The following is a 57,671-nucleotide window of genomic DNA, read 5'->3' on the forward strand; positions in this document are numbered from 1 at the left end:
CTGTCGGCCGTGCCGGAGCGGCTGTGGCTGGAGATACGTCAGTACTTGACGCGGGCGCGTGAGCTGGACCCGTTCGTGGGTCGGCGGCTCGCGGAGCGGCTGGCCGACGAGCTGGTGGCGCGGACCGGGACGCCTCCGCCGCCGGGAGTGCCTGCCGACGCGTATCTGGCGGGGGTGGTCGCGGAGCGGCAGGCTCGGGATGCGCGGCGGGCCTTCTCGTCGGTGGAGTCGGCGGCGGGGGCCGGGGCCGAGGTGTCGGCCGGAGGTGTCGCTCCGGTTGTGCCGCATGTCGTGCCGACTGTGGTGCCGGCTGTGGTCGCGGAGGAGAGCCGGGGACGGGGGACCGGGTTCGCTCCGCCCGGCTGACGGTCAGGGGAAGACCGAGGGCGGGGTTTCGAGGTCTTCGAGTTCGATGCCGGGGGCGGACAGGACCACGTCGCCGGCGATGTGGACGGTGTGCCGTTCGCCTGTGTCCAGGGTGCTGACCTGGTACTCGTCGACCGTCAGGGGTCCGTTGTCAGTGGCGTGCGCTTCACTCTTCAGCAGGGCCCAGGACTGGTCGACCGTGAGGGGGGCGAGCACCGGATCCGTGAAGGCGACGAGCCTGAGACGGGTCTCGGGGGAATCGGGGGTGAGCCGCAGGAGTCGCGTGATCGCGACGAGGAACGCCGGGGACGTGCCGGTGAAGGCGTGGGCGCGCACATTGCCTTCGGTGGCGTGGGTTCCGGTGGGGTCGGTGCGGACCCAGGTCACGCCGTCGATGGCCGCGCCGCGGACCTGCCAGCTCGCGGCGTGGAGTTCGAGGCGGATGGGGCGGCCGAGTTCGTCGACGGCCAGGTCGACGGAGCCCTGGTGGTCGCCGGAGGGCGTGACGGTCTGGGAGACGTAGCGCCAGCCGGAGGGGCCGGGGGCGCAGTGGAAGTGCTCTTCACCGAGGGGGGTGTGGTCGTGCGGGTCATGGAGCGAATATCGGCCGCGGGGCATGGGTCAGTCCTCGGGAGGGGGCGCTTCCAGGAGCGGTGGTACGAGACGGGGCAGGCCCCCGGCACGGGGGTGCGGGGGCCTGCCTGATTCCTCTACGGGTGTCCGGGGCGGTTGCGGTTGCGCGTCAGTGCGCGGGCGCCGCCGTCCGGGGCATCAGTAGCGGTAGTGGTCCGGCTTGAACGGGCCCTCGACCGGGACGCCGATGTAGGCGGCCTGCTCGGGGCGGAGGGTCGTCAGCTTGACGCCGAGGGCGTCGAGGTGGAGACGGGCGACCTTCTCGTCCAGGTGCTTCGGCAGCGTGTAGACGTCGGTCGGGTACTCCTCCGGCTTCGTGAAGAGCTCGATCTGGGCCAGGGTCTGGTCCGCGAAGGAGTTCGACATGACGAAGGAGGGGTGGCCGGTCGCGTTGCCGAGGTTCAGCAGGCGGCCCTCGGAGAGGACGATCAGGACCTTGCCATCGGGGTAGGTCCAGGTGTGGACCTGCGGCTTGACCTCGTCCTTGACGACACCCGGGGTCTTGGCGAGGCCGGCCATGTCGATCTCGTTGTCGAAGTGGCCGATGTTGCCGACGATCGCCTGGTGCTTCATCTTGGCCATGTCGGCGGCCATGATGATGTCCTTGTTGCCGGTCGTGGTGATGAAGATGTCGGCGGTCTCGACGACGTCCTCAAGGGTGGCCACCTGGTAGCCGTCCATGGCCGCCTGGAGCGCGCAGATCGGGTCGATCTCGGTGATGATCACGCGGGCGCCCTGGCCGCGCAGCGACTCCGCCGAGCCCTTGCCGACGTCGCCGTAGCCGCAGACGACGGCGGTCTTGCCGCCGATGAGGACGTCGGTGGCGCGGTTGATGCCGTCGATGAGGGAGTGGCGGCAGCCGTACTTGTTGTCGAACTTCGACTTCGTCACCGCGTCGTTCACGTTGATCGCGGGGAAGAGGAGCGCGCCGGCCTGGTGCATCTCGTACAGGCGGTGGACGCCCGTCGTGGTCTCCTCGGTCACGCCGCGGATCTCGGACGCCAGCTGGGTCCACTTCTGCGGGTTCTCGGTGAGGGTGCGGTTGAGGAGACGGAGGATGTAGCCGTACTCCTCGCTGTCCGCGGTGGCAGGGTCCGGGGCGGAGCCGGCCTTCTCGAACTCGACGCCCTTGTGGACGAGGAGGGTGGCGTCACCGCCGTCGTCCAGGATCATGTTCGGGCCGCCGGTGGGCGTGTTCGGCCAGGTGAGGGCCTGCTCCGTGCACCACCAGTACTCCTCCAGGGTCTCGCCCTTCCAGGCGAAGACCGGGACGCCCTGGGGGTTCTCCGGGGTGCCGGTCGGGCCGACGGCGATGGCCGCGGCGGCGTGGTCCTGGGTGGAGAAGATGTTGCAGGAGGCCCAGCGGACCTCGGCACCGAGCGCGACCAGCGTCTCGATGAGGACGGCGGTCTGCACGGTCATGTGCAGGGAGCCGGTGACGCGGGCGCCGGCCAGGGGCTGCTGCTCGGCGTACTCGCGGCGGATCGACATCAGGCCGGGCATCTCGTGCTCGGCGAGGGTGATCTCCTTGCGGCCGAAGACGGCCAGGGAGAGGTCGGCGACCTTGAAGTCCTGATGGGCGGCAGTCGTCATGACTGTGCTGCTCCTCATGTGTTCGGGGTGCGAGGGTCGGTTGAGGCGCCTGGCACCACGGCAGGGCCCTGGGCACACGAATGCCCGGGTGTTCCACGGTGCCGTCGTCGGAGGCCCTCTCTCCCTCGGCCGGTCCTTCCGGACCGCCCGACCGCCATCAGCAGCGACGTCTGGCTGATCTCGAATCTACACCGGAGGGTGCGGCGGGCCACAGTCCGCATGGGGGGTGGTTCGGGGTCGTTCAGGGTCGTACGGGAGGGTTCAGGACGGTTCCCGGCCACTTCCCGGCCTGCGCCGGTCCGTGGTGGCCGGTTCTGGCTGGTGCGCGAAGGCCCCCGGGACCGGGGGGTCGCGGGGGCCTCGTGGTGGTGACGGTGGTGGGGCTCGGTGGCCTCGCCGGGGTGGGCTCAGTGAGCCGAACCGCCCGGCGTCTTGGCCGGGTTCTCGCCGGTCGCCGCTGCGGTCTCGCTGTAGACGTCCGGCTCCAGGTAGATCACCCGGGCGATCGGGACGGCGGCGCGGATGCGCTCCTCGGCGGCGTTGATGGCGTTCGCCACCTCGGTCGCCGTGTCGTCGTGCCGGACGGCGACCTTGGCGGCGACGAGCAGCTCCTCGGGGCCGAGGTGCAGCGTACGCATGTGGATGAGGCGCGTGACGGTGTCTCCGTCGACGACGGCCGCCTCGATCTTCCTGACCTCGTCCACGCCGGCGGACTCGCCGAGGAGGAGCGACTTGGTCTCGGCGGCGAGCACGATCGCGATCACGATGAGCAGGATGCCGATGCAGAGGGTGCCGATGCCGTCCCAGACGCCGTCGCCGGTGCCGAGGGCGAGGCCGACGCCGGCGAGGGCCAGCACCAGACCGACGAGCGCGCCGAGGTCCTCCAGGAGGACGACGGGGAGCTCGGGGGCCTTCGACCGGCGGACGAACTCCTTCCAGGAGAGACCGCCGCGGACCTCGTTCGACTCCTTGATGGCGGTACGGAAGGAGAAGGACTCGGCGATGATCGCGAAGACGAGGACGCCGACCGGCCAGTACCAGGCCTCGATGGGGTGCGGGTCCTTGATCTTCTCGTAGCCCTCGTAGATGGCGAACATGCCACCGACGGAGAAGAGCACGATGGAGACGAGGAAGGCGTAGATGTAGCGCTCGCGGCCGTAGCCGAAGGGGTGCTGCGGGGTCGCCTCGCGCTGGGCCTTCTTGCCGCCGAGGAGCAGCAGCCCCTGGTTGCCGGAGTCGGCGAGCGAGTGGACGCTCTCCGCGAGCATCGAGGACGACCCACTGAAGAGGAACGCCACGAACTTGGCTACGGCGATCGCGAGGTTGGCGGCGAGTGCCGCCACGATCGCCTTGGTTCCGCCTGACGCGCTCATGGGTGTACGTGGTCCCTTCGTCGGTGCTCCGGCTCTGCTGCCGCGGTTCGGCCGGTCATTGTCGCATCAGGCCACGACGGTCGCGCGAAAGACCGTACCCGTACCGGAGAGTTCGGTGCTCTCGCCCGCCGGGACGAAGACGGACTCACCGGGGGCGAGGGTGATCTCGCCCGCCTTCGGGCGGCCCGAGACGGCGAGCAGGATCTGCGGGGCGGGGGTGGTGACGTCGGTCGGGGCGGCGCCCTCCGCCCGTACGAAGCGGGAGAGGCGGAACTCGTCGATCGGGGTGTCGTAGACCTCCTCCCCCGACGGGGACGCCTCGGGACGCAGGACGCCGGCGTCGTTCGGTTCGAAGCGGACGACGCGCAGGAGTTCGGGGACGTCGACGTGCTTGGGGGTGAGGCCGCAGCGCAGCACGTTGTCGGAGTTGGCCATGATCTCGACGCCCATGCCGTCGACGTAGGCGTGCGGGACGCCGGCCCCCAGGTAGAGCGCCTCCCCCGGCTGGAGGACGACGTGGTTGAGGAGCATGGCGGCGATGACGCCGGGGTCGCTCGGGTAGTGGTGGGCGAGGCTCGCGAACGGGGCGTGGGCACCGCCGAGGCGGTCGGCGGCGGCCGCGGCCTCGGCGACGGTGTGGGCCATCTCCGTGGGATCGGCGGTGAGCAGGGCCGTCAGGACCTCGCGGAGAGCGGCCTCTTCGGGGTGGGCGTGGAGCAGGTCCACGTACGGCTTGAGGGAGTCGACGCCCAGCGCGGCGATGAGGTCGGCGGACTCGGCGGGCACGCGGAAGCCGCACAGTCCCTCGAAGGGCGTGAGGGCGCAGATCAGTTCGGGCTTGTGGTTCGCGTCCTTGTAGGTGCGCTGCGGGGCGTCGATGGGGATGCCCGCCGCTTCCTCCGCGGCGAAGCCCGCGCGGGCCTGGGCCAGGTCGGGGTGGACCTGGAGGGAGAGCGGGGCGCCGGCGGCGAGCACCTTGAAGAGGAAGGGGAGGCGGGGGCCGAAGGTGGTGACGGCCCGCTCCCCCAGTTCGCGTACGGGGTCGGCGGCGATGAGCTCGTTGAGCGGGCCGCGGTCGGTGCGGGAGGGGGCGCCGGGGTGGGCGCCCATCCACAGCTCGGCCTGGGGCTCACCGGTCGGGGCGGTGCCGAGGAGCTCCGGGATGGCCGTCGTGGATCCCCAGGCGTAGGGGCGGACGGTGTTGACGAGGCGGTCCATGATGCCTGCCAGCTCCTCGGGGTGGTGACGGATGGTGAGGGGGTCGGGTGACAGGGGATAGGTGACAGGGGGTGGGTGACGGGTGGGTTTCGGGGTGGTGACGGGGTGGGTGTCGCCGTGGTGACGAGGTGGGGGAATGGGTGGGGCGGGAGTGAGGTGGGGGTGCTGTGCGTCAGTGGCTGTGGTCCGGGTGGCCTGGGGTCGCCAGGGCCAGGTAGACCGCGGCGAAGTCGGTCACGGCGAGCAGTTCCGCCAGGGTCTCCAGGTCGCCGCCCTCCTCCGGTTCCAGTTCGCTGATCGCCGTCTCGTGGCTGAGCGCCAGTTCGCGGGCGGCCGGAGCAGCCGTCAGGCCTCCGGCCGGGCGGTCGCGCAACAGGACCACCCTGGCGCGCAGCGCCTGCTGCTCCTCCACCCGGTCCCGGAAGAAGTCGTCCGGGTCGGCCCCGGCCGCGAAATCGCCGGCGAGCAGCACTCCGTGCGCGGGCAGTGCCTCCGGGAGTTCCGCGGCGAGGGCCGGCAGGCCGGCGAGTTCCGCCAGGACCGTGGCGAAGCGGCGCCCCGCCGCGCCCGCCGCGTTGCCCTCGGTCCAGATCAGCGGGAGCGAGTCGGCGAGTTCGGCGGCGAGCGTCTTCGCCGGGTTGCTGTACGTGGCGATGGCCGGGCCGCAGCGCTCCGCCGTCCGGTCGAGGCGGTCGGCGACCTTCTCCAGGGCCTCCGGCGGCGCGTCGATCAGGCCGACCCGGTCGAGGAGGGCAAGGAGCGGGGTGAACAGGGCCCACAGTTCGCCGGGGCTCGCCGCGAGGCTCTCCGCGTACTCGTCGGGCGACTCGTTCGGGGCGGTGGCCAGCGGGACGAACAGTCCGTGCGAGCCGCCCACCGCCTCGGCGAGCGGGGAGGCCTTGGGGGCGACGGCCACGACCGTGATGCCGCGGCGGTACGCCTGCTCGGCGAGGAGCGCGAGGCCGGGTTCCGAGCCGTCGGTGGTGGGCAGCAGGAGCAGGTCCACCGAGCCGGCCCAGCCGGGCAGGGCCCAGCGCAGGGCGCCCGCGGCGGGGGCGACGCCGGTCGCCTGGAGCCGTACGACGGGGGCGGCGGCGCCTGCGAGGGCGCCGATCAGGTCCGCGACGCCGACCGCGGCGGTGCCGGGGCCGGCGACGAGGACGGCGCGGGGGCGGCCCTCCGGGTGGAGGTCCGCGATGCCGGCCTCGCTGGCGTGGCGTGCGGCGGTCCGTACCCGGGCGCCGGCTTCGGCGGCGCCGCGGAGGAGGCCGCGGCGGTCGGCCAGGGCGAGGGCGTCCGGTGCGTCGAGGAGGGTCTCGTCGAGCATGTGGCGGTGCCTCCCGGGTGGGTGCGGGGTGGGGTGGTCGGAGGGTGCGGGGTGGTGCGGCGGGGGGTGCGCTCTGCCTGCGGCAGGGCGTTTTCCGTTCCCGCCCGCACCAACCGCTCGGGTGGGGAGAGGGATGTGCGGGTGCTCCGGTGGGTGCTGCACGCCGTTGACGGCGGGCCCTCCCGGGGAGGAACGGCGCGGGTCGTTGCGGGCGTGCCTCCGTCGGGGCGCTCGTCGGCTGCGGATCGTCCGTGTGACGAACGGGTCGGCCCCCTGCCGTGGGCGGAGGGGGTCGGGGGTGTGAGGTCGGGGGCGTCCAGCGGGCGTCCAGCCGACGCGATGGGGTGCCTCGCGACGCCAGGCGTCACCGCGCTGTGCGCCAGGCCGCCGCTCGGGGCCTCGGAGCGGGTCGGAGCGTGACGTACGACAGCCGGCACCGCGAGGTGGGCCGCGCTCGGCGGCGGCGTCGTGGGGAGATCCGCGCGGGGCGGCGCCGCGCAGCGGTTCCTGGCGGGCGGCGCCGTGGGACGGCTGCCTCTGCCGGGGGCGGCGACCGCCGCACGGTGAACCCCGGCGCGCGACTCCGCGAGGTGACCTGCGGTCGGCGGCACGGCGAGGCGGGCCGCGGTGAGCGGCCTGCCGACGGGGGTCGTGGCGGGCAGCGCCGTCGTGTGGTTCGCGGCCGGCAGGACCGTGCCGTGGCTCGCGCCCGTGGGCGCCACGCCGTCGCTCACACCCGCGGCCGGTCCGTGGTGCGCCTCCGCCGGTGCCGTGCCGTGGTGTGCGGTACGGGGCGGCGTGGCGTTCGGGTCCAGCGGCGGGTGGGGGCTCGGGTTGGGGGGCACCGGGGGTCAGGCCGGGCGGCGGGCCTCGTCGGTGAGGAGGACCGGGATGCCGTCGCGGACGGGGTAGGCGAGGCCGCAGTCGGTGCCCGTGCAGACCAGTTCGGGGGTCTCGTCCGCCGTGCGGTCGTTCAGCGGAGCGTGGCACGCGGGGCAGGCCAGGATCTCCAGGAGGCCGGCTTCGAGCGGCATGGGGTGTCCCTTCGAACAAACGGTGGTGGTGCTGCCCTTCGGGCCAGGTCAGCCTACCGCCGGGGGACGGAGGACGCGGCTCGGCGGCCGGTCCTTCCGTACCCCCGGCGGGGTGGTGTCAGCCGGTCGCGCGGACCAGGTCGAGGACCTCGTCGCGGATCTTGGCCATGGTGGCCTCGTCGCGGGCCTCGACGTTGAGGCGGAGCAGCGGCTCGGTGTTCGAGGCGCGGAGGTTGAACCACCAGTCGGTGCTGGTGACGGTGAGGCCGTCCAGGGTGTCGAGGGTGGTGTCGTCCTGGTCGGCGTACACCGCCCTGACCTTCGCCGTGCTGGCCGTCTGGTCGGCGACCGTGGAGTTGATCTCGCCCGAGGAGGCGTAGCGGTCGTAGGCGGAGACGAGGCCGGAGAGGGGTCCCTCCTGGCCGCCGAGGGCCGCCAGGACGTGGAGCGCGGCGAGCATGCCCGTGTCCGCGTTCCAGAAGTCCTTGAAGTAGTAGTGCGCCGAGTGCTCGCCGCCGAAGATGGCGCCGGTCTTGGCCATCTCCTCCTTGATGAAGGAGTGGCCGACGCGGGTACGGACGGGGGCGCCGCCGTTCTCGCGGACGACCTCCGGCACGGACCAGGAGGTGATCAGGTTGTGGATGATCGTTCCGCCGGGGTTCTTCGCCAGTTCGCGGGCGGCGACGAGGGCCGTGATCGCGGAGGGGGAGACCGGCTCGCCGCGCTCGTCGACGACGAAGCAGCGGTCGGCGTCGCCGTCGAAGGCGAGGCCGAGGTCGGCGCCCTCGGCGAGGACCCGGGCCTGGAGGTCGACGATGTTCTTCGGGTCGAGCGGGTTGGCCTCGTGGTTCGGGAACGTGCCGTCGAGCTCGAAGTACATGGGGACGGTGTCGAGCGGCAGGCCGTCGAAGACCGTGGGGACCGTGTGGCCGCCCATGCCGTTGCCCGCGTCCACGACGACCTTCAGCGAGCGGATGCCCGAGAGGTCGACCAGGCCCTTGAGGTGGGCCGCGTAGTCGTCGAGGGTCTCGCGCTCGGTGACGGTGCCGGGGGTGGCCGCCGCTTCGGGGGCGCCCTGTTCCGACCACTGCTCGACGAGCGTGCGGATGTCCGCGAGACCGGTGTCCTGGCCGACCGGGGCGGCGCCCGCGCGGCACATCTTGATGCCGTTGTACTGGGCCGGGTTGTGGGACGCGGTGAACATCGCGCCCGGCAGGCCGAAGCTGCCCGAGGCGAAGTACAGCTGGTCCGTGGAGCAGAGCCCGATGAGGGTGACGTCGGCCCCGAGGCGGGCGGCGCCACGCGCGAAGGCGGCCGAGAGGCCGGGCGACGAGGGCCGCATGTCGTGGCCCACGACGATCGCGTCCGCGTCCGTCACCCGTACGAAGGCGGCGCCGAAGAGCTCGGCGAGCTCCTCGTCCCACTGGTCCGGTACCACTCCGCGGACGTCGTACGCCTTCACGATCTGCGACAGATCGGCAGTCACGGATCACCCTCCTGAGTTTCGGCACGCGTGTGCGGCGCGTGTAGGAACGCCAAAACTACCCGGAGCGGGTGGGGGCTACGCGGACGGTGGCCGCTTTCGCGTCAGTTGTCGGGGGAACGGAGCACCCTGAGGTGCCCGCGGCGCCCGACCTCCATGGGGTCGCCGCCGCGGCCTCCGCCGCCCTTGCCGCCGGCAGCGCGTTCCTGGGGGCGGGCCGCCTCCCGTACCGCGTTGGCCAGCGCTTCGAGGTCGTCGCCGCTGGGGCGGGCCGGTGCGGAACCGTCGGTGAGCCGCACGACCTCCCAGCCGCGCGGCGCGGTGAGGCGTTCACTGTGCTGGGCGCACAGGTCGTAACAGTGGGGCTCGGCATAAGTGGCGAGCGGGCCGAGGACCGCAGTCGAGTCGGCATAGACGTACGTCAGTGTCGCGACGGCAGGGCGGCCGCACGCGGTGCGCGAACAGCGACGTACAGGGCTCACGACGTTGGACGGTACCGCACTCTTGACCGGGCCGCGACGACTCTCCCTCAGGTCACTCCCCCGTGTCGCGCTGTGACCTCCGCCACCCCCCGGCGTCCGGTGGCGGCGCTGACCTGGGCGGGAGGGGACATGGGGCGACGGGGGCGGGGGGCGATTCGGACAGTCGGGGATACACATCCGGTCAACCACGGCCGGATGGCCGATCGTGACACGTCGTCGAACCGGGCGCGCCGTCGGCTGGAACGCTCAGGTTTCGACACATGGGGTGGGGGCACCGGTGGGGGTGGCGAGGATCCGCCACGGTGCGGAATCACCGATGAGGGTTACGCTGCGTCAGTGATGGACAGTCCTGTGCCGCCGAACATCTCGCAGCCCTCCACGGAGCCCCCGGCGGAGCCTCGGGTCCGCCGCCGCGACCGTCACGGCCGCGGGATGCGCGGGCCGGTCGCCCCGCCGCAGGTGCCGCTCTCCACGAGCCGGGGCGACACCTTCCGCGATCTGGTCCTCGACTCGGTGGAGCGCCTGGAGCGGCACTGGCCGCAGCTGGCCGACATCGAGTTCCTGGTCATGGAGGTGCCGCCGCCCGTGCCGGGCGAGACGGTGCCGCTCGGTGGTTCCGTGCCCGCGGAGAAGGGCGAGCCCGCCCGGGTCGTCGTCTACCGGCGGCCGGTCGAGATCCGTTCCAAGACCCGCGACGAGCGCGCGCTCCTCGTCCACGAGGTGGTCGTGGAGCAGGTCGCGGAGCTCCTCGGGCTCTCCCCCGAGTCGGTCGATCCCCGGTACGGGCAGGACTGACCCGGGTCCGTCCCGCAGGGCCTCGCGGTAACCCGTACGGGGTGGTCTTCCACTCGTACGGGCGGCCCCGCGGGCTCAGTCGTCGAGCACCTTGAGGTCCTGGCGCGCGGAGGGGACCTCGACCGTGCCCCGGTCGTCGACGAGCGTCTGGACCGTGAACATCGGGATGCCGTCGTCCGGTACGGCCAGCGTGCGCGCCGCGTACACCTTGCCGCCCGAGACCGGTTCCACCGTCAGCGCGTAGGTGCCCTTGAGGCCTTGGGGTACCAGGTCGGTGAGGGTCGCGGTCGTCCCCGCCTTCACGGTCACCGTCCTCGACACCGGCGTCCCGCCGCCGGAGCCCGCCGAGGCCGTGACCTTGACCTGGGCGGCGGCGCCCGGCGCGGTGAGGGCGAGCACGGAGACCTTGGCGCGGTTGTCGGCGACCGTCGCGCGGGCGGAGATCGCCGAGGTCGCCGGGATGAAGGCGATCTCGGTGTTCTCGCCCTTGCCGCGGACGACCTGGAGGGCGGCCACGAACGGGGCCGGCTTCTTCGGGTCGCTCGGGGTGAGCAGCAGGGAGCCCACCTGGCCCCGGGTGAGCTGCGGCAGGTCGACGGAGGCCGTCATCCCGGACTTCACGTGGAGGGTGCCCGCGCCGGCCGGGACGATCGTGCCGGTCGTGGTGGCCAGCTGGACCTTCAGGTCGGCGTCGTCGTCGCCGGGGACGAAGGCCACGAGCCGGACGGAGGTGGCGTCGCCGGGGATGCCGGGGAGTACGGCGCTGCTCGCCGGGTCGGCGGCGGCCGCGAGCCAGTCGCTGCCGAGCTTGTCGTCGGCGGCGCCGATCGCCGCGCCGACGCGCCCGCTGCGGGTGGTGACGTGGACGGTGACGTCCCGCTGGGCGGTCTCGCCGGTGAGGGTGGAGAGGAGGACCGGGACCGTGGAGCGGGGCGGGACGGGGATGCCCTCGGTGAACTGGGACTTGAGGGGGCCCTCGGGGCCGTACAGCTCGATGTCGGCGACGGCGGCGGTGTCGTCCGGGTTGGTGAGGTGGACGTAGTCCTGGCGCTCCTTGGCGGTGGAGGCCGCCGGGAACCAGAAGTCGGTGTCGGGGGCGCCGCAGGTGAGGCCGAGGAGGCCGCGCGCGCCGCCGGCCGGGACGACGGTGGTCTGCTGGACGGTCCAGCCGGGGGCCAGGGTGCCGGTGGCCGAGCCGGTGAGGGCGGGCGCGGAGCCGCCGTTCGCCTCGGCGGTGACGGGCTTGCCGGGGGCGGTGACGGTGGCGGGGGCCTGGGGCGGCTTGGCCTTCTTGCCGCCGCCGGAGGAGCCGCCGCGGGTCGCCCCGCTCGCCGCCGGCCTCAGCCGGGCCGTCGGCTTCTCGGCCTGGGCGGCGGCGGTACCGGTGGCGGCCGTCCCCGCGCCCGTCGTGCCGGTGGCGGCGGTCGTGCCTGTCGGGGTGTACGAGGTGTAGAGGGTCTCGGCCACCTCGGACGTGCTCGGTGCCGGGCAGAGCAGGCCGGCGCGCTCCACCGGGAGGCGGGTGGAGGCCTTGGCCGTGGGGGCGGCGGTGCCGTCCGGGGCCGTGAGGGCGGCGAAGCCGGTGACGGCGCCGAGGGCCGTGACGACCGTGATCAGGGAGAGGGTCGTGCGCTTCACTGGTTGCTGCTCCCGTCGGGACGCTGCTCGGTCTCGTGACCCTGGGGGTACTCGTAGCCGTAGCCGTTCGGGTCGTACTGCTGCTGCTCGTACTGCTGCTGCTGTGGGTCGTACTGCTGCTGGTCGTACTGCTGGGCGTAGCCCTGGTCCGCGTACGACTGCTGCTGCGGCTGCTGCTCGTAACCCTGCTGGGGGTACGTGTACGGCTGCTGCTGGTACGGGTCCGCCGCGTACTCCTGGTAGTAGCCCTGGTCCGCGTAGGGCTGGGCCTGTGTCCGGTCCTGGGCCTGGTCCTGGTCGGCCTGGACGGCCTGGGCGTAGGCCGGGTCGTACCCGCCGTCCCATTCCTGGGGCTCGTACGCCTGCTGTTCCGGGATCGGGATCGGATGCGGTGTCTGCTCCGGCTCCGGGGTGTCGGCCTCGGCGGTCTCCGCCTCCGCCTCCGCGGCGGCGCGGAGGCGGCGCGCGCGGCGGCCGTCTCCGTCGGTCGCCTGGGCGGGGATGGCGAGCTCCTCCTCGGGCAGGTCGTCGTCGATCTCTCGGCGGCGGCCCGGCAGGGCGAGGACGAGCAGGACGACGACGGCGCCGACCTGGGCCCAGGTCCACGCGGTGTGGCTGAGCGGCTGGTCGTACGTGAGGTCGAGGCGGCCGCCCTGGGCGGGGAGTTCGAAGCCCTGGGCCCAGCCGTCGACGGTGGTCCTCGTCAGTTCCTTGCCGTCGAGGGTGGCGGTCCAGTTCTCGTCGGCGCGGTCGGCGACCCGCAGGACGCGGCCCGTGGGGCCGGCCGGGATCTCGGTGTGCGCCTCGACGGGGCCGGCGGCGACGGCGACCGGCTTCGCGGCCCCCTCCGCCTCGGCCTGGTCGGCTGCCTTCGCCGCGTCCCCGGTCGTGGCGGCCGGCGGGACGATCATGATCCGGGCGATCTCGCGGTCCACGCGCCAGAGCGCGCTGCCGTCGAGCTGGCTGAGGCGGCTGAGGCCGGGGGTCGCGTCGAGGACGCGGCTCATCTGGCGCGGTGCCCCGTCCCGTACGAGGACGTAGCGGATCGCGTAGCCGCTGAGCTCCTGGGTCTGGTCGGCGCCGGAGCCGGCGACGAGGTGGGCGACGACGTCGTCGAGGCGGGGGTCGGTATCGGCGGCCGCGGAGAGTTCGGCGTCGCCGAGGCGGGCGCCTGAGCCGCGGACCAGGGTGTAGGCGACCTCGCCGGGCGAGCCGCCGCCGAGGACGAGGGTGCGGGCCTGGTCGCGGGTGCCGCTCTCCTCGGCGACGAAGGCCGGGACCTGGACGGGGTCGCGCCGGGTCAGCGGGCCGTCGGCGCCGCCGATCATCCAGCCGATCGCTGCGACGGCGGGGCCGATGGCGCAGGCGAGGGCGATGAGCGCGGCGACGGGCTGGCGCCAGCCGAAGCCGTGGGCGGCGACGCGGGTGCGGCCGCCCTCGGCGCCGATCATGCCGGCGGCGATGAGGGCGGCGCCGTAGACGAGGGTGGCGGGGCCGGCCCAGCCGGTGCCGCCCGCGCCGTTGGAGGCGACGGCGGCGAGGAGGCCGGCGAGGGCGGCGGCCCAGGCGGCCCGGACGGCGAGCAGGCGCTCCTCGCGCAGCAGCCCGGCGAGGGCCGCGAGGACGAGACCGATCAGGAGGAGGCCGCCGGTGGTGCCGGGGCCGCCGGGGCTCGTCCCGAGCAGGTCGAGCGGGGTCGCCGTGCCCGTACGGATGTCGAGGCCGGCCTCGCGCAGGAACGCGGCGGGGTCGGTGAGCAGGGAGAGCGACCAGGGCGCGAGGACGAGGACCGGGGTGCCGACGGCGGCGAGGAAGCGGAGCCCGTACGCGGTGATGTCGGAGCGGCGTACTACGAAGTAGCCGATGCCGCCGAGGCCGAGGAGGACGGCGAGCGGCCACACGATCGGGGTGAACGCCATCGCGAAGGTGAGCAGGAAGGCGTAGGCCCAGGTGGCGCGCCAGCTGCCCCGGTCGGGCCGGTTGAAGCCGTGGGCGGAGACGGCGGCGCGGGCGATCAGCGGGAGCAGGATCGCGAGGACGGCGGTGCCGAGGCGGCCGGTGGCGAGGGCCCCGGTGGCGGCGGGCAGGAAGGCGTACGCGATGGCGCCCCACGCGCGCAGGAGCCGGGACTCGACGATCGAGCGGGCGGCGAAGTAGGCGGTGAAGCCGGCCAGCGGGACCGAGCAGACGAGCAGCAGGGTCAGCGCGGTGGAGGTGGAGCCGAGGAAGAGAGCGGAGAGCGCGGCCAGGACGGCGAGGTAGGGCGGGGCGGTCTGGGTGCCGCCGGTGCCGATGGCGTGCCAGGCGTCGGCGTACCGCGACCAGAGGCCGGAGACGGTGTCGGGGGCGGGCAGCAGGGCGCCGCCGGCCAGCGAGCCGCCGGCGAAGAGGTTGCGGCAGGCGACGAGGGCGATGAGGAGCAGGAGGCCGAAGAGGACCGGTCCGGGCTTGCGGGCGATCTTCTTGAGCCGGGCGAACTGCTCGATCTCCAGGTAGTCGCCGTCGTCGCCGCCGGGTCCCGACTCGACGACGCCGTGGCGGGAGCCGCCGGAGTCGGCCTCGGAGCCGCCGACGTTGGCGGTGAGCTGTTCGACGGCGGCGCGGACGGTGGCGCCGGGCGGCGGGAAGAGCGGGCGGAGCTCGCCCGCGGCGACGGCGGGGTTCTTGCGCCGCTTGCGGGCGGCGAGGATCTTCTCCGGCCGCAGGAGGGTGGCGAGGAGACCCGTGACCTCGTCGACGGCCTGGCCGGGGACCTTGCCCACGAGGGAGGCGAGGGTGCGGATCAGGGTGCTGAGGACGAGCCGTACGAGGACGTACGGGAGGGCGGCGCCGCGGGTGTTGGCGAGGAGCGTGTAGACGGCGCCGGCCTTGTCGACGCGGTGCGGGCTGGCGGCCGTCCGGCCGGCGCAGTCGACGGTGCGGCGCTCGCGGGCCGACGCCTCGGCGTGCCGGAGGACGGCGTCGGGGGCGACGAGGACGCGGTGGCCCGCGGCGTGCGCGCGCCAGCACAGGTCGACGTCGTCGCGCATGAGGGGCAGGCGGCGGTCGAAGCCGCCGAGCTCCTCGAAGACGTCGCGCCGGACGAGCATGCCGGCGGTGGAGACGGAGAGGACGGAGCGGACCTGGTCGTGCTGGCCCTGGTCCTGCTCGCGCCGGTCGAGTCCGGTCCAGCGGCGGCCGCTGTGGGCGATGGAGACGCCGACTTCGAGGAGCTGCTTCCGGTCGTACCAGCCGCGCAGCTTGGGGCCGACGACTGCGGCGTACGCGTCGGAGTCGGCGACGCGGAGGAGTTCGGCGAGGGCGCCGGGCTCGGGGGCGCAGTCGTCGTGGAGGAGCCAGAGCCACTGGACGGGTTCGCCGTGCGGGAGCTCGGGGAGGTCGTAGGCGTCGTCGTTCCAGGTCCGGCTGACGGGGTCCCAGCCGCTGGGGCGCTTCAGGTACGGGAGGTCCTCGGGTCCCAGGACGGGCGCCGTGCGGGCGGCCTCCTCGACGGCGGTGCCGAAGCCGGTACGGCGCGCGAGGTGCAGGACGCGGTCGGCGCCGACGGCCTCGGCGACGAGCCGCGCGGAGTCGTCGGCGCTGCCGGTGTCGGCGGCGACCACGTTCTGCACGGGGCGCTCCTGGGCGAGCAGCCCGGCGAGGGCGTCCGGCAGCCAGCGGGCACCGTCGTGGGTGACGAGCACGGCGGTGACGACGTGTCGCGGAAACTCAGGAGTTGAGGACATCGAGCTACGGGCCCTCCGGCCGGGGTCGCCCGCGGGGGGCGTGGGGTGCGTCTCGGACGGAGGCCCACACTAACGGCTGCGCGCGGGCGGTTCGCCCCTGTGGACGGAGCCCTGTGGACAGCGCCCTGTGGACAGAACACGCAGAACGGTCCGCCGCCTGTGGACAGAGCACAGGGGGCGGACCGTTCGTCATGTCCTGGTGTGCGCGCTCGCGCGGGGGGCCCGGAGGCCGCGGGGCCGAAGGGTCGCGGGCCGGTGGCCGGGGGCCTCGGCGCTGCGGAGTGCGGCTCAGACCGCTGCCTTCTTCAGGCGGCGTCGCTCGCGCTCGGAGAGACCGCCCCAGATGCCGAACCGCTCGTCGTTCTGCAGTGCGTATTCGAGGCACTCGGAGCGGACCTCGCAGGCGAGGCAGACCTTCTTGGCCTCGCGGGTCGAGCCGCCCTTCTCGGGGAAGAAGGACTCGGGATCGGTCTGGGCGCACAGCGCGCGCTCCTGCCAGCCGAGTTCCTCGTCCGCGTCCTCGACCAGCAGTTCCTGGAACAACTCGGTCATGTGCGCCCCTCGTCTGTTCTGTGCGTCCCCGTGATGTTGCCGTTACCGAACCCGGCCGAACGACACGAGTGAAATTACAAGTTCGTGCTCTGTGCGAGTCAAGCCGGGATCTGCTATTGGGCCCCGTATTCACTCTGCGGAACCAAGCCTATGCGGAAAGTGTTCAAATCACCAAAAAACGTGACACATGCCACCACCCCGGCCGCACCGTGCAGACCCTCCACAAGGAAGGACGTCCGAGACTTGGATCTTGTTGCGATCCAGCCATGGAAGCGATCCGGATCACACTGCGATCACGGAGAGTGACGAACGGGCCTAGGGTCCGCCGCATAGGTGCCGCCATGTTTACGGGCACGGTTGAAGCGGCATCTCTCCTGGTCCGCGCCTGAACAAACCTTTCTCCGGGCACTGTAACCGGATGAGGTGAAACATTACCGCCAAATCGGGCATTGGGTTGACAGTCGGGTGCCCTTCCCGCCACCTTTGGTGGCATGCCAGCGACCGCAGCGACCGCCGCGACCCACGCCCGTGGGTTCCGCCGCGCTGTCCAGGCGCGCTGTTGCTGTTGTTGTTCCAGCTGTTGATGCCGTAGAGCTCCAGCTTCTTCCCCCCAGCGTCACCCTGCGTCACTCGCGTCACCTTGTTCCGTGACCCCCACCGCTTCTGTTTCTGCTGAGGAACCTCCCCACCCATGAACATGGACAGCGACCTTCAGATCGCCGGCGACATCCTCGAGGTCCCGCACCTCCTCCAGCCCGAGCGCGCCCACCCCGTCACCGTGGCCGAGTTCGCCGGACTCGCGCGCGCCATCGCCGACGACCGCGCCCAGTGGGCCCCGTACGTCGAGTACGACGCCACCACCCGCTGGTACCACCGGCTGCGCACCGGCCCCGGCTACGAGGTGTGGCTGCTCTCCTGGGTGCCCGGTCAGGGCAGCGGGCTCCACGACCACGGGCTCTCCTCCGGCGTCCTGACCGTCCTGCAGGGCGAACTGACGGAACGTACGGAACGGGGCGCGCGGACGCTCGACGGCGGCGCGCAGCGCGTGTTCGCGCCGGGGTACGTCCACGAGGTCGTCAACGACTCCCTCGAACCGGCCGTCAGCCTGCACGTCTACTTCCCCGGCCTCACCGAGATGCCGATGCACGAGTCGGTCCAGGGTCAGTGCGCCCCGGCCTCCACGGGTGTCGTCCTCGCCTGACAGACTGCTGCGTATGCGCATTGTGGTTCTGGCCGGTGGCATCGGTGGTGCCCGTTTCCTTCGCGGCCTCAAGCAGGCCGCGCCGGACGCGGAGATCACGGTCGTCGGCAACACCGGTGACGACATCCATCTCTTCGGGCTGAAGGTCTGCCCCGACCTGGACACGGTGATGTACACCCTCGGCGGTGGCATCAACGAGGAACAGGGCTGGGGCCGCCTCGACGAGTCCTTCACCGTCAAGGAGGAGCTCGCGGCGTACGGCGTCGGACCCGAGTGGTTCGGCCTCGGCGACCGGGACTTCGCGACCCACATCGTCCGTACGCAGATGCTCGGCGCCGGCTACCCGCTGAGCGCCGTCACCGAGGCGCTCTGCGCCCGCTGGAAGCCGGGCGTGCGGCTGATCCCCATGTCCGACGACCGCGTCGAGACGCATGTGGCGATCGACGTCGACGGCGAGCAGCGGGCCGTGCACTTCCAGGAGTACTGGGTGAAGCTGCGCGCCTCCGTGGACGCGAAGGCCGTCGTACCGGTCGGCGCGGAGGCGGCGAAGCCCGCGCCGGGCGTCCTGGAGGCGATCGCCGAGGCGGACGTCGTCCTCTTCCCGCCGTCCAACCCCGTGGTGAGCGTCGGGACGATCCTGGCCGTGCCCGGGATCCGTGAGGCGATCGTCGCGGCCGCGGCCGCCGGGACGCCGGTCGTGGGCCTCTCCCCCATCGTCGGCGACGCGCCCGTGCGGGGCATGGCCGACAAGGTGCTCGCGGCGGTCGGCGTGGAGTCCACGGCGACCGCGGTGGCCCTGCACTACGGCTCCGAGCTCGTCGGCGGCTGGCTGGTGGACACCGTGGACGCGGGCGCCGTGGCGGACGTCGAGGCGGCGGGCATCCGCTGCCGTGCGGTGCCGCTGATGATGACGGACGTGGAGGCCACGGCCGCGATGGCGCGTGAGGCGCTGGCGCTCGCCGAGGAGGTACGCGGGTGACCGCCGGTCCCCCCTCGTACCGGGTCTGGGCGCTGCCCGGGCTGCCCGAGGTGGCGGCCGGGGACGATCTGGCCAAGCTCATCGCCTCCGCCTCGCCCTCGCCCGAGCTCGTCGACGGGGACGTCCTCCTCGTCACCTCCAAGATCGTGAGCAAGGCCGAGGGGCGGGTGATCGCCGCCGACGACCGCGAGGAGGCGATAGACGCCGAGACGGTACGGGTGGTGGCGCGCCGCGGCCTGCTGCGGATCGTCGAGAACCGGCAGGGGCTCGTCATGGCCGCCGCCGGGGTCGATGCCTCCAACACCCCTTCCGGGACGGTGCTGTTGCTGCCGGAGGACCCCGACGCCTCGGCGCGGCGCATCCGTTCGGGGCTGCGTGAGGCGCTCGGCGTGGACGTGGGCGTCGTCGTCACGGACACCTTCGGGCGGCCCTGGCGCAGTGGCCTCACCGATGTCGCGATCGGCGCGGCCGGGGTGCGGGTCCTCGACGACCTGCGCGGCGGGACCGACGCGTACGGCAATCCGCTGAGCGCGACCGTGGTCGCCACGGCCGACGAACTCGCCGCCGCCGGCGACCTGGTGAAGGGCAAGGCGAGCGGGCTTCCGGTCGCCGTCGTCCGGGGCCTGCCGCACGTGGTGGCCGGGGACGAGGAGCCGGGGGCGCGGGCGCTCGTGCGCGGCGCCGCCGACGACATGTTCCGGCTCGGGACGTCGGAGGCCGTACGGGAGGCGGTGACGCTGCGGCGGACCGTACGGGAGTTCACGGAGGAGCCGGTCGATCCGGGGGCGGTACGGCGCGCGGTCGCCGCGGCCGTCACGGCGCCGGCCCCGCACCACACGACGCCCTGGCGGTTCGTCCTCCTGGAGTCGCAGGAGTCGCGGACGCGGCTGCTCGACGCGATGCGGGACGCGTGGATCGCGGACCTGCGGCGGGACGGGAAGTCCGAGGAGTCCGTCGCCAAGCGCGTACGCCGCGGGGACGTCCTGCGCAACGCGCCCTATCTGGCCGTGCCCTGCCTCGTCATGGACGGCGCCCACCACTACGGCGATCCGCGCCGGGACGCCGCCGAGCGCGAGATGTTCGTGGTCGCGGCGGGCGCGGGCGTGCAGAACTTCCTGGTGGCGCTCGCGGGTGAGCGGCTGGGGTCGGCGTGGGTGTCGTCGACGATGTTCTGCCGGGACGTCGTACGGGAGGTCCTCGGGCTGCCGGAGGGCTGGGACCCGATGGGCGCGGTCGCGATCGGGCATGCGGCGGCGGCACCGAAGGAGCGTCCGGCGCGGCACGCGACGGAGTTCGTCGAGGTGCGCTGAGCCTCTTTCAGAAGCGCGCGATGTCGCCCGGCGTCATACGGGGCGCCCGGCGGGGCGGGACGCGGCCGCTGAGGAGGATCAGGCGGGCCGCCCGGTGGCGCTGGCCCGCGTACGGGGCGAGCAGGTCGAGCATCGCCGCGTCGTCCGCCGCGCGGTCGCCCGCGAGGGCCCAGCCGACGATGCCCGGGAGGTGGAGGTCGCCCATGGTGACCTCGTCGGGGGCGCCGTTGCTGCGCTGGACCGTCTCCGCGGAGGTCCAGGGGCCGACGCCCGGGATCAGTTCGAGGCGGGCGCGGGCCTCGGAGGGGGCCATGCCCGCGGCCTCCTCCATGCGGCGGGCCGCCCTCGCCGCCCGCACGATCGTGGCGGCGCGCTTGTCCTCGACGCCCGCGAGGTGCCACTCCCAGGACGGGATCAGGGTCCACGCGCGGGCGTCCGGCATGACGTACATGCCCTCGGGGGCCGGGCCCGGGGCGGGCTCGCCGTACTTCCGTACGAGCAGCCGCCAGGCGCGGTAGGCCTCGTCCGTCGTGACCTTCTGCTCCAGGACCGACGGGATCAGCGACTCCAGGACCAGGCCCGTGCGGGTGAGGCGGAGGCCGGGGCGGCGGCGGTGGGTGGCGGCGAGGAGCCTGTGGCGGGGGACGAAGGCGGTGGGGTCGTCCTCGGCGCCGAGGAGTGCGGGGAGGCGGGTCAGGAGCCAGGGGGCGCCGGGGCCCCAGGCTTCGGCCTCCGCCGCGCCGTCGCGGACGGCCACCCGGATCGTGCCCGGGCCGTCGGGCGTGCGGCTCGCCCGCCAGACCGAGCCGTCGGGGGTCACCCGGAAGGTGGGGTCCGCCGGGCCCCGGCGGAGGGGGCCGAGGGTGAGACCCAGGTCTACGGGGGCGTCGACCGTGAGCGGTACGGGGACGTGGCCGCCGCGCACTGTGGTGCGGGTGGTGGGGGTGGTGGGGGTGCGGGGTGGGTAGCGGCCGGCCATGGCTACGAGCGTAGCCGGGGGCCGTGCGGGACCTGGGGGCGTTGTGCCCACCCTCCCCCCGGAGGGGGACCCTCAGCCTCAGCCCGGGCGGAACGCATGCCCACAACGGGGGGCGGCGGCTCGCGGCGGGGCGCCGCGAGCCGGGTTGCGGCGTTACTGGTCCGAGGAGAGTTGCGGCGTTACTGGTCCGAGGAGAAGCGGACCGCGTTCGCGGGGAGGGTGGTGTCGCACCAGATGCGGATGCCGTCCCGGAGTTCGTTGTCCGGGCCCACCTGGGCGCCGTCGCCTATGACCGCGCCCGTGAGGACCGAGCGGGCTCCGATGCGGGCGCCCGCGCCGACGAGGGAGTCGGTGATCACCGCGCCGGGTTCCACCACCGCGCCCGCCAGGATCGTGGAGCCCGTGATGCGGGCGCCCTCGCCGACCACCGCGTCCGCGCCGACGACCGTGCCGCCGGTCAGCTTGGCGTCCGGGGCGACCCGGGCCGACGGGAGGACCAGGCGGTCGCCGCAGCGGCCCGGGACGGCCGGGGACGGGGCGCGGCCGAGGACCAGGTCGGCGGAGCCGCGGACGAAGGCCTGCGGGGTGCCGAGGTCCAGCCAGTACGTGGAGTCGACCATGCCCTGGAGGTGGGCGCCGGAGGAGAGCAGCTCCGGGAAGGTCTCGCGCTCGACCGAGACCGGGCGGCCCGCGGGGATGGTGTCGATGACCGAGCGGCGGAAGACGTACGCGCCGGCGTTGATCTGGTCCGTGACGATCTCTTCGGGGGTCTGCGGCTTCTCCAGGAAGGCGGTGACCCTGCCCGTCTCGTCCGTGGGGACCAGACCGAAGGCGCGCGGGTCCTCGACCCGGGTGAGGTGGAGCGAGACGTCCGCGCCGGAGGTGGCGTGGGTGTCGACGAGGGCCCGGATGTCGAGGCCCGTGAGGATGTCCCCGTTGAAGATCAGGACCGGGTCGTCGGGGCCGGAGTGCAGCCGGGAGGCCACGTTGCGGATCGCGCCGCCGGTCCCGAGCGGCTCCTCCTCGGTGACGTACTCCAGGCTCAGACCGAGGTCGGAGCCGTCACCGAAGTGCGGCTCGAAGACCTCGGCGAGGTAGGAGGTGGCGAGCACGATGTGCTCGACGCCGGCGGCGCGGGCGCGGGCCAGCTGATGCGTCAGGAAGGGGACGCCCGCCGCCGGGACCATGGGCTTGGGCGTGTTGACCGTGAGGGGTCGCAGCCTTGTGCCCTTGCCACCGACCAGGAGGATCGCTTCTGTCACCTTGTCGTCTCTGCTTCCTGTTCGGGGCCGGTCCGCTCGCCTGCCTCGGTCGTTCGTGCGATATGACCGGTCAGTTTAGGCGGATGGTTGCCCGGCTGACCCCATCAGAGCCTTCCCTGGTACTTCGCCGAGGTCGTCCTGGCCGTCGCGAGCTTGCCGTACAGGCGGGCGCCGGGGCACTCCGTGGCGAATCCGTCACGGTGTCCGGCGATCGTACGGAGCTTGACCTTCGTGCCCTTCTTGTACAGGTTTCCGCCCCCTGACGTCAGATACGTCGTGCTGTTCGGGTTCACCCCGTGCAGACCGAGCTTCCAGGCCGTCAGACGGGCGACGGCGGTGACGGCGGCAGCCGGCGGAGCGCTCTTGCTGAACGTGCCGAGGACGGCGATGCCCATGCTGTTGGTGTTGAAACCGAGCGTGTGCGCCCCGAGGACGGGCTTGGCCACGCCCCCCGCACGCCCTTCGTAGATGTTTCCGCACTTGTCGACGGCGAAGTTGTAGCCGAAGTCCCGCCATCCACTGCTCTTGACGTGGTAGCGGTAGATACTGCGCAGGACGGAGGGGGCTTGGCGGCAGGTGTAGTTGTTGCCGGTCGCGCTGTGGTGGACGAAGGCCGCCTTGATGGTCTTCGTGTACACGAAGCCCTTCTCGCGGATGCTCTCGTCGGCTCCCCAGCCCTTGCGGGTGATGATCTTCGGGCGCGGGCCGATGAAGGGCTTCACCGCGGGGGCCTTCTTCACCGCTGTCGTCGTCTCCGGCAGGCGGACCGTCGCTTCCGTCGCCACCTTCGACAGCGCCGGGATCCAGGCCGCGCCGTACGACGCCAGCTGGGAGTTGGCCGCGCTGGCCGCCGCCTCCGCCGCCGACAGACCGGCGGGGACCGCGGGGGCCGCCGGGGCCGCCGGGGCCGCCGGGGCTGTTGCGGCCTCCGGGACCGCCGCGGCCGCCGCGGTGCGGGTCCGGGGCGCCGGGGCGTCCGGGGCATCCGCGGCGTCCGGGGCGTCGCCGACGGGAACCGTGCCCGGGTCCACCAGTTCGAGGCTCAGGCCCTCCGGGAGCTGCTCCTCCCCTCGTACGCGGATCTCGACGCCGTCCGAGTCGCCCACCCAGAGCGGCGCGGTCGCGCCCTTGAGCGCCCGGCCGGTGCCCTCGGCGGTCGCCGGGTCGGCGCCGTGCTCGTCGTTGTGGGTCTCCACGTCCTGCCACTCCGACCAGGTCCCGTCACCGGTGGAACGGGTGCGGACCTGGACGGTGCCGTGCAGCGCGGCCGCCGGATCGTCCCAGACGACGCCGACGAGGGAGAAGGGTCTGACGTCGCGCCGGGCCAGGCCCTGGTCGCCGGAGTCGCCCCCGGCGCCGAAGCCGCGTACGGAACCGTCCAGGGGCACGAGCGGCAGCGACTGGGTGGAGCCGGGCAGCTGCCCGGGCTCCGGTGGCAGCGCGGAGACCGCCGGTGGCAGCGCCGTCGGCGCCACGGCCGCCACAGGTGCGGCAAGGGAGACCGGCAGGGCGAGCGCCGCCGCGCAGGTGACGGCGATCGAGGAGGCGAGTGAGGCACGCATAGGCCGATCGTGCGTATCCGCCGAGCGTTCCGCGCGTCGGGAATCCGCGCGGAAGTTGACGGACCGTCGGGCCGACCGGTGGACGACGTCACCGGTACGGAGGACCCCACGCGGCCGCCCGCGTACGCTGTCCGGCGTGAACGCCAGCGACCGCACCCCCGCCGACCTGCTGCGATCCGCGCTCGCCGCGGACCCCGCCCGCCCCTTGGTCACTTTCTACGACGACGCCACCGGTGAGCGCGTGGAATTGTCCGTCGCCACCTTCGCCAATTGGGTGGCCAAGACGGCGAACCTGCTCCAGGGCGAACTGTCCGCCGCCCCGGGAGACCGACTCGCGCTGCTGCTGCCCGCGCACTGGCAGACGGCCGTCTGGCTGCTCGCCTGCTCCTCCGTGGGGGTGACCGTCGAGCTCGGTGGCGATCCCGCGGACGCCGACCTCGTGGTCGCGGGTCCCGAGACGCTGGAGGCGGGTCTCGCCTGCTCCGGTGAGCGGATCGCGCTCTCCCTGGCGCCGCTGGGCCGCCGCTTCCCCGCCCCGCCCGCCGGATACGCGGACTACGCGGTCGAGGTGCCGAGCCAGGGCGACCGGTTCGCCCCGTTCGTACCGGTGGACCCGGAGGCTCCCGCCCTCGTCGTCGACGGTACGGAACGCAGCGGCGCGCAACTCGTCGAGCAGGCCCGCGTGGACGCGGCGGAGCTCGGCCTCGCCCCCGGCTCCCGGCTGCTCTCCGGCCTCGGCTACGACACCTGGCAGGGGCTCTCGGCCGGTCTGTACGCGCCGCTGGCGACCGGCGGCTCGGTGGTGCTCTGCCGGAACCTGGACCGGCTCGCGCCCGAGGCCCTGGAGAAGCGGATGGAGAGCGAGCGAGTGACCCACTCGGCCGCCTGAGCCACCCGGACCCTCGCCCGGCGCCGCCTGACCCGATGAAACCCCATTCGGCCTAGCACCGCGCCGAGTCCCCGGGTCCCCGCGCCGTCTCCGGTACATGATCGGCCGGGGGGACTCGCCTCCTTCCGCACAACCATGCGTCGGGTTCGGCCGTCTCCTTCCACGACCGGTGGCCGCCTGGCGCGCCGCCGACGCCTCGAAGGACGGACCCAGACGTGACGGACCGTGCAGGCACGCCCCCTGAACCGGACCCCCCGGCTGCGGAGGACGCGGCGCCCGGCGTTCCGGAGGAGCCGCACAAACGCCACTGGCTGCGCTGGACGGCCCTCGGGATCTCGGTCGTGGTGCTGATCGCGGCCGGGGTCGGCTGGTGGTTCTACCGGAAACTCGACGGCAACATCACCACGGACACGACCGCCGCCGACGAGCTCCGGAGGTACGAGAAGGAGCGGCCGACGGCGGGCGCCACGGCCGCCCGGAACATCCTGCTCATCGGCTCGGACACCCGGACCGGCGAGGGGAACCGCAAGTACGGCAAGGACAAGGGCACCCAGCGCTCCGACACGACGATCCTGCTGCACCTCTCGGCGGAGAAGTCGAGCGCGACGGCCGTCTCCCTCCCCCGCGACCTCATGGTGACGATCCCGAGCTGCCGCAAGACCGACGGGACCCGCACCCGCGAGCAGTTCGCGCAGTTCAACTGGGCCTTCGAGTTCGGCGGTACGGCGTGCACGATCCGTACCGTCGAGAAGCTGACCGGGATCCGCGTCGACAACCACATGGTCATCGACTTCCGGGGCTTCAAGAAGATGGTCGACGCCGTGGACGGGGTGGAGGTCTGCCTCAAGGAACCGGTCGACGACCCCGACGCCAAGCTGAAGCTGCCGGCGGGGCGCCAGACGCTCCACGGCGAGCAGGCGCTCGGTTTCGTACGGGCCCGCAAGTCGATCGGCAACGGCAGCGACACGGAACGCATGGACCGGCAGCAGCAGTTCCTCGGCGCCCTCGTCAACAAGGTGCAGAGCGACGGGGTCCTGCTGAACCCCACCAAGCTGTACCCGGTCCTCGACGCGGCCACGAAGGCGATCACGACCGACCCCGGGCTCGACTCGCTGAAGGACCTGTACGACCTGGCGCGCGCGATGCGGGCCATCCCGACGGAGAAGGTGCAGTTCCTCACGGTGCCGCGCCGCCCGTACTCGTACAACGCGAATCGGGACGAACTGGTACAGCCGGCGGCGAGTCAACTCTTCAGGCAGCTACGGGAGGACAGACCCGTCCTCGTGACGCCGCACACGGAGGAGGACGGGAAGCCCGACGACGCGGAGGCCCCGACACCCTCGGCGACGCCGACCTTCACGGGGCGGAACGCGGCGGAGGGAGTGTGCTCCTAGGAGCCGTCCGGAGGCGGTGGGTAAAGGGCACACCAAGGGGAGGGCAGAGTCGGATGAGGTTTGGGCAAATTGCCCGGTTGTAAGGGGCGTGGAATTTGTCACTGACGTCGCCCCACGCTGAACTGGGCGGATAGTGTGACGCGATCCGGTGCACCCCGACCGCGTGGTCGTCGCACTCACCAAGGATCGAACGACCGAGAGAGCGGCGCCCTGTGGGGGAGGCGCCTCGCGTGGCACCGACGGAGGATTCGAGTAACCGTGGACGCGCACAGCCGTGGACGGGCGGACGAGATCGACCCCGCCGACCAGTGGGTCCTCAACCCGCAGACCGGCAACTACGAACTGCGACTGGACCACTCCGCTGGGCAGCCGCAGGCATCGCAGGCACCGTCCCGGCCCCGTGGATCGAGCACGGCCACCGCGGCCGACACCGGCTACGGCGCCGACACCGCCACCGCCACCGCCACCGAGGCGCCCGTCCCCGGCCAGCGCCGCCGCCGCCTCTCCGAGCAGGGCGGCGGCGGACAGCAGCCGCCCGCGAGCCGCCGCAAGCGCAAGCAGGGCGCGTCCCGCAAGAAGAAGGTCCTCCTGTGGACCGGCGGCACGATGGCCTTCGTCCTCGTGGGCGGCGCCACCGGCGCGTACATGATCTACCAGAAGCTCGACGGCAACATCGGCTCGGTCGACGTCGGCAGCGCGGCGGTCAAGACCGAGACGATGGACGGGCCGCTCAACATCCTGATCCTCGGCAACGACGTCCGGGTCGGCGAGGGTAACGAGAGCTACGGGAACAAGAGCAACGTCACCGGCCACGCCGACACGACCTTCCTCATCCACATCTCCGAGGACCGCACCAACGCGACGGCCCTCAGCATTCCCCGGGACCTGAAGACCGAGATCCCGGACTGCCCCACGAAGCAGCCCGACAAGTCGATCAAGGTCATCCCCGGATCCGTCGGGAAGACCCGGTTCAACGAGTCCTTCGGCGTGAACGGCCGGGACCCGGGCTGCACCATGCGCACCATCACGAAGATGTCCGGCATCGGCATCAATCACTTCATGATGGTCGACTTCAACGCGGTCAAGACCCTGTCGACCGCCGTGGGCGGGGTGAAGGTCTGCCTGACCAAGCCCATCCGCGACACCAAGTACTCCAAGCTCAACCTCGACGAGGGCGAGCACCGCATCCAGGGCGAGGACGCGCTCGCGTTCCTCCGCAACCGCCATGGTCTCGGCAACGAGAGCGACCTGGACCGCATCAAGATGCAGCAGCAGTTCCTCGCCTCGATGATGCGGCAGCTGAAGGAAGACACGCTGGACAGCCCCACGCAGCTGCTCTCCGTCGCGAACGCCGCGACCGAGGCGCTGACCGTGGACAACGGCATAGGAAGTGCCCTGAAGCTGACCACACTTGCCCAGGAGATCGGCAAGGTCGACCTCAAGAACATCAGCTTCATGACCGTGCCGGTGGTCGACAACCCCGACGAGCCGCCGAACGCGCGGGCAACCGTCGTCCTCGACCAGACCAAGGCCCCCCAGGTCTTCAGCATGATCGAGAACGACGTCTCCTTCACCGAGGTCAAGAAGAAGGAGAAGGACGCCAAGGACGCCAAGGCGCAGGCCCAGGCGAAGCTCCTCCAGGGCGCGCGCGCGAAGGCCGTCGACGTACGCGTCGACGTCTACAACGGCAGCGGCATCACGGGCGCCGCGCAGTCGACGATCAACTGGCTGCAGAACGACATGGGTGTGAGCCGCTCCACCAACAAGAGCAACGCCCCTGAGAAGGCGGCGAAGACCACGCTCACCTACGCACCGAACCAGGCCGATCAGGCCCGCAAGCTCGCGGACATGATGGGTCTGCCCGCCACGGCACTCAAGCCGGGCACGCAGAACGCCGGGGAGCGCGAGCCCATGACGCTCGTCCTCGGCGCCGACTTCAAGGGCGCGGGGGTGCCCATCAAGGGTCCGACGAAGGCGCCGGACGTCGACAAGGTAGAAGCCGACAAGAAGGTGTGTGCCGAATGACCTGGAAACACCAGGACTCGGCGCACTGCTGATTCACGAGGGGACCTGGGGTGGGACAGAACAGCGTGCGTGGGGAGGGAACGCGGGGCCGCGTTCCGCGCGCCCGTGAACTGGGCTGGGACGACGACCTGTACGGCGCCGGGGAGGCGACCGGGGCAGGGGCCGGGTCCGCGGGCGGGGGCTCCGAGGAGACCGCGTCCGCCGGTACGGCGGCGTCGACCCGGGCCGAGCGGCGGCGTGGCGGCGGCGGAGCCGGTGACGCCGGGGCCGACGGCAGGGCGAGCCACCGTCGCGGCGGTTCGCGCCGACGGGCCAAGAAGCCCGGCAAGCGCAAGGCGCTGCGCTGGGTGGCGATCACCCTGGCCGTGCTGATACTCGGCACGGCCGGCGCCGGATACCTGTACTACGAGCACCTGAACGGCAACATCCGCAGCGGCGACCGCGCGGGCGGCAGCAGCGGCGTGAAGAAGGCCGCGCCGAACGCGCTCGGCGACACCCCGCTCAACATCCTGCTCATCGGCTCCGACAGCCGGGCGGACGCGAAGAACGTGGCCCTGGGCGGCGGGAAGAACCTCCGGGACAACAAGCCGCTCGCCGACGTGCAGATGCTGTTCCACGTCTCGGCGGACCGCAAGAACGCCTCGGTCGTCTCCATCCCGCGCGACACGGTCGTCCCCATCCCCGAATGCAAGTCCGAGGACGGCAGCGAGACCTTCCCGGCCACCACCAACCAGCCGATCAACGAGACGCTGGGGCGCGGCGGTCCCGGCTGCACGCTGACCACCTGGGAAAGCCTCACCGGGGTCTACGTCGACCACTGGATCATGGTCGACTTCGCGGGCGTGGTGGCCATGGCCGACGAGGTCGGCGGCGTCCCGGTCTGCGTGAAGACCGGCGTCAGCGACCACCCGACACGGCTGCAGCCGGGCGGCTCCGGGCTGAAGTTGCCCAAGGGGACGCACGAGGTCAAGGGCAAGCAGGCGCTCCAGTGGCTGCGCACCCGGCATGCCTTCGGCAGCGACCAGAACCGGGCCAAGGCCCAGCGCATGTACATGAACGGCATGATCGAGAAGCTCCAGAACCAGAACGCCTGGACCGACACCGGCCGCCTCATGGGCCTGGCCGAGACCGCCACCAAGTCCCTCCAGGTCTCCCAGGACCTCGACACGGTCAAGAAGCTCTTCGACCTGTCGATGCAGCTCAAGAACGTGAAGCTGGACCGCCTCACCACGGCGAACATCCCGACGGCCCAGTGGTCGCAGGACAAGAACAAGAACGTCCTCGTCGAGCAGTCGGCCGAGAAGATGTTCCGGATGCTCCGCGACGACGTCGCCTTCGACAAGAACGGCGATCAGGCCCCCGCGAAGCCGGCCGCCCCGGCCAAGCCGAAGGCCACCGCCGAGGCGCCCGGCACGCTCGCCGTGACGGTGGTCAACGGCACCGGCAGCGACGCCGAACCCGCCGTCGAGGGCCGCGCCCGCGCGATCACCGAGATCCTCCAGGGCAAGGGCTTCACGCAGGCCGAGTCCTCCAAGGAGGGCGCAAGCCGCAAGGACACCGTGGTCACCTACCCCAAGGCCGACGCCGACCAGGGCAAGGCGAACGCCCAGTCCGTGGCCAAGTCGCTCGGACTGCCCGACTCGGCCGTCCGGACCGACGCGAAGGCCGAGGGCATCACGCTCGTCATCGGCTCCGACTGGCGCGAGGGCACGGTCTACAAGAAGCCGGCCGCCGAGGCCGGCGACGTGCCGGAGGACGGCACGGAGATCCTCCGCGGCAACGACAAGGACTGCATGTACATCTTCCCGCCGTACCAGTGGGACGGGAAGAGCTGATCCCCGCTCCCCCCTCACACGACCGACGGCCGGGTCCCTCACGGGGCCCGGCCGTCGGTCGTGTGTGTGTGTGGGGGTCAGACCTTCTCGGTACCGGCCTGCACCGCCGGGCGGCGGCTCGCGATGACCTTCTTCGCGAGGGCGCGGGGGCTGGTGAGGAAGCCGTAGCCCCAGGACATGTGCATCGTCGCCAGTGCCACCGGGATCTGCAGACGGGCCTTGAGCGGGAGGCCCTTGCCGGCCGGGACCGAGCCGGCCGCGATCGCGGCGACGTAACCCGCCGGGATCACGAAGCCGAGCGGGGTGAGCGTGGCGCCCACCACGAGGCCCGCGGCGATGGCGCAGACGGCGGTCGGCGGGGCCAGGTAGCGGAGGTTGATGGAGCCCTGGTGGTAGCGGGCCACCACGTGGCGCCAGCGGCCGTAGTCCTTGTACTGCTTGGCGAGGGCCTTCACGGAGGGCCTCGGGCGGTACTGGACGCGGAGCTCCGGCGAGAACCAGATCAGGCCGCCGGCCTCGCGGATGCGGAAGTTCAGCTCCCAGTCCTGGGCGCGGATGAACTCCACGTTGTAGCCGCCCTGCTGCTCCAGGGCCTCGCGCCGGAAGACGCCGAGGTACACGGTCTCCGCGGGGCCGGCCTCGCCGCCCGTGTGGAAGGCCGCGTTGCCCACGCCGATCTTCGAGGTCATCGCGGCGGCGACCGCGTCCTCCCAGGCGTTCTCGCCCTCGGCGTGCATGATGCCGCCGACGTTCTGCGCGCCGGTCTCCTCCAGGAGACGGACGGCGGTCGCGATGTAGTTCGGCGAGAGCATGCCGTGGCCGTCGACGCGCACCACGATCGGGTGACGGGAGGCCTGGATCGCGGCGTTGAGCGCGGCGGGGGTGCGGCCGGTCGGGTTCGGCACGGTGTGGACGCGAGGGTCTTCTCGTACGAGCTCGGCGGCGATCTCGTCCGTGCGGTCCGTGGACGGGCCGAGGGCGATCACCACCTCCATCTCGCCGTCGTACTCCTGCTCCAGGATGTGGCGGACCGAGTTGCGCAGATGCCGCTCCTCGTTGAGGACCGGCATGATCACGGAGACGGGGGGCAGCATGGTTCCTCGGGGGTACGGGGGTACGGGGGTCGTCCCCGGGAGACAGCGGTATCGCCCGCCACGTTACCGCGAACGGGGGACACCGGTGCGTGCCGCATGGGTGGTGCACCCTTGCGCTGATCGTATGGGCCTACCGTGCTCACGGTTCCCCTTGTCACACCCGCGGAGGTGTCCGTCCGTGCCCACACCGCCCCGCACGCCCCGTCGCCGGCCCGTCCCCCGACCGCCCGTACCGGTCCGCCGGCGGCCACGGCGGCGGCCCCGGTGGGGGATGCGGATGGCGACCGCGCTGTCCGTGGGGGTTCTCGCGGCGGGCGGTATCGGGCACGCGGTGGTGACCGGCCTCGACACCGGGATCACCCGGGTCGACCCCTTCAAGGACATGAAGAACCGGCCGCAGGCCGGGCACGGGATGAACGTCCTGGTCGTCGGCACCGACGGCCGGGACCGGATCACCCCGGAGGAGAAGGAGAAGTACCGGCTCGGCGGCGCCCCCTGCCACTGCACCGACACCGTGATGCTCGTGCACATCTCGGAGGACCGGGAGCGGGCGAGCGTCGTCAGCCTGCCCCGGGACTCGTACGCCGAGATGCCCGAGCACACCGACCTCACCACCGGCAGGAAGCACCACTCGCACCCGGTGAAGCTGAACGCGGCCTACGCGGAGGGCGGGCCCGGGCTCACCGTACGGACCGTCGAGTCGATGACCGGCGTCAAGATCGACCACTACCTGGAGGTCGACTTCACCAGCTTCATGCGGACGGTGGACGCGGTCGGCGGGGTGCAGATCTGTACGACGCGGGCGGTCAAGGACCCGTACACCGGGCTTGACCTCCCGGCCGGCACGCACGAGCTCGACGGCGGCCAGGCCCTCCAGTACGTACGCTCCCGGCACATCGACGGGGCCGCCGACATCGGGCGGATGCAGCGGCAGCAGCGGTTCCTGGCGGCGCTCATCGAACGGGCCACGAGCGGTGGGGTGCTGCTGAACCCGGTGCGCTTCCGTGAGATGGCCACGACGATGCTGAGCTCGGTCCGGGCCGACGAGGACTTCGGTACGGATCAGATGCTGGCCCTCGCCAAGGCGATGCGGGGCTTCACGCCGGCGTCGTCGGAGTTCGTGTCCGTGCCGATCGGCGACATGAGCTTCCCCGTGAAGGGGATCGGGTCGACGGTGAAGTGGGACGCGGCCAAGGCACAGAAGCTGTTCCAGGCGCTGCGGGAGGACCGGCCGCTGGCGGCCCCGACGCCGGCCTCGCAGAAGGCGGGCTCCTCCGGGAAGGGCGCCGCCTCGAAGACCGTGGTCGTGGATGTGCCGCCGCGCACCATCCGGGTGCAGGTCTACAACGGGACCCGGACCGACGGGCTCGGCCGAAAGGTGGACGACGCGCTGCGCGGCACCGGTTTCGACACGACCCGGACGCCGATGACCGGGACCGGGCGGATGCGGGCGCGGACGCTCGTGGAGTACGACCCGCGCTGGGACCGCTCCGCGAAGTCGCTCGCGGCGGCGCTGCCGGGGGCGGAGCTGCGGGCGGTGGCGGGGCGGGGAGGGACGCTGCGGGTGACGGTGGGGGCGGACTACCGGGGGGTCACGGGGGTTCGGGCGGAGGACACGGGGCGGGCCGGGCCGTTCGAGGCGGTGACCGGGGACCAGGTGGTCTGCCCGTAGACGGGGCTTCCCGGGCACGGTCCAGGGCGCGGCTCGCGAGCGGGCGGCCCCCTGGCCGTCAGTCCTCGTAGCCCTCGGCGGCCCGGCGCTCGCGGAGCTCCTTGATGGCCTGGCGGCGGGCCAGGCGGTGGGTGCGGCGGATCTGGGCCTCCTGGTGGCGGCGCTTGTCCTGCTCCGTCTCCGGGACGACCTGCGGGACGCGCCGCGGCTTGCCGTCCGCGTCGACGGCCGCGAAGACCAGATAGGCGGAGCCGACCTGGGTGGCGGGCGTGGACTCGTTCCAGCGCTCGGCCATGACCCGTACGCCGACCTCCATGGAGGACCGGCCGGTCCAGTTGACCTGGGCCTTCACATGGAGCAGGTCCCCGACCCGCACCGGCTCCAGGAAGACCATCTCGTCCATCGAGGCCGTGACCGCCGGACCGCCCGAGTGCCGGCCCGCGACGGCGCCCGCCGCGTCGTCCACCAGCTTCATGATCACGCCGCCGTGCACCGTACCGAGGAGGTTGGTGTCGTGGCTGGTCATGATGTGGCTGAGGGTGGTGCGGGAGGCCGAGGTGGGCTTGCCGGGGATATCGCCCTGATCTGTCATGCCCTCCACCTTATGCGGGGTCCCGGCGCCGTCCCCGCGGGGTCCGTTTTGCATCAGCTTGGCAACAGGGCCGGTCCGATTTTCCACCCGGCCTGTCCAGGGGATTCCCCCGCCCGGCACACTGGTCCGCATGAATGACTGGCCCCATGACGGCGGACACGGCCGTGGCAACGCGAACTCCCAGCCCGAGGGACCTCGCCGGATGAGCCATGTGCAGCGTCCGCAGGTCCCGCCGCAGCAGCCCCCCTACGGCCGGCAGCAGCAGCCGTACGGGCAGCAGCAGTCCCATGACGGCCAGGGCTACAACCCGAACTACACGCAGGCCCAGGGTTCGGGGTACGACTCCGGTTACAACACCGGCCAGGTCTACGGCGGCCCGCAGCAGGGCGGCGGCGGCCAGGGCGGCGGCCAGGGGCCCGTACCCCCGCAGTACGCGCCGCGGCCCGGCGGCGGGCCCGCCCCGGACTGGCGCAAGCGCGCCAAGATCGGCTCGATCGTGCTGGTCGTCGGCGTCCTCGCCTGGGGCATCGGCACCTACGCCTGGGCCAGCTCGCAGATGCGCAACGAGGTCGACCTCTCCAAGGTCATCGAGCGGCCGTCGGAGGGCGACTGCACGACGTACCTGATCGTCGGCTCGGACAGCCGTGAGGGCATGACCGCCGAGGAGAAGAAGAAGCTGCACACCGGCTCCGCCGAGGGCAAGCGGACCGACTCGATGATGATCCTCGCCGCCTGCTCCAGCGGGAACACGATGGTGTCGCTCCCCCGCGACTCCTGGGTGACGATCCCGTCCTTCGTCGGCTCCGAGTCGGGCAAGCAGTACGCGGCCCGCGGCGGCTCCAAGCTGAACGCGGCCTACGCGATGGACGGCCCCGAGCTGCTCGTGCGGACCGTCGAGTTCAACACCGGCCTGCGCATCGACCACTACGCGGAGATCGGCTTCGCCGGCTTCGCGAACATCGTGGACGCGCTCGGCGGTGTCGAGCTGAACATCGACAAGGGCTTCAAGGACAAGAAGTCCGGCGCCGACTTCCAGGCGGGCGAGCAGACCCTCAACGGCGAGCAGGCCCTGGCCTTCGTCCGGACCCGGTACGCCTTCGCCGACTCGGACCTCCAGCGGACGAAGAACCAGCAGAAGTTCCTCTCCGCGCTGGCCAACCAGGCGGCGACGCCGGGCACGATCCTCAACCCGCTCGCGCTGTACCCGACGCTGGGCGCCGGTCTGGACACGCTGATCGTGGACAAGGACATGTCGCTGTACGACCTCGGGAAGATGTTCTTCGCGATGAAGGGCATCAACAGCGGTGACGGCAAGTCCATGAACATGCCGATCTCGGGCAGCGCGCCGCAGGGCTCCCTCAAGTGGGACATGCCGAAGGTGAAGCAGCTGGTCGAGCAGATCCGGAACGACGAGAAGGTCACCGTCGAATCGAATCGATGAACGTAGGACACCTGAATAGGTAAGAGAAGAGCTCCCTCCGTGCGCCCGCCATCGGAGGGGGCTTTTCTCGTTTATGCATTTCATTCCCGTTTCACACGATTACCGCGAACGGTCATTATCGGAACGCCTTTCGGAACGCCTTGCTCGCAAGGGGCCACGGCGGCGTGTTACCTCTGACACACCGCCACCGTCCTTCGTTTCCAGCGAGGAGAACTCCGCCGTGTCGTCTTCGACCAAGCCACGCAGAAGGTCCGCCACCGCCCGAACGGCCGCCATCGCCGCCCTGCTCGTCGCCGGATTCCTGCCGGCCACCTTCGCCGTCGCCGACGCGCCGCCGCCCAGCCTCACCGGCAGCGACTTCGAGATCGACCCCGACGCCAACCTTCGGGTCGACACCAACGGCAATCTCGACTGGAACAACGTCACGGAGATCCGCACCCCCGACAACGCGATCGGCGGCGCGGACACCTCGTTCGGTGGGGGCACGAAGGAGAACACGGCCGTCCCCACCATCGTGACCGGCGGAATTCCGCCGAACAAGAGCGACCTGAGGTTCTTCGGCCTCCACCAGGAGGGCAGCACCTCCGACGGCTTCCTGCACCTGTACTGGACCCGCGTACAGGACCCCAGCGGCTCCACGAACATGGACTTCGAGCTCAACCAGAGCCGGACCAAGAGCGCCAACGGTGTCACCCCGATGCGCACGGTCGGCGACCTGCTGATCACCTACGACCTCGAACAGGGCGGCGTCACCCCGGACCTCAACCTGCGTCGGTGGACGAGCGACGGCGTCTGGAGCGCCGAGGAGGACCTGGACGACGCGGGCGACGCGTCCGGCTCGATCAACAAGCTCAACGAGATCAGCGCCACCGAAGGCGGCCCGCTCGGTCCGCTCACCTTCAACACCTTCGGTGAGGCCTCGATCCGTCTGAGCGCGATCTTCGGCGACGGCAACGGCACGTGCAGGACGCTCGGCTCGGCCTACCTCAAGAGCCGCGCGTCGGGTGGCTCGTTCAACGCGGCCCTGAAGGACTTCATCCCGCCGGCGAACGTCGACATCTCCAACTGCGGCAGCGTCAAGATCCTCAAGACCGACGACCGGGACGTGGAGCTGGAGGGCGCCGAGTTCACGCTCTACCGCAACTTCGCACCGCTCACCCCGCCGCTGGGCGCGGAGGACATCGTCACGACGCTGAAGTGCACGACCGACGCGAACGGCGAGTGCACCATCCTCAACGTGCCCACCGGGGAGTACATCGTCCACGAGACCGTCGTCCCGGCGGGTCACGACGCGGCGCCCGACAAGGCCATCACCGTGGACGCCGACGAGGAGGAGACGGTCTCCTTCGTCGACCCCCGGCAGCGCGGCGCGATCCTGATCACCAAGCTGCGCAAGCACGCCGCGGCGGGTGCGGGCAACACCGCTCACGCGGGTGTGGAGTTCTCGGTCGACGGCGGCGCGACCAAGGAGACCAACGCCTTGGGCCAGGTCTGCTTCGACAACCTGGAGTTCGGCTCGCACACCGTCCACGAGGTGACGCCCGCCGGCTACAAGCCCCAGGACGACCAGACGGTCACGGTGAACAACAAGGCCAGCTGCTCCGACAGCCCGTTCGTCGGCGAGACGGCGCAGTTCGTCAACGTCCCGCTCTCGAACATCACCGTCTCGTTCGCGTCGCAGGTACAGGGCGGAACCCTGGCCAAGATCAGCTGCACCGGCCTGGCCGCCACCCCGGCGGACGCCACCCCGGGCGCCTTCGACGACACCTCGGAGACGTTCGAGGACCTGGAGCCCGGCACGTACACCTGCACGGTGGTCGTCGACCCGTGAGCGTGAACGTGAGTTGACCTGGAGCGGCGTCACCCCCCCGGGGGTGGCGCCGCTCCTCGCTGCCCCGGGGGTTACGGGAGGTTGCGGGCCATGACGATGCGCTGGACCTGGTTGGTGCCCTCGTAGATCTGGGTGATCTTGGCGTCGCGCATCATGCGCTCGACGGGGTAGTCGCGGGTGTAGCCGTAGCCGCCGAGGAGCTGGACGGCGTCGATGGTGACCTCCATGGCGACGTCGGAGGCGAAGCACTTGGCCGCGGCGCCGAAGAACGTGAGGTCCTCCTTCTCGGCTCCGGCGGAGACGCGCTCGGACTTGGCCGCGGCGGCGTAGGTGAGCTGGCGGGCGGCCTCGAGCTTCATGGCCATGTCGGCGAGCATGAACTGGACGCCCTGGAAGTCGGCGATGGGCTTGCCGAACTGCTTGCGCTCCTTGACGTAGCCCTTGGCGTAGTCGAGGGCGCCCTGGGCGATGCCGATGGCCTGGGCGGCGATGGTGACGCGGGTGTGGTCGAGGGTCTTCATCGCGGTGGCGAAGCCGGTGCCCTCGGCGCCGATCATGCGGTCCGCGGGGATCCGGACGTTGTCGAGGTAGACCTCACGGGTCGGGGAGCCCTTGATGCCGAGCTTCTTCTCCGGCGCGCCGAAGGAGACGCCCTCGTCGGACTTCTCCACGACGAAGGCGCTGATGCCCTTGGAACGCTTCTCCGGGTCGGTGACGGCCATCACCGTGTAGTACTCGGACTCGCCGGCGTTGGTGATCCACCGCTTCACGCCGTCGAGGACCCAGAAGTCGCCGTCGCGCACCGCGCGGGTCTTCATCCCCGCCGCGTCCGAACCCGCGTCCGGCTCCGACAGCGCGTAGGAGAACATCGCGTCACCCTTGGCCAGCGGGCCCAGGTACTTCGCCTTCAGCTCCTCCGAACCGGACAGGATCACCGGCAGCGAACCCAGCTTGTTGACCGCCGGGATCAGCGAGGACGAACCACAGACACGCGCGACCTCCTCGATCACGATCACCGTCGCCAGCGCGTCCGCGCCCGCACCCCCGTACACCTCCGGAACGTGCACCGCGTGCAGGTCCGCCGCGACCAGCGCGTCCAGCGCCTCCCGCGGGAACCGGCCCTCCTCGTCCACCGCCGCCGCGAACGGCGCGATCTTCGCCTCCGCCAGCGCACGCACCGACTCCCGGAGCATGTCGTGCTCCTCGGACGGCCGGTACAGGTCGAAACCGGTGGCTGTGTCGTTCTTCTTCGGCGCCAACGCTCACACACTCCCACGCTTGCTAACTACCGTTAAGTAACTCGAAGGGTAGGGCGTGGCCGGGCCCCGGACCAGGGCACGACTATGCTCGGGCAGGCATTCCGCCCGACGTCACTGGAGTACCGCATGGCCCTGAAGATCACCGTGATCGGCACCGGCTACCTCGGCGCCACCCATGCCGCGGCCATGGCGGAGCTCGGCTTCGAGGTGCTCGGCCTCGACGTCGTCCCCGAGAAGATCGAGCTGCTGGCCACCGGGCGCGTCCCGATGTACGAGCCGGGGCTCGAAGAACTGCTGGCCAAGCACGTGGCCGGGATCGAGGGGTCGAGCGGGCGGCTCCGGTTCACCACCTCCTGGGAGGAGGTCGGCGCCTTCGGCGACGTGCACTTCGTCTGTGTGAACACTCCGCAGAAGCACGGCGAGTACGCCTGCGACATGAGCTACGTCGACGCCGCCTTCACCTCCCTCTCCGAGGTCGTCCGCGAGGGCGCCCTCGTCGTCGGCAAGTCGACCGTGCCGGTCGGCTCGGCGGAGCGGCTCGCCGCCCTGCTGCCCGAGGGCGTCGACCTCGCCTGGAACCCGGAGTTCCTGCGGGAGGGCTTCGCCGTGCAGGACACCCTGCACCCCGACCGGATCGTCGTCGGCGTGCGCGGCGAGCGCGCCGAGAAGACGCTGCGCGAGGTGTACGCGGGACCGGTCGGCGACGGCTCGCCCTTCGTGGTGACCGACTTCCCGACGGCCGAGCTCGTGAAGACGGCCGCGAACTCCTTCCTCGCCACCAAGATCTCCTTCATCAACGCGATGGCGGAGGTCTGCGAGGCCGCCGGCGGCGACGTCGCCAAGCTGGCGGAGGCCATCGGCCACGACGACCGGATCGGGGCCAAGTTCCTGCGGGCCGGGATCGGCTTCGGCGGCGGCTGTCTGCCGAAGGACATCCGGGCGTTCATGGCCCGGGCCGGCGAGCTGGGCGCCGACCAGGCGCTGACCTTCCTGCGCGAGATCGACTCGATCAACATGCGGCGGCGCGGACAGATGGTGGAGATGGCGCGGGAGGCCCTCGGCGGAAGCACCTTCCTGGGCCGCCGGGTCGCCGTGCTCGGCGCGACCTTCAAGCCGGACTCGGACGACGTCCGCGACTCCCCCGCGCTGAACGTGGCCGGGCAGATACACCTCCAGGGCGGCCAGGTCACGGTCTACGACCCGAAGGGCATGGAGAACGCCCGCCGTCTCTTCCCGACCCTGGGGTACGCGGACACGGCCCTGGACGCGGTGCGCGGCGCGGACGTGGTGCTGCACCTGACGGAGTGGCGGGAGTTCCGCGAGCTCGACCCGGCGGAGCTCGCCGGGGTCGTCTCGTCGCCGGTGATCCTCGACGGCCGCAACGCGCTGGACTCGGAGCGCTGGCGGGCGGCGGGCTGGACGTACCGGGCGATGGGCCGCCCGCGCGCCTGATGTGACGCAGGGAGAAGGCAGCGAGAAGGAGGGGGCGCGAGTGCGCCCCCTCCTTCTCTTCGTGCTCTACGTGCTCTACGTGCGGTCAGGCCGCGGCCGGGCGGATGCGGTTCGTCCGGGACAGGAACTCCGTCTCGCGCAGCACCCGGGTGGCGTTGGCGTGGGCGAGGCCGACCAGGTCCTGGGCGGGCCAGCCCCGGCGGAGCAGCTCCGCGAAGAGCGGTACGTAGCCGCGGGCCGGGGCGGTGGTGTGGGAGAGGCCCGTGGAGCCCGGCCCCGCCTCCGTACGCACCCGGTCCAGGACGTCGGCGTCGGCGGCCGGGTCGTCCGTGACCGTGACCATGCAGACGGCGCCGTTCTCGCCGAGGAGGCGCAGGACGTCGTCCGGCAGCTTCTCCGGGTCGGCCCTGGTCAGCAGGGCCGGGGCCCGGGTGACCGCGAGCGCGCGGCGGACCGTGTCCTGGTCGGCGCCTGAGAGGTCCACGGCCAGGCCGATCCGGTTCATCTCCCGTACGGCCTCACGGGCGAAGCGGTCGAAGCGGGTGAGGTTCACGACCCGTACGCCCAGGGCGTGGTACGCCCGCAGGGTGGCCGCCGAGCCGCCGAGCGCGGGCCAGCTGACCGGACCGAGCAGGGCGGCGACCCGACCGCAGTTGCCCGCGTGGGCCATCTCGGACGTGGTGTACACGAGGCGCAGGTCCTCGGGACAGTCGGCGACGAGGGCGCGGATCGCGTCGATCCGCCGCAGCGTGCCGATGATGCCCTCGTCGGCCTCCACGTGCAGGGACCAGAACTGGGCCCCGGCCTCCCCCGCGCGGTCGGGCGGGAGGTCCTCCGGGTCGAGGGACCGGGGCAGGTCCGTATGGCCCTCGACGACCGGCTGGGCGGCCAGGATGGCGCGGGCGCGGGCCGTCTCGTCGAGCGGGGGCGGGGTTTCCGGGGGATCGAGCGCGCCGACGGCGGCGGGGGCGGCAGAGAAGGGGGAATGATCGTCGAGATCTGCCATGGTGCTACTCCGAACTCGGTGATGCAGTACCGCCCCGCCGAACGCGGCGGGGCAGTACCGTCCACCGTGCCACCGGGCCCTGGGCGGGGCGCGGCGGAGTGGGCCGTCCGGGTGAGGCGCGGGAGCCCGTTCCGGCGCTCTCGGCCAGTCCTCGGTCAGTCCTCGGTCAGTCCTTGGTGGCCCATACCCATTCGAGCCCGAAGCCGTATGCCTGGTCGATCAGCTGCTGGTTGCTGAGCCCGTGGACCGGGGTGAACCAGCGGACCTCGCGCCGCACCGACAGACCGCCCTCGCCCGCGCCGATCAGCGCGATCGCGCAGGCGGTCGCTCCCTGCGGGGCGTCGTCGAGCAGGATCCGGAGGCTCGCGGACGGGGCCGTGACCGTCACGGCCGCGCCGAGGCTCCGGAAGTCCACCGCTCCCTCGTAGACGTAGGTGTAGACGAGGAGCCGCCGGATGCGGGACCGGTACTCCAGGTGCGTCCGGAGGGTCTCGCCGTCCGAGGACGCGCCGCTGCGGTCGTCCTGGTCGAGCTGGACGTACGGAGGTGCGGTGAGCGCGCCGAAGGAGTTGCCGAGCGCCTGCACGACGTCGCGGGTGCCGTCGGTGAGTTCGACCAGACAGCCGAGGTCGAGGTCCGCGCCGGTCGAAGCCGACCAGTTGAGGTTGGCCTGGAGCACTCCGCGCCCGGCCACCAGGCCCTGGGGGGCCGCCTTGGTCAGGAGGGTGTCGGTGCGGCGGGCGGGGGTCGCCTCCGGTGGGCGCGCGGGGCTCTTCTCCAGGGGACGCGCGGGGGTCCTCTCCGGCGGGCGCGCGGGGGTCCTCTCCGGCGGGCGCGCGGGGGTCCTCTCCGGCGGACGCGCAGGGGTCCTCTCCGGTGGGCGCTTCGTTCGCTCCTCGGCCGGCGGGGGCACCGCGCGGTCGCCGGTCACCGGCTTCAGACGGATGACTCCGCGACGGCGATCATCGCCCACAACCACCCTCCCTGAGTGCGCACTTCACCTGTGCGCACACTAACCTCCCGTGGGCTACGATGCGTTCCCATCCGGGGGATCGAGGGTGCCGCACCAGCGCTGGGGAGCGCGCGGCACCGCCAGCTGCGACCCCTGTTCCTTCGTGTGGGGGTGGGCATGCCCGTAGGGGCTTCGGCGAGTCGTCATCAGATAGCCCGGGAGATCGAGGCCTTCTCGCGCGAGACAGCCCTCGCGTCCCGGAGCGAGGAACTCCTGGAGCTCTGCCGGGCCTTGAGGGCGGCGGACAGTGACACCCGACCGCTGGACCCGTGGACCGAGCTCGATCTGCTCCAGTCCTACGCCCGCCCCGAGAGCATCACCCACGGCGCCTCGAAGCCCGAACACCCGGCGTGGGGCTGGCTGGAGGCGTTCCTCGGCGGTCTGGTCTTCATCCCGCTCGCCCTGACCTGGCTGGGACTCACCCAGGCGTCCAGCGCCTACGGGGCGCTGACCGGCGCCGACCCGAAGGCCGCCGCCCGGCCCTTCCTCCAGCTGTGGCAGTCCGGCTTCGAAGGTCATCTGACGGGCTTCTTCACCTTCGGCCACGTCGCCGGCACCGCGACCATCGCGATCCTCGTCCTCTTCGCCCTCGTCCTGCTGCACGGCTGGCGTCGTGCCGAGACCTCCCGCCGCGAGGCGGAGGCCGAACGGCTCACCGACGAGCTGCTGCGCCGGCTCGTGCCCTCGCTGACCCGGGCGCAGCTCCTGCTCAACTCCTACCGGCTGTCCTCTCCCCGCCGTTTCACCGCGGAGTTGACACAGTCGGCCGAGACCCTGAACCGGCTCGGCGACCGCGCGGCCTCGACCACGGAGGAGCTCGCCGAGGCGGCCCGGCTCGTCGGCGACTCGCTGGACAAGGCGGAGCAGCGGCTCGCCGGGGTCGACACCTCGGTCCGCCCGCTGGAGTCCGCCGCGACCCGGATCGAGGAAGCGGTACGGGGCGGCGGGAAGGACGTCGAGGCCGCGGTGAGCGGCAGCGGGGTCATGATCCGCAAGGCTCTGGAGGACGTACGGGGCACGAACGGCGAGGTCAAGGACGTCCTGGAGAAGGCCGGGGAGCGGGTGGAGGACTCCGTGACGGCGCTGGCCGCGGCGCAGCGCTCGTTCACCACCGGCATCGAGGTGACGGGAGACCTCTCCGCGCAGGTGCTCGGCAGGCTCACCGAGGTGGTGGAGGCCTCGGCGCGCGGCAGCGCCGACGCCCAGGCCCTCGTCGGCCGGTTCGCCGACCAGGCCGACGCCCTCGGGCTGGTGGCCGAGCGGCTCGGGAAGGCCGTCGAGGCGCTGCACTCCGCGCTCGCGGACACCGCCGTGCGGGATTCGGTTCGGGATTCGGTTCGGGACTCGGGGCGGGACTCGGGTCGGGACTCGGGGCGGGACTCGGGTCGGGACTCGGGGCGGGACATGCCGCCCGTGCCCCGGCGGCCCGCGCCGACGGACCGGGCCGACGTCCGGTGAGGGCTCCTCGGTTCAACCCCCTGCACCTGGCGGGCTGGCTCTTCGCGGACATGCTGCTCGTCCTGGCGCTGGTCGCGATGGGCGACCAGGGCGACCCGCAGGCCGCCGCCGCCCGGCCGGGGAGCTCCGCGACGCCGAAGCCCGGCCCCCCGAAGAGCCAGAAGCCCAAGGGGCCGCGTGCGGTGACCCGTACCCCGGTGAAGGTGTCCATCGACGCGAGCCCGGGGGACCGCGACGGGATCCTGGCGCGGTTGAAGAGCGCGACCGCGCGGTACGAGGGACGCCAGGCGGCCTTCGTCCTCACCTTCGGGCGGCACTCCGACCCCGGTGCCGGCGGCGCCTACGCGAGCGAGGTCAACTCCCTGCTGGCTAAGGCCCGTCCGGACATGTTCAAGGGTGCCACGACCCGCGACTTCTGGAAGGGCGGGGCCTCGGGAGGCCACGCCGACATCGAGATCTACTTCTACACGTACTGAGCGGCCACCGACCGCCTCACCGGAGGGAAGAGAACCCATGCAGATACTTCCGTTCTACCTGCTGTGCGACGAGTCGGGTTCGATGGCGGGTGACAACGTCGACGCCCTCAACACGACGCTGCCCGAGCTGCACCACGAGATCAGCACCAATCCGACGGTGGCCGACAAGACCCGGTTCTGCCTCATCGGCTTCTCCACGGACGCCAACGTGCTCCAGCCGCTGGTCGACCTCAGCGACATCGAGGAGGTCCCGGCGCTGGCGGCCGGCGGCCTCACCTCCTTCGGCAACGCCTTCCGTACGCTGCTGCGGTGCATCGAGACCGACGTCGCCGCGCTGAAGGCGGAGGGGCACGAGGTGTACCGGCCGGTCGCGTTCTTCATGTCGGACGGCATCCCCACGGACGACGACTGGCCGCAGGCGTACAAGGAGCTGACGGAGTCCCGCTACTGCCCGAAGATCATCGCCTTCGGGGTCGGTGACGCGGAGGAGTCGACGATCGCCCAGGTGGCGAACTTCCGCGCCTTCATCCAGCAGGACAGCAACGTCTCGCCCGCGGCGGCGCTGCGCGAGTTCGCCTCCAGCCTGACCCGGTCCATCGTCCGCTCGGCCAGCAGCATCGCCGCCGACGGCGGGTCCGACTTCACGCTCAGCGTGGAGGAGACCGTGCCCGGCTTCGCGACCGTCTCGCTCGACAAGCTCTGAGGGTGGACATGGAGCAGGAGATCCCTTTGCCTCCGCAGCCGCCGCTGCCCCCGCCCCCGCTGACGCCACCGGCCCCTTCGGCCGCCCCCGCTGACGCCTCGGACCCCTCCGCCGCCTCGGACCCCACGGACCCCACGGACCCCACGGACCCCAGGGACCCCAGGGACCCCAGGGTCGTATCGGCCTCCTCCGCCGTTCTCGGCGGCGGCTCACCCCTCGCTCCTCCGGAGGAGGACACCGCGGAGGAGTCCGCCGCTGGGGTGACCCCCGGGGCCGAGAGCTCAGGGCCGGAGGCCCCCGGGGCGGAAGCAACAGGGACGGAGAGCCCTGGATCGGAGAACCCCGGCCCGGAGATCTCCGCAGCGCAGGCCCCGCGCCCCGGGCCGCCGGCTCTCGGTGTCCCGGCCCACAGCGGGCGCAGGCCGCCGAGTTATCCGCCGGTGCCGCAGGGGCGGCCCCGGGTGTCGGACGATCCCACCGCCGCCGTCCTGCCCGACATCGTCCTGGACGGCGCCGCGTACCCGCCGCTGACGGTGCGGGCCGCCTCCGTCCGGGGTGACTCCCACCGCTACCACGGTGAGCCCCGCCAGGACTCGCTCGGTGTGAGCCTGCTCGGCGAGCCCGGCCCCGGCGAACTCCTCATGCTCGCCGTGGCCGACGGGGTCGGCTCCGCCTCCCTCTCGCACGTGGGGTCGAGCAGCGTGTGCCGCTGGGCCGCCTGGGCCCTCGCCCACCACGCCCAGGAGTTGTACGAGGCACTGGCCGCCGGTGCGGCGGCCCACTTCGCCGAACTGGCGACCTTCGTGGTCGAGCGGCTCGCGGACCGGCTGACCCTCAGCGCGAAGAACCGGTCGCACGAACCGGCGAGTTACGCCACCACGCTGCGCGTCCTCCTCGTCCCGCGCGATCCGTCCGTCCGTACCCGAGGTCTGCTCACCGTGGGCGACGGCGGCATCGCGCTGCTCCGGGACGGGCGCTGGGACCTGGATCCCGGCGGGACCGCCGAGGAGAAGGGGGCAGGGGACGGGGTCATCGACACCCGGACCGCCGCGCTCCCCCTGTCCCGTACCGCCGAGACCCGGCTCCTGACCACCCGCCCCGGCGACGTCCTCGTCCTCTCCACCGACGGCCTTTCCACCCCGCTGGCGGGCGAGTCCGAGATGCGGGAGTTCTTCGGCTCCGCCTGGGGCGGCGGCGGTTCCGTGCCCGAGCCCGCGGACTTCCTCTGGCAGTTCCAGTACCGGGTGAAGTCGTACGACGACGACCGCACGGGCGCCGTGCTCTGGGAGGCACTGCCGTGACGGCACAGGACGGGGCCGACATCGAGCAGTCCCTGCTCACGCTCGTACGGAAGCTCGCGACCGGCGGACAGGGCGAGGTGCACGAGGTGGGCGGCCCCGGGGAGCTGCTCTTCAAGCGGTACCTGGAACCGCAGAAGGCCGACGGGGCGGCCCTCGCCGCCCTGGTGACGCTGCGTCAGGGACTTGCCCCCGCCGAGGTCCGACGGCTGGACCGGGACACCGCGTGGCCGCTGTGCCGGGTGCTGGACGGCGGCCGGGTCGTGGGCTTCCTCATGCGCAGGGCGCCCGACGCCATGTCCTGGCGGACGGGCAAGGGCGATACGCGGCTGATCGAGCTGTCCTACCTGCTGCGCCCGCCGAAGGCGGCCTGGCAGGCGGTGCCGCAGCCCACGCCGGACGAGCGGTACGCGCTGGTGGTGGCGCTGGTGGAGCTGTTCCAGTGGCTGCACACGATGGGGCTCGTCGTCGGTGACCTCTCGCAGGCCAACGTCCTGTGGTCGCTCGATCCGGATCCCGCGGTGCACCTGCTCGACTGCGACGGCGTACGGATCACCGGCAGGCCCCCGGTCCTCGCGCAGGCCGACACCCCGGACTGGCTGGACCCGAAGGCCCCGCCCGGGGTGGTGAGCGTCGACAGCGACCGCTACAAGGCGGCGCTGATGATCGGCCGGGTCCTCGCGCAGGACGCGTACGCCACGCCCGAGCAGTCCCTGACGCCGCTCGCGGGGGTGCTGGACGAACGCCGGACGGCGGCCGTGCAGCGGCTGTGGGGGCTCGCGGACGGGGCGTACGGCACGCGGCCCGACCTGGGGCAATGGCGTACCGCGCTGGCCGGCCGGGACACCATCAAGCTGCTGGCCGCGCAGCCGGCGCCGAGGCCGGTGGTGGACCGCTCGCGGTTCGACGGGGGGTCGCACCGCGAGCGGGGCACCATCAGCCTCCGGGACACCCCCTAAGGAGCGTCCGCCGTGTCGATCGTCGCGTTCGACGGGGACGTACGGGCGCGCAGGTCGCGGGAGACCGCCTCCGCGTCGCGGAGGGCGCGGACGGCGTTGGACCACGTCAGCTTGGCGAGGTCCGGGTGCGACCAGCCGCGGTGCAGGAGCTCCGCGATCAGGTTCGGGTAGCCGGCGACGTCGTCGAGGCCGGCCGGGGTGAAGGCCGTCCCGTCGTAGTCGCCGCCGATGCCGATGTGGTCGATGCCGGCGGCCTCGCGCATGTGGTCGAGGTGGTCGGCGACCGTGGCGACGGTGGCGATCGGGCGCGGGTTGTCCGCCTCGAAGGCGCGGTGCAGCTTCATCGCCTCGGCGGTGGTGTCGAGGTGGTCGAAGCCGTGCTCGCGGAGGTTCTCGTCCGCCCGCGCGGTCCAGTCGACGGCCGCGGGGAGGATGAACTTCGGCACGAACGTGGCCATCGCGACGCCGCCGTTGGCGGGCAGCCGCTCCAGGACGTCGTCCGGGATGTTCCTCGGGTGGTCGCAGACCGCCCGCGCCGAGGAGTGCGAGAAGATCACCGGCGCGGCCGAGGTGTCGAGCGCCGCCCGCATGGTGGTGGCGGCGACGTGCGAGAGGTCGACGAGCATGCCGGAGCGGTTCATCTCGCGGACGACCTGCCGGCCGAAGTCGGAGAGCCCGCCGACGCCGGGCTCGTCGGTCGCCGAGTCCGCCCAGTCGTTGTTGTCGTTGTGCGTGAGCGTCATGTACCGCACGCCCAGGGTGTGCAGCGCGCGCAGGGTGGCGAGGGAGTTGTTGATCGAGTGGCCGCCCTCGGCGCCCTTGAGCGAGGCGATACGGCCCTGCTTGCGGGCCGCCTCCATGTCGTCCGCGGTCAGGGCCGGGACGAGCTCCGCCGCGTACCGCTCCAGGAGCTGGTCGACGATGTCGATCTGCTCCAGGGTCGCGCTGACCGCGTCGTCCCCGGCCAGCCGGCCCGGGACGTAGACCGACCAGAACTGCGCGCCCACCGCGCCCGCCCGGAGGCGGGCCAGGTCGGTGTGGAGCGAGGCGCTCTGGTCGGCCGCGATGTCGAGCTTGTCGAGGTCGTACCGCGCGTTCTGGCGCAGCGCCCACGGCAGGTCGTTGTGACCGTCGACGACGGGGTGGGTAGCGAGCAGCTCGCGCGCCTCCGCCAGACGGTCCGCCGCGCTCACTTGCCGAAGCCGAACGAGTCCGCGCCCTCGACCTTGGCCCGCAGGCGCTTGCCCTTCTCCGTGGCCTGGTCGTTGAGCTCCTGGAGGAACTCGTTCATCCGGGTCTGCAGTTCGGGGTCGTGCGCGGCGAGGATCCGGGCCGCGAGCAGGCCCGCGTTGCGGGCGCCGGCGACGGAGACCGTGGCGACGGGGATGCCGGCCGGCATCTGCACGATGGAGAGCAGCGAGTCCATGCCGTCGAGGTACTTCAGCGGCACCGGCACGCCGATGACCGGGAGCGGGGTGACGGAGGCGAGCATGCCGGGCAGGTGGGCGGCGCCGCCCGCGCCCGCGATGATCGCCTTGAGTCCGCGGCCCGCGGCCTCCTCGCCGTACGCGATCATCTCGCGCGGCATGCGGTGCGCGGAGAGGACGTTCACCTCGTACGCGATCTCGAACTCGTCCAGGGCCTGGGCGGCGGCTTCCATGACGGACCAGTCGGAGTCGGATCCCATGGCGATGCCGACGACGGGGGCGGTGCTGATGCTGCTCACTCGGTGATCGTTCCTCGCAGATAGCCGGCGGCGTGACGGGCGCGCTCCAGCACCTCGTCCAGGTCGTCGCCGTAGGTGTTGACGTGCCCCACCTTGCGGCCGGGCTTCACGTCCTTGCCATACATGTGGATCTTGAGCTGCGGGTCCCTGGCCATGCAGTGCAGGTACGCGGAGTACATGTCCGGGTAGTCGCCGCCCAGGACATTGCACATCACGGTCCACCGTGCGCGCGGCCGCGGATCGCCGAGCGGGAGGTCCAGAACCGCCCGGACGTGGTTGGCGAACTGCGAGGTGATCGCCCCGTCCTGGGTCCAGTGGCCGGAGTTGTGCGGGCGCATCGCCAGTTCGTTGACGAGGATGCGGCCGTCCGTGGCCTGGAAGAGCTCGACGGCGAGGTGGCCGACGACGCCCAGCTCCTTGGCGATCCGCAGCGCCAGCTCCTGCGCCTGCCCGGCGAGCTCCTCGTCGAGGTCGGGCGCGGGCGCGATCACGGTGTCGCAGACGCCGTCGACCTGACGGGACTCGACGACCGGGTAGGCCACGGCCTGGCCGTGCGGGGAGCGGACGATGTTCGCCGCGAGCTCGCGTACGAAGTCGACCTTCTCCTCGGCGAGGACCGGGACACCCGCCAGGAACGGGTCGCGGGCGTCCTCCGGCGTGCGGACGAACCAGACGCCCTTGCCGTCGTAGCCGCCGCGCACGGTCTTGAGGATGATCGGGAAGCCCCCGACCTCGGCCGCGAAGGCCACCGCGTCCGCCGCGTCCGCGACGATGCGGTGGCGTGGGCTCGGCGCGCCGATCTCGTCGAGCCTGGCGCGCATCACCCCCTTGTCCTGGGCGTGCACCAACGCGTCGGGCCCCGGGCGGACGGGGATGCCGTCCGCCTCAAGGGCCCGCAGGTGCTCCGTGGGGACGTGCTCGTGATCGAAGGTGATCACGTCACATCCGCGCGCGAAGTCACGCAGCGTAGCCAGGTCGCGATAGTCGCCTATGACGACCTCGCTCACCACCTGCGCCGCAGAGTCCTGCGGGGTGTCACTGAGGAGCTTGAACTTGATGCCGAGGGGGATACCCGCCTCGTGGGTCATACGGGCGAGCTGACCGCCACCGACCATGCCGACTACCGGGAACGTCACCCTCTTAGGGTATCCGCACCATCGGGGAACACTCGTCCGCCTGTGGTTTGTCACAAGGACAGCGCAGGTGAAGCCCGGGTTTCCCCATGGTTTACGAGGTACCCGGGCGGGTGACAGGGGGGCTGGTTAGCATGGTTGGGTTGACGTCGCCCGGACGTCACCCGGACGGACGGGACACAGCCATCACCATGAGTGAACCCGGCGCGCTGCGCATGCGACTCAACGGGCTCTTCCGTGAGGTCGCCAAGTTCGGGGTGGTCGGCGGTCTCGGCGTCCTGGTCAACCTCGGCGTCTTCAATCTGGTGCGCCACTTCTCGGACCTCCAGGTGGTCCGCGCCAGCCTGGTCGCCACCGTGGTCGCGATCGGCTTCAACTACGTGGGGTTCCGCTACTTCACGTACCGCGACCGGGACAAGTCGGGACGGACGAAGGAACTGTCGCTGTTCCTGCTGTTCAGCCTGGTCGGCATGGTCATCGAGAACGGCGTGCTCTACGCGGCGACGTACGGCTTCGGCTGGGACGGACCGCTGGCGAGCAACTTCTTCAAGTTCTTCGGGATCGGGATCGGGACCCTGTTCCGCTTCTGGTCGTACCGCACGTGGGTGTTCCGCGCGCTGCCCGCGAAGGAAGCCGTGCAGACCGCCGAATCGTTCCTTGAGCAGGCTCCCCGCCAGGCGACTCCGCGCCAGGCGGAACGGCGCCAGCCCGACCGCGTCTGACCTGCCCTTTTACCGTACGGGCCGCTCCCGTGTCTCCTTCTCGACGCTCCTGACCTCCCGGCTCAGGAACAGCGCGAAGACCGGCGGGTGCTCCTTGAGCAGCTCCAGGCGCCCGCCGTCCGCCTCCGCCAGATCGCGGGCGACGGCCAGGCCGATGCCGGTGGAGCTGCGGCCGCTCACCGCCCGCTCGAAGATCCGCGCGCCGAGGTCTGCGGGGACGCCCGGGCCCTCGTCCGTGACCTCGATCACCGACTGGTTGCCGGTGACCCGGGTCCGTACGGCGACGGTGCCGCCACCGTGCATGAGCGAGTTCTCGATCAGGGCCGCGAGCACCTGGGCGACCGCGCCCGGGGTGCCGACGGCCCGCATCCCCTGCTTGCCGGAGTGGACGATGGCCCGCCCGCCGCTGCGGTAGGCCGGCCGCCACTCCTCCAGCTGCTGCTTGACGACCTCGTCGAGGTCGAAGGCGACGGCGGAGCCCGTACGGGGGTCCCGGGAGTTGGTCAGGAGCCGTTCGACGACGTCGGTGAGCCGCTCGACCTGGGTGAGCGCGATCGTCGCCTCCTCCTTGACCGTGTCCAGGTCGTCGGCGAGGGCGACCTCCTCCAGTCGCATGGAGAGGGCGGTCAGGGGCGTACGGAGCTGGTGCGAGGCGTCGGCGGCGAGCCGGCGCTCGGCGGTGAGCATCCGGGCGATGCGTTCGGCGGAGGCGTCGAGGACGTCCGCGACCCGGTCGAGCTCGGGCACCCCGTACCGCTTGTGCCGGGGGCGCGGGTCGCCGGAGCCGAGGCGCTCGGCGGTCTCCGCGAGGTCGGTGAGCGGCGACGCCAGCTTGTCGGCCTGGCGTACGGCGAGGAGGACGGCGGCGATGACGGCGAGCAGCGCCACGGCGCCGATGATCAGGAGCGTGCGGCCGACCTCGGCGGTGACCGTGGAGCGGGACTCCTCGACGATCACGGTCTCGCCGCGCTCGCCCTCGGCGAGACCGCGGATGACGTCGCCGTCGGGGCGGGTGCCGATCTCGATGGAGGCGCGGCCGGGGATACGGATCTGCGCGTACCGCTTGGCGCCGCTCTGCTCGGCGAGGATGTCCGGGTTGACCGGCTCGCCGCCGATGAGCCGGCTGTCGACGATGGAGACGATCCGCAGCGCCTCCGAGTCCACGCTCTCCTGCGCGCTGCTGGAGATCGTGCGGGTCTCGACGATGACGAGGGAGACGCCGAAGACGGCGATGACGACGAGCACCACGGCGAGCGTGGAGTTGATCAGACGGCGGCGCACGGAGCTCTCTTCGAAGCGGTGGGGTGTCAGCTCTTCTCGAAGCGGAAGCCGACTCCGCGCACGGTGGCGATGTAGCGCGGGTTGGCGGCGTCGTCGCCGAGCTTCTTGCGGAGCCAGGAGATGTGCATGTCGAGGGTCTTGGTGGAGGACCACCAGGTGGTGTCCCAGACCTCGCGCATCAGCTGGTCGCGGGTGACGACCCGGCCGGCGTCCCGGACCAGGACCCGGAGCAGGTCGAATTCCTTGGCCGTGAGCTGGAGCTCCTCGTCGCCCATCCAGGCGCGGTGCGACTCGACGTCGATCCGTACGCCGTGGGTGGAGGGGGCGACGACGGGCTCGCTGGAGCCGCGCCGGAGGAGGGCCCGGACCCGGGCGAGGAGTTCGGCGAGCCGGAAGGGCTTGGTGACGTAGTCGTCGGCGCCCGCGTCGAGTCCGACGACCGTGTCGACCTCGTCCGCCCGCGCGGTGAGGACCAGGATCGGGACCGCGTGACCTTCGGCGCGCAGTCGCCGGGCGACCTCCAGGCCGTCCATGCCGGGCAGCCCCAGGTCGAGTACGACGAGGTCGACTCCGCCCTGGAGTCCGGCGTCGAGAGCGGTGGGACCGTCCTCGCGGACCTCGACCTCGTACCCCTCTCTCCGCAGGGCGCGGGCCAGCGGTTCCGAGATGGAGGCGTCGTCCTCGGCGAGCAGTACACGGGTCATGGGGTGATGGTAGTCCGCACGGCCACCGGACCGGGGCGGGATGCGTTCACCCCCGGTGGCCCCTGGGTATCGTGTGGGCATCCTGCTCATGACCTTCGAATGGCGCCCCGCGGTTGCGCTGCGGCCTGTGATCCATCTCTCAAGTCCTTCCATATCCGGCACTGTCGTGTCGTATGGTGTCTCGACGTCTGTAGCGGTAAACGGGGACCTTTGGCCAGCTTCATGCGCCAAGGTCCTCTTTCTGCGTGAGGTCGGCTCAGCCGATCCTCGAAGACGGTGAACGACCTGTGGGCCGGGTTCCGGGACGCGACGACGCGACTCCCGGGGCGTGGATCCCGGTGGAGTCCAACGGCTCCGTCGGTGCCGGCCTCCCCCACCGGGCGCACCCCGCTCACCAAGCGAGCGTCCCGACAGAGCAAGGATCGACATGGCGTCCAGCCTGACGAAGGAATCGGCCGAACCCCTCGGCTACGAGAAGACCTTCCTCGGCCACCCCCGCGGCCTGGCCACCCTCTTCATGACCGAGATGTGGGAGCGTTTCTCCTACTACGGCATGAGGGCTCTTCTGGTCCTGTACCTGGTCTCCGGCGGCGTGGACGCCGCTACGGGAAGCCAGGGCGGCGGCCTCGCGATGACCGCGGCGACGGCAACGGCGATCTACTCCGTCTACGTCTCGATGGTCTACCTCATGGCCATGCCCGGCGGTTGGTTCGGCGACCGCGTCTGGGGCGCCCGCAAGACGGTGGCGATCGCGGCCTCCGTGATCATGCTCGGCCATGTCTCGCTGGCCATCCCCGGCCAGGCGATGTTCTTCGTCGGCCTCGCGCTCGTCGCAGTCGGCTCCGGTCTGCTGAAGGCCAACATCTCGACGATGGTCGGCCACCTCTACAAGGGCGCGGACGACCCGCGCCGTGACGGTGGCTTCACGCTCTTCTACATCGGCATCAACCTGGGCGCGTTCTTCGCTCCCCTGGTCATCGGCACCGTCGGCGAGAAGGTCAACTGGCACCTGGGCTTCGCCCTCGCCGCCGTCGGCATGGGCCTGGGCCTCGCCGTCTTCCTGGCCTTCGGCAAGACGCTGAACCCGAAGAGCAGCGAGGTCCCGAACCCGCTGTCCGCCACGGAGCGCAAGGCTGTCATCACCAAGGTCGCCGTCATCGCCGTCGTGATCGCGGTCTTCTACGGTGCGGTCGTCGCCCTGGGCATGTACACCCTGAACTGGGCGATGGTCCCGATCACCCTCGCCGGTCTGATCATCCCGGTCGCCGTCCTGGCCCGCATCAAGCGGGACAAGGACCTGGACGCCGGTGAGAAGTCCCGGGTGACCGGCTACATCTGGTTCTTCGTCGCCGCCGCGATCTTCTGGATGATCTACGACCAGGGTGGCTCGACGCTGTCCCTCTTCGCGGACAGCAAGACCGCCGACACCATCTTCGGCCTCGGCTTCCCCGCCACCTGGTACCAGTCGCTGAACCCGCTGTTCGTCATGGCGCTGGCCCCGGTCTTCGCCTGGCTGTGGCTGTGGCTGGCCCGCAAGAACCAGGAGCCGAACACCATCGTGAAGTTCGCGATGGGTCTCGTCCTGGTCGGCGCGTCCTTCTTCGTCTTCATCGTCCCGATGAACATGGCGGGCGACGGCACCAAGGTCTCCCCGATGTGGCTGGTCACGATCTACATGATCCAGACCATAGGTGAGCTGTGCCTCTCCCCCGTCGGCCTCTCCGTCACCACGAAGATGGCGCCGAAGAAGTACGCCTCCCAGATGATGGGTGTCTGGTTCCTCGCCGTCACCGCCGGTGACTGCACCACGGGTCTGCTCTCCATCGCGGGCGTGGACCTGAACGGAACCGGGATCATCGCGATGCAGGCGACGCTCGCCGTCGCGGCCGGTTTCGCGATCTTCATGTACCGCAAGAAGGTCCAGGGGCTCATGGGCAGCGTCCACTGACCCCGTTCCCCCCGCGAACACACGAAGGCCGCCGCACCGGTTCCGGTGCGGCGGCCTTCGCCGTTCTCAGCGCCTCAGGCGTGCCCACGGGGTGAACGTGAACACCGCGCCGCCGATGAGGATGACCGTGCCCGCGACCAGGGCGAGGGCGCGCAGGGCGCCGTCGCTCTCGGCGCCGGTCTCGGCGAGGTTCTCACCGGAGGAGCCGCCGGAGGACGTGCTACCGCCGCCCGAGCCGGAGCCCGAACCCGAGCCGGAGCCGCCGCTCGCGCCGCCCGCCTGCTTGCTCGTGTCGAGCTCCAGGGAGGCCTGGACCGCGCCCTTGACCTGGCACGGGATGTCCATCTTGGCGGAGCCGAGCGTGACCTTGATGGTCAGCGCGCCCGGGCTGAGCGTGGACTTCCCGGTCGCGCCGGGCTTGTACGTGCCCTTCATGTCCTCCAGGCTCACCGGGGCGCCCGCCTCGACCGCCGTGGGGTTGGGGGCGCCGGTGACCAGCACCGTGCCGCTGTCGGCTCCGCCGATCTTGACCGCCATGGTCGGGACGAGAGCCCCCTTGGGGAGGGGAGCCGGGCTGTCCATGACGCCCTTGGCCGTCTTGACGGTGAGGTCGTAGACGGCGCCGTTCTTCTTCGCGCTGATCGTCACCTTGGAGTTGATGTTCGGCGGGCCGGGGGACGTGCAGGTGAAGGCGACGGTGACTTCCTTGCCCGGGAAGTCGGTCTGCCCGCCGCCGGACCCGCCGGACGCCGAGCCGCCGCCGGAGGTGGTCGTCGAGCCGCCCGTGCCCCCGCTGGAGCTGGCCGCGGCGCCGCCCGTGTGCCCACCGTTGGTGCTCGTGCCGCCGCTGGTGGTGGTCGTGCTCGCGCCGCCGGACGTGGTCGTACTGCTGCCGCCGGAGGTCGTCGTGCTCGCGCCGCCGGACGTCGTCGTGCTCGCGCCGCCGCCCGAGGTCGTCGTGCTCGCGCCGCCGCCCGAACCCGAGCCGGAGCCGCCACCGGCCGCCGTCACCTTGATCGTCGCGCCGACCGGCACCGCCTCCTTCGGCGTGCACTTCGTGTCCGTCGACAGCGGCTTGGACACGTTGATCGTGTACTTGTCGGGCGTCAGCGTGATGTCGCCCGCCGCGGTCAGCTTCAGCTTCCCCTTCATCTCGGGCAGCACCATCGCGCTGTTCTTGGGGATCGGCGGGTTCTGCCGCGGTCCCTCCATCGCGACGGTGCCGCTCGCCGCGCCGCCCACCTTCAGGACGCCGCTCGGCTTCACCGTGTCCGCGCCGAGGTCCAGCACGTCCGGGTTCTTCGAGGCGGCCTGGACCGTCTTCCAGACGATCTCGACCTCGTCGCCGACCTTGGCCTCCGCCGGTGCGGTGACGAGCACCTTCGTGGTGCCCTGCACGGGCGGGAGGCCGGAGATGGACGGCGGGATGCACTCCGTCTTGTACGAGACCTCGGCGGCCTGTGCGGGGCCGGCGGAAATCAGGATCCCCGCGCCGCCGAGCATCAGCGCGACACCGGCCGCGCTCATCCTCCGTTGCGTACTCACGCATGTCCCTTCGTCGTCGGACTGCTCTCTGGCGCTGACGGTGCGGAGTCAGGGCTGAACCACGGCAGGACCGTGGTCGGTTCGTCGTCCCTCGCGTTCCCGTCCCCGTTCGCGGGGGCGGCGGCGGGGACGGACGTGCGGCGGGTACGGCGGCGCGGTGCCGTCGTACGGGGGAGGCGGCCGGCCGGGCGTCCCGATCCGGGCCGGGCGCGGTCCACCACGGCCATCCCGATCCGGAACAGAGCCGCCGGTACGACGACGGCGAGCAACAGCCAGAAGAGCGTCACGCCCCAGGGGCGGCCCACCCCCCACGGCTGCTCGACCAGGACCTTGCCGGCGTACCGGACGGAGATCTGGTAGTCGCCGTGCGCGCCCGCGACGAGTTCGGCGGGGAGCCGGACGAGGGCCTTCTTGCCGGGGGCGATCGTGCCGCGCCACTGGCGTTCCTCGTACTGCGGCGCGAAGACGCCGTGGCTCGTGCCGACCTCGAAGACCGGGTCCTCGACGGCGGCCGAGCCGAGGTTGCCGACGGTGAAGACGACCTCCCGGCGCGGGGGTGCCCCGAACCAGACGAGGAGGCCGCTGGAGCCGTCGAGGCGTACGGACGCGAGGACGGCGAGCCGCCCGTTGCCCGAGGCCTCGGGGAGCGGGGCCGTGGGGTGCCCGGCGACCGTGAACTCCTTGTCGACGGCGTCCTGTTGGCCCGTGACACCGGCCACGTGCACCACGCACGGGCAGGGCTTGGGCGGTTCGGCGACCGGGAGTTTCGCGCTGAACCCGCCCCTGGCGTCGACGGTGGCCGCCCGGCCCTCGCTGTTGGCGCAGGAGTTGGTGCCGCCGATGACGCCCTTGCCGGGCGCGGACTGGCCGCAGATCAGGAGCATGAGCAGCGCGCCCGGCTTCCAGCCGCTGCCGCTGACGGTGATCTCGCCGCCCTTGCCTCCCTCGGTCACCGAGAGCGCGACCACGGGCCCGGGGGCCGCGGTCGCGGGCCCCACGGGCAGCAGTGCGAGGGCGAGGGCCGCGAGGAGGGCGGCAGCCGTACGGATCGTCCTCATGGTGTCGCTCCCTCCGGGGCTCGCTGGGTACGGGGCCTTCCGCGCCGCCACACCGCGTATCCGCCGCCCGCCGCCGCGAGGAGCAGCCCGGCCGACCCCGCGAGCGCGGGGACCGAGGCGAAGGCGGCCTCCGCGCGGGCGGTGGCGGGGGCCGCGCCGGGGGCGCCGGCGGTCAGCAGGACGGTGACGGAGTCGAGGGCGGGCGGGTCGGGCCAGGGTTCGGTGCGGGCGACGCGCTCGCCGGGGCGCAGGGTGAGCGGCAGGGCGCGCTCCGGTCGGTCGAGGACCGTGCCGAGGAGACCCTCGGCACGGACCGCGAGGGTCGGGGCGAGGACCGTGGTGCCGCGGTTGACCAGGGTGTAGCCGAGGGTGCCGGCGGCCTCGTCGACGCGGACGTCCTCGACGGTGAGCGCCGCGAGGCGGGGGCCGCTCACCCGCAGGTGCAGCCGCACGCTCAGCTCCCGTCCGGCGGCGGTGGCGCGCACGGTGCCCCGGTGGTCGCCGGGCGGGGTGTCCGCGGTGACGGTCACGGTGAAGGGCACGTCCGCCCGGGTCCTGGCGGGCACGGTGACGGTCCGCGCGGCGAAGGCGACCGGCGCGCCCTGCCCGGTGAGCCGTACGGTGAGCGGCCCCGTGCCCGGGTTGGTCAACGACAGGGTGTCCTGGAGGACGCTGCCGGCGGGGCCCTCCAGGTAGGCGTACGGCCGTCCGGCGGCGGGCGCCGCCGTCCAGGCCTGCGCTCCGGGGGGAGCCGCCGCGACCGCGCCGACGAGGGCGGTCGCGGCGGCCACGAGCCCGGAGCGCGCGGCCGCCCGCATCAGCGTGCCGTGCGCCGCGTGAGCCAGAGGACTCCGGCGGCGCCGGTCAGCAGGACGGTGCCGCCGAGGGTCCCGAGCGCCACGGCGGAGTCGAGCGGGCCGGTCTTGGGCAGTTCGGTCCCGGAGCCCTCGTCGTCGCCGTCGTCGGCGGGCGGGGTGTCGTCGCCGCCGGAGACCCCCGTGACCTCCAGTTCGAGTGAGGGCTTGGGGTTGTTCTTCGGGGTGCACTCGGCCGCGTCCATCCCGAGGGCGTGCACGATGAGCTTGCCGGCCGTGAAGGTGACCTTGCCGTTCTTCGTCGGGGTGTACGTGCCCGTCAGCGTGCCGATGCTGATCGGGGTGTCCGGCGGGATGGCGGCCGCGTTCGGCACCCCCTTGACCTTCACCGTGCCTTCGGCGACGCCGCCGAGGACGAGTTCGGCGCGCGGGGTCATGACGCCCTTGCCGAGCTCGATCGGGCTGTCGGAGACGCCCTTCTCGAAGGACATGGTGATCGTGTAGCCGCTGCCGCTCTTGACGGCCTTGATGTCGACGGGCGAGACGGCGTCCTTTGGCCCGATCTTCGTCACGCAGGCGTAGTTCACATCGACGACGGTCGCCTGGGCGGCCGGTGCGGCGGCCAGTACGGCCGCGCCCGCCACCGCGACGGCAGCCGTGAGACCGGCGGCCGTTCTCCTTCGGTTCGGCACCTTGGACACCGCGAGCACCCCTCACCGCAACGTAACTGACGGTCTTTCAGATTGGCCGTCAAGGTACGCCCGGGGCCTTACGGAGGGAAGGCAGGGGAACGGGTGAACTTGTGAAAGTCCTAAGGCGCTGCGGCGAGTT

At 72.1% G+C, this 57,671-nt stretch carries 49 protein-coding genes (2 of these 49 running past the window's edge); 20 read left to right on the forward strand and 29 right to left on the reverse strand.

Annotated elements, in window-relative coordinates:
* On the forward strand, positions 1-366 hold the 3' end of the coding sequence (locus tag OG580_RS13615) for an RDD family protein (RefSeq protein ID WP_267043929.1). Its footprint begins 525 nt before the window's first position; only the last 366 of its 891 coding nucleotides appear in the window; its start codon lies off the left edge, out of view; the stop codon is at positions 364-366.
* 3 nt (positions 367-369) lie between these two features.
* Here OG580_RS13615 and OG580_RS13620 read toward each other — a convergent pair whose 3' ends face one another.
* The 8 genes from OG580_RS13620 to OG580_RS13655 form a co-directional block, all read right to left on the reverse strand.
* Positions 370-984 carry a hypothetical protein gene (locus tag OG580_RS13620; RefSeq protein WP_267043930.1) on the reverse strand — a complete coding sequence of 205 codons (615 nt, stop codon included), beginning with the start codon at positions 982-984 and terminating at the stop codon, positions 370-372.
* 153 nt (positions 985-1,137) lie between these two features.
* Positions 1,138-2,592, reverse strand: coding sequence for an adenosylhomocysteinase (gene ahcY, locus OG580_RS13625; protein ID WP_267043931.1), 1,455 nt, complete (start codon positions 2,590-2,592; stop codon positions 1,138-1,140).
* 407 nt (positions 2,593-2,999) lie between these two features.
* Positions 3,000-3,965, reverse strand: a complete 966-nt coding sequence (locus OG580_RS13630; RefSeq protein ID WP_267043932.1) for a cation diffusion facilitator family transporter — start codon at positions 3,963-3,965, stop codon at positions 3,000-3,002.
* A gap of 66 nt (positions 3,966-4,031) precedes the next feature.
* Positions 4,032-5,183 (reverse strand): mannose-6-phosphate isomerase, class I, encoded by a 1,152-nt coding sequence (gene manA, locus OG580_RS13635; protein WP_267043933.1) that lies wholly within the window; start codon positions 5,181-5,183, stop codon positions 4,032-4,034.
* 172 nt (positions 5,184-5,355) lie between these two features.
* Positions 5,356-6,510 carry an SIS domain-containing protein gene (locus tag OG580_RS13640; RefSeq protein WP_267043934.1) on the reverse strand — a complete coding sequence of 385 codons (1,155 nt, stop codon included), beginning with the start codon at positions 6,508-6,510 and terminating at the stop codon, positions 5,356-5,358.
* Positions 6,511-7,361: 851 nt separating this feature from the next.
* The gene (locus OG580_RS13645) at positions 7,362-7,544 is read right to left on the reverse strand and encodes a Trm112 family protein (RefSeq protein WP_030221689.1); all 183 of its coding nucleotides are present in this window, start codon (positions 7,542-7,544) and stop codon (positions 7,362-7,364) included.
* Positions 7,545-7,662: 118 nt separating this feature from the next.
* Complete coding sequence (locus OG580_RS13650) at positions 7,663-9,030, reverse strand: phosphomannomutase/phosphoglucomutase (protein WP_267043935.1); 1,368 nt, start codon at positions 9,028-9,030, stop codon at positions 7,663-7,665.
* Positions 9,031-9,131: 101 nt separating this feature from the next.
* The gene (locus OG580_RS13655) at positions 9,132-9,560 is read right to left on the reverse strand and encodes a DUF3499 domain-containing protein (RefSeq protein WP_267047994.1); all 429 of its coding nucleotides are present in this window, start codon (positions 9,558-9,560) and stop codon (positions 9,132-9,134) included.
* A gap of 288 nt (positions 9,561-9,848) precedes the next feature.
* On the opposite strand from OG580_RS13655, the gene OG580_RS13660 reads away from it, so the two are divergent.
* Positions 9,849-10,304, forward strand: coding sequence for a metallopeptidase family protein (locus OG580_RS13660; RefSeq protein ID WP_267047995.1), 456 nt, complete (start codon positions 9,849-9,851; stop codon positions 10,302-10,304).
* A 75-nt stretch (positions 10,305-10,379) separates the two neighbouring features.
* Here the strand turns inward: OG580_RS13660 and OG580_RS13665 are convergent, their stop codons facing one another.
* The 3 genes from OG580_RS13665 to OG580_RS13675 all read right to left on the reverse strand — a co-directional run bounded on the left by OG580_RS13665 (position 10,380) and on the right by OG580_RS13675 (position 16,219).
* A complete protein-coding gene (locus tag OG580_RS13665) occupies positions 10,380-11,942 on the reverse strand; it encodes a DUF5719 family protein (RefSeq protein WP_267043936.1) in 1,563 nt (520 codons plus the stop codon).
* Complete coding sequence (locus OG580_RS13670) at positions 11,939-15,667, reverse strand: glycosyltransferase family 2 protein (RefSeq protein WP_267043937.1); 3,729 nt, start codon at positions 15,665-15,667, stop codon at positions 11,939-11,941. The genes OG580_RS13665 and OG580_RS13670 overlap by 4 nt, the downstream gene beginning before the upstream one ends.
* Positions 15,668-15,955: 288 nt before the next feature.
* The gene (locus OG580_RS13675; protein ID WP_015033978.1) at positions 15,956-16,219 is read right to left on the reverse strand and encodes a WhiB family transcriptional regulator; all 264 of its coding nucleotides are present in this window, start codon (positions 16,217-16,219) and stop codon (positions 15,956-15,958) included.
* A 691-nt stretch (positions 16,220-16,910) separates the two neighbouring features.
* Here OG580_RS13675 and OG580_RS13680 point away from each other — a divergent pair.
* The 3 genes from OG580_RS13680 to OG580_RS13690 are packed head-to-tail and all read left to right on the forward strand — an operon-like array spanning position 16,911 to position 19,709.
* Positions 16,911-17,420 (forward strand): cysteine dioxygenase family protein, encoded by a 510-nt coding sequence (locus tag OG580_RS13680; RefSeq protein WP_267043938.1) that lies wholly within the window; start codon positions 16,911-16,913, stop codon positions 17,418-17,420.
* A gap of 13 nt (positions 17,421-17,433) precedes the next feature.
* A complete protein-coding gene (gene cofD / locus OG580_RS13685) occupies positions 17,434-18,399 on the forward strand; it encodes a 2-phospho-L-lactate transferase (RefSeq protein WP_267043939.1) in 966 nt (321 codons plus the stop codon).
* Positions 18,396-19,709, forward strand: coding sequence for a coenzyme F420-0:L-glutamate ligase (locus OG580_RS13690; RefSeq protein ID WP_267043940.1), 1,314 nt, complete (start codon positions 18,396-18,398; stop codon positions 19,707-19,709). The genes cofD and OG580_RS13690 overlap by 4 nt, the downstream gene beginning before the upstream one ends.
* A gap of 7 nt (positions 19,710-19,716) precedes the next feature.
* Here OG580_RS13690 and OG580_RS13695 read toward each other — a convergent pair whose 3' ends face one another.
* The 3 genes from OG580_RS13695 to OG580_RS13705 all read right to left on the reverse strand — a co-directional run bounded on the left by OG580_RS13695 (position 19,717) and on the right by OG580_RS13705 (position 23,512).
* Positions 19,717-20,688, reverse strand: coding sequence for a DNA-3-methyladenine glycosylase (locus OG580_RS13695; RefSeq protein WP_267043941.1), 972 nt, complete (start codon positions 20,686-20,688; stop codon positions 19,717-19,719).
* Positions 20,689-20,867: 179 nt separating this feature from the next.
* Positions 20,868-21,950, reverse strand: a complete 1,083-nt coding sequence (locus OG580_RS13700) for an NDP-sugar synthase (protein WP_267043942.1) — start codon at positions 21,948-21,950, stop codon at positions 20,868-20,870.
* Between the two features lie 104 nt (positions 21,951-22,054).
* On the reverse strand, positions 22,055-23,512 hold the full coding sequence (locus tag OG580_RS13705; RefSeq protein ID WP_267043943.1) for a peptidoglycan recognition protein: 1,458 nt from the start codon (positions 23,510-23,512) through the stop codon (positions 22,055-22,057).
* A gap of 136 nt (positions 23,513-23,648) precedes the next feature.
* On the opposite strand from OG580_RS13705, the gene OG580_RS13710 reads away from it, so the two are divergent.
* The 4 genes from OG580_RS13710 (at position 23,649) to OG580_RS13725 (ending at position 29,655) form a co-directional block, all read left to right on the forward strand.
* Positions 23,649-24,401, forward strand: coding sequence for a TIGR03089 family protein (locus OG580_RS13710; RefSeq protein ID WP_267043944.1), 753 nt, complete (start codon positions 23,649-23,651; stop codon positions 24,399-24,401).
* A gap of 215 nt (positions 24,402-24,616) precedes the next feature.
* Entirely contained in the window at positions 24,617-25,795 is a 1,179-nt protein-coding gene (locus OG580_RS13715) for an LCP family protein (RefSeq protein ID WP_267043945.1), read from the forward strand.
* Positions 25,796-26,053: 258 nt separating this feature from the next.
* Positions 26,054-27,820 (forward strand): LCP family protein, encoded by a 1,767-nt coding sequence (locus OG580_RS13720; protein WP_267043947.1) that lies wholly within the window; start codon positions 26,054-26,056, stop codon positions 27,818-27,820.
* 50 nt (positions 27,821-27,870) lie between these two features.
* Positions 27,871-29,655 carry an LCP family protein gene (locus OG580_RS13725; RefSeq protein ID WP_267043948.1) on the forward strand — a complete coding sequence of 595 codons (1,785 nt, stop codon included), beginning with the start codon at positions 27,871-27,873 and terminating at the stop codon, positions 29,653-29,655.
* A 77-nt stretch (positions 29,656-29,732) separates the two neighbouring features.
* Here the strand turns inward: OG580_RS13725 and OG580_RS13730 are convergent, their stop codons facing one another.
* Positions 29,733-30,749 carry a glycosyltransferase family 2 protein gene (locus OG580_RS13730; RefSeq protein WP_267043949.1) on the reverse strand — a complete coding sequence of 339 codons (1,017 nt, stop codon included), beginning with the start codon at positions 30,747-30,749 and terminating at the stop codon, positions 29,733-29,735.
* Between the two features lie 271 nt (positions 30,750-31,020).
* Between OG580_RS13730 and OG580_RS13735 the strand changes: the two genes are divergently transcribed.
* A complete protein-coding gene (locus OG580_RS13735; RefSeq protein WP_323182565.1) occupies positions 31,021-32,421 on the forward strand; it encodes an LCP family protein in 1,401 nt (466 codons plus the stop codon).
* Between the two features lie 58 nt (positions 32,422-32,479).
* On the opposite strand, the gene OG580_RS13740 is transcribed toward OG580_RS13735, so the two are convergent.
* The gene (locus OG580_RS13740; protein ID WP_267043951.1) at positions 32,480-33,013 is read right to left on the reverse strand and encodes an acyl-CoA thioesterase; all 534 of its coding nucleotides are present in this window, start codon (positions 33,011-33,013) and stop codon (positions 32,480-32,482) included.
* A 130-nt stretch (positions 33,014-33,143) separates the two neighbouring features.
* Between OG580_RS13740 and OG580_RS13745 the strand changes: the two genes are divergently transcribed.
* Both OG580_RS13745 and OG580_RS13750 read left to right on the forward strand, forming a co-directional pair.
* A complete protein-coding gene (locus tag OG580_RS13745) occupies positions 33,144-34,454 on the forward strand; it encodes an LCP family protein (RefSeq protein WP_267043952.1) in 1,311 nt (436 codons plus the stop codon).
* A 220-nt stretch (positions 34,455-34,674) separates the two neighbouring features.
* Positions 34,675-36,285, forward strand: a complete 1,611-nt coding sequence (locus OG580_RS13750; protein WP_267043953.1) for a collagen binding domain-containing protein — start codon at positions 34,675-34,677, stop codon at positions 36,283-36,285.
* A 71-nt stretch (positions 36,286-36,356) separates the two neighbouring features.
* Here OG580_RS13750 and OG580_RS13755 read toward each other — a convergent pair whose 3' ends face one another.
* Positions 36,357-37,544: an acyl-CoA dehydrogenase family protein gene (locus tag OG580_RS13755; RefSeq protein WP_267043954.1), complete on the reverse strand. Its 1,188-nt coding sequence runs from the start codon at positions 37,542-37,544 to the stop codon at positions 36,357-36,359.
* Between the two features lie 126 nt (positions 37,545-37,670).
* On the opposite strand from OG580_RS13755, the gene OG580_RS13760 reads away from it, so the two are divergent.
* Entirely contained in the window at positions 37,671-38,996 is a 1,326-nt protein-coding gene (locus tag OG580_RS13760; protein ID WP_267043955.1) for a UDP-glucose/GDP-mannose dehydrogenase family protein, read from the forward strand.
* 85 nt (positions 38,997-39,081) lie between these two features.
* Here the strand turns inward: OG580_RS13760 and OG580_RS13765 are convergent, their stop codons facing one another.
* Together OG580_RS13765 and OG580_RS13770 are read right to left on the reverse strand one after the other, a co-directional pair.
* On the reverse strand, positions 39,082-40,002 hold the full coding sequence (locus tag OG580_RS13765) for a membrane dipeptidase (protein ID WP_267043956.1): 921 nt from the start codon (positions 40,000-40,002) through the stop codon (positions 39,082-39,084).
* 166 nt (positions 40,003-40,168) lie between these two features.
* Entirely contained in the window at positions 40,169-40,975 is an 807-nt protein-coding gene (locus OG580_RS13770) for a tellurium resistance protein (RefSeq protein ID WP_267043957.1), read from the reverse strand.
* Positions 40,976-41,131: 156 nt separating this feature from the next.
* On the opposite strand from OG580_RS13770, the gene OG580_RS13775 reads away from it, so the two are divergent.
* The 5 genes from OG580_RS13775 (at position 41,132) to OG580_RS13795 (ending at position 45,908) form a co-directional block, all read left to right on the forward strand.
* On the forward strand, positions 41,132-42,472 hold the full coding sequence (locus OG580_RS13775) for a methyl-accepting chemotaxis protein (RefSeq protein ID WP_267043958.1): 1,341 nt from the start codon (positions 41,132-41,134) through the stop codon (positions 42,470-42,472).
* Positions 42,469-42,948: a hypothetical protein gene (locus OG580_RS13780; protein WP_267043959.1), complete on the forward strand. Its 480-nt coding sequence runs from the start codon at positions 42,469-42,471 to the stop codon at positions 42,946-42,948. Before OG580_RS13775 ends, OG580_RS13780 begins: the two co-directional genes overlap by 4 nt.
* A gap of 37 nt (positions 42,949-42,985) precedes the next feature.
* Entirely contained in the window at positions 42,986-43,651 is a 666-nt protein-coding gene (locus OG580_RS13785; protein ID WP_267043960.1) for a VWA domain-containing protein, read from the forward strand.
* Between the two features lie 461 nt (positions 43,652-44,112).
* Entirely contained in the window at positions 44,113-44,952 is an 840-nt protein-coding gene (locus OG580_RS13790; protein ID WP_267043961.1) for a protein phosphatase 2C domain-containing protein, read from the forward strand.
* Positions 44,949-45,908 (forward strand): hypothetical protein, encoded by a 960-nt coding sequence (locus OG580_RS13795; RefSeq protein WP_267043962.1) that lies wholly within the window; start codon positions 44,949-44,951, stop codon positions 45,906-45,908. Before OG580_RS13790 ends, OG580_RS13795 begins: the two co-directional genes overlap by 4 nt.
* On the opposite strand, the gene OG580_RS13800 is transcribed toward OG580_RS13795, so the two are convergent.
* The 3 genes from OG580_RS13800 to OG580_RS13810 are packed head-to-tail and all read right to left on the reverse strand — an operon-like array spanning position 45,905 to position 48,770.
* A complete protein-coding gene (locus OG580_RS13800) occupies positions 45,905-47,101 on the reverse strand; it encodes a dipeptidase (RefSeq protein WP_267043963.1) in 1,197 nt (398 codons plus the stop codon). The genes OG580_RS13795 and OG580_RS13800 overlap by 4 nt on opposite strands.
* Complete coding sequence (gene purE / locus OG580_RS13805) at positions 47,098-47,595, reverse strand: 5-(carboxyamino)imidazole ribonucleotide mutase (RefSeq protein WP_267047996.1); 498 nt, start codon at positions 47,593-47,595, stop codon at positions 47,098-47,100. Before purE ends, OG580_RS13800 begins: the two co-directional genes overlap by 4 nt.
* 35 nt (positions 47,596-47,630) lie before the next feature.
* Entirely contained in the window at positions 47,631-48,770 is a 1,140-nt protein-coding gene (locus OG580_RS13810) for a 5-(carboxyamino)imidazole ribonucleotide synthase (RefSeq protein ID WP_323182566.1), read from the reverse strand.
* Between the two features lie 188 nt (positions 48,771-48,958).
* Here OG580_RS13810 and OG580_RS13815 point away from each other — a divergent pair, with 188 nt between their 5' ends.
* Complete coding sequence (locus OG580_RS13815) at positions 48,959-49,489, forward strand: GtrA family protein (protein WP_267043965.1); 531 nt, start codon at positions 48,959-48,961, stop codon at positions 49,487-49,489.
* Between the two features lie 9 nt (positions 49,490-49,498).
* On the opposite strand, the gene OG580_RS13820 is transcribed toward OG580_RS13815, so the two are convergent.
* Positions 49,499-50,770 carry an ATP-binding protein gene (locus OG580_RS13820; RefSeq protein ID WP_267043966.1) on the reverse strand — a complete coding sequence of 424 codons (1,272 nt, stop codon included), beginning with the start codon at positions 50,768-50,770 and terminating at the stop codon, positions 49,499-49,501.
* Positions 50,771-50,796: 26 nt separating this feature from the next.
* The gene (locus OG580_RS13825) at positions 50,797-51,474 is read right to left on the reverse strand and encodes a response regulator transcription factor (protein ID WP_024757648.1); all 678 of its coding nucleotides are present in this window, start codon (positions 51,472-51,474) and stop codon (positions 50,797-50,799) included.
* Positions 51,475-51,901: 427 nt separating this feature from the next.
* Here OG580_RS13825 and OG580_RS13830 point away from each other — a divergent pair, with 427 nt between their 5' ends.
* Entirely contained in the window at positions 51,902-53,422 is a 1,521-nt protein-coding gene (locus OG580_RS13830) for a peptide MFS transporter (RefSeq protein WP_267043967.1), read from the forward strand.
* A 66-nt stretch (positions 53,423-53,488) separates the two neighbouring features.
* Here OG580_RS13830 and OG580_RS13835 read toward each other — a convergent pair whose 3' ends face one another.
* The 5 genes from OG580_RS13835 to OG580_RS13855 all read right to left on the reverse strand — a co-directional run.
* Positions 53,489-54,949: a hypothetical protein gene (locus OG580_RS13835; protein ID WP_267043968.1), complete on the reverse strand. Its 1,461-nt coding sequence runs from the start codon at positions 54,947-54,949 to the stop codon at positions 53,489-53,491.
* A 14-nt stretch (positions 54,950-54,963) separates the two neighbouring features.
* Positions 54,964-56,025 (reverse strand): hypothetical protein, encoded by a 1,062-nt coding sequence (locus tag OG580_RS13840; protein WP_267043969.1) that lies wholly within the window; start codon positions 56,023-56,025, stop codon positions 54,964-54,966.
* Complete coding sequence (locus OG580_RS13845) at positions 56,022-56,843, reverse strand: hypothetical protein (protein ID WP_267043970.1); 822 nt, start codon at positions 56,841-56,843, stop codon at positions 56,022-56,024. The genes OG580_RS13840 and OG580_RS13845 overlap by 4 nt, the downstream gene beginning before the upstream one ends.
* Complete coding sequence (locus OG580_RS13850; protein WP_267047997.1) at positions 56,843-57,532, reverse strand: peptidase; 690 nt, start codon at positions 57,530-57,532, stop codon at positions 56,843-56,845. The genes OG580_RS13845 and OG580_RS13850 overlap by 1 nt, the downstream gene beginning before the upstream one ends.
* 119 nt (positions 57,533-57,651) lie before the next feature.
* A protein-coding gene (locus OG580_RS13855) for an ATP-binding protein (protein ID WP_267043971.1) crosses the window boundary here: on the reverse strand, positions 57,652-57,671 show its 3' end. It continues 400 nt past the right edge of the window; 20 of the gene's 420 nt are visible here — the last part of the coding sequence; its start codon lies beyond the right edge, outside the window; it ends in the stop codon at positions 57,652-57,654.

The sequence above is a fragment of the Streptomyces sp. NBC_00094 genome, from assembly GCF_026343125.1.
GTDB lineage: Bacteria > Actinomycetota > Actinomycetes > Streptomycetales > Streptomycetaceae > Streptomyces.

What these genes read in the sequence shown, in the direction of transcription:
- OG580_RS13670 (WP_267043937.1), bottom strand. Translation starts at nt 15,667, where the DNA reads ATGTCCTCAACTCCTGAGTTTCCGCGACACGTCGTCACCGCCGTGCTC.
- OG580_RS13845 (WP_267043970.1), bottom strand. Translation starts at nt 56,843, where the DNA reads ATGCGGGCGGCCGCGCGCTCCGGGCTCGTGGCCGCCGCGACCGCCCTC.
- OG580_RS13675 (WP_015033978.1), bottom strand. Translation starts at nt 16,219, where the DNA reads ATGACCGAGTTGTTCCAGGAACTGCTGGTCGAGGACGCGGACGAGGAA.
- OG580_RS13660 (WP_267047995.1), top strand. Translation starts at nt 9,849, where the DNA reads ATGGACAGTCCTGTGCCGCCGAACATCTCGCAGCCCTCCACGGAGCCC.
- OG580_RS13740 (WP_267043951.1), bottom strand. Translation starts at nt 33,013, where the DNA reads ATGACAGATCAGGGCGATATCCCCGGCAAGCCCACCTCGGCCTCCCGC.
- OG580_RS13775 (WP_267043958.1), top strand. Translation starts at nt 41,132, where the DNA reads ATGCCCGTAGGGGCTTCGGCGAGTCGTCATCAGATAGCCCGGGAGATC.
- OG580_RS13815 (WP_267043965.1), top strand. Translation starts at nt 48,959, where the DNA reads ATGAGTGAACCCGGCGCGCTGCGCATGCGACTCAACGGGCTCTTCCGT.
- OG580_RS13765 (WP_267043956.1), bottom strand. Translation starts at nt 40,002, where the DNA reads ATGGCAGATCTCGACGATCATTCCCCCTTCTCTGCCGCCCCCGCCGCC.
- OG580_RS13630 (WP_267043932.1), bottom strand. Translation starts at nt 3,965, where the DNA reads ATGAGCGCGTCAGGCGGAACCAAGGCGATCGTGGCGGCACTCGCCGCC.
- purE (WP_267047996.1), bottom strand. Translation starts at nt 47,595, where the DNA reads ATGGGATCCGACTCCGACTGGTCCGTCATGGAAGCCGCCGCCCAGGCC.
- OG580_RS13730 (WP_267043949.1), bottom strand. Translation starts at nt 30,749, where the DNA reads ATGCTGCCCCCCGTCTCCGTGATCATGCCGGTCCTCAACGAGGAGCGG.
- OG580_RS13640 (WP_267043934.1), bottom strand. Translation starts at nt 6,510, where the DNA reads ATGCTCGACGAGACCCTCCTCGACGCACCGGACGCCCTCGCCCTGGCC.
- OG580_RS13835 (WP_267043968.1), bottom strand. Translation starts at nt 54,949, where the DNA reads ATGAGCGCGGCCGGTGTCGCGCTGATGCTCGGCGGCGCGGGGATCCTG.
- OG580_RS13745 (WP_267043952.1), top strand. Translation starts at nt 33,144, where the DNA reads ATGAATGACTGGCCCCATGACGGCGGACACGGCCGTGGCAACGCGAAC.
- OG580_RS13840 (WP_267043969.1), bottom strand. Translation starts at nt 56,025, where the DNA reads ATGAGGACGATCCGTACGGCTGCCGCCCTCCTCGCGGCCCTCGCCCTC.
- OG580_RS13705 (WP_267043943.1), bottom strand. Translation starts at nt 23,512, where the DNA reads ATGCGTGCCTCACTCGCCTCCTCGATCGCCGTCACCTGCGCGGCGGCG.
- OG580_RS13645 (WP_030221689.1), bottom strand. Translation starts at nt 7,544, where the DNA reads ATGCCGCTCGAAGCCGGCCTCCTGGAGATCCTGGCCTGCCCCGCGTGC.
- OG580_RS13735 (WP_323182565.1), top strand. Translation starts at nt 31,021, where the DNA reads ATGCGGATGGCGACCGCGCTGTCCGTGGGGGTTCTCGCGGCGGGCGGT.
- OG580_RS13830 (WP_267043967.1), top strand. Translation starts at nt 51,902, where the DNA reads ATGGCGTCCAGCCTGACGAAGGAATCGGCCGAACCCCTCGGCTACGAG.
- OG580_RS13760 (WP_267043955.1), top strand. Translation starts at nt 37,671, where the DNA reads ATGGCCCTGAAGATCACCGTGATCGGCACCGGCTACCTCGGCGCCACC.
- OG580_RS13620 (WP_267043930.1), bottom strand. Translation starts at nt 984, where the DNA reads ATGCCCCGCGGCCGATATTCGCTCCATGACCCGCACGACCACACCCCC.
- ahcY (WP_267043931.1), bottom strand. Translation starts at nt 2,592, where the DNA reads ATGACGACTGCCGCCCATCAGGACTTCAAGGTCGCCGACCTCTCCCTG.
- OG580_RS13825 (WP_024757648.1), bottom strand. Translation starts at nt 51,474, where the DNA reads ATGACCCGTGTACTGCTCGCCGAGGACGACGCCTCCATCTCGGAACCG.
- cofD (WP_267043939.1), top strand. Translation starts at nt 17,434, where the DNA reads ATGCGCATTGTGGTTCTGGCCGGTGGCATCGGTGGTGCCCGTTTCCTT.
- OG580_RS13785 (WP_267043960.1), top strand. Translation starts at nt 42,986, where the DNA reads ATGCAGATACTTCCGTTCTACCTGCTGTGCGACGAGTCGGGTTCGATG.
- OG580_RS13680 (WP_267043938.1), top strand. Translation starts at nt 16,911, where the DNA reads ATGAACATGGACAGCGACCTTCAGATCGCCGGCGACATCCTCGAGGTC.
- OG580_RS13695 (WP_267043941.1), bottom strand. Translation starts at nt 20,688, where the DNA reads ATGGCCGGCCGCTACCCACCCCGCACCCCCACCACCCCCACCACCCGC.
- manA (WP_267043933.1), bottom strand. Translation starts at nt 5,183, where the DNA reads ATGGACCGCCTCGTCAACACCGTCCGCCCCTACGCCTGGGGATCCACG.